Source organism: Streptomyces sp. NPDC102259 (genome assembly GCF_044766465.1).
In the GTDB taxonomy this organism is placed as follows: domain Bacteria; phylum Actinomycetota; class Actinomycetes; order Streptomycetales; family Streptomycetaceae; genus Streptomyces.
On sequence record NZ_JBIWMA010000011.1, the window covers coordinates 226,886 to 282,475 of the forward strand.

The 55,590-nt window shown below is 72.2% G+C and carries 54 protein-coding genes and 1 riboswitch (2 of these 55 only partly in view); of the genes, 27 read left to right on the top strand and 27 right to left on the bottom strand.

Going from position 1 to position 55,590, the window contains the following annotated elements; genetic code table 11:
- From cobN to ACIRPU_RS25320, 6 genes are all read right to left on the bottom strand, one after another.
- Positions 1 to 2,590 carry the 5' portion of a cobaltochelatase subunit CobN gene (gene cobN / locus ACIRPU_RS25295; RefSeq protein WP_403871146.1) on the bottom strand. Its footprint begins 1,067 nt before the window's first position, so the window shows 2,590 of its 3,657 coding nt (coding positions 1-2,590); its start codon is at positions 2,588 to 2,590; its stop codon lies off the left edge, out of view.
- Positions 2,587 to 4,131 (bottom strand): cobyric acid synthase, encoded by a 1,545-nt coding sequence (locus ACIRPU_RS25300; RefSeq protein WP_403871148.1) that lies wholly within the window; start codon positions 4,129 to 4,131, stop codon positions 2,587 to 2,589. The genes cobN and ACIRPU_RS25300 overlap by 4 nt, the downstream gene beginning before the upstream one ends.
- Positions 4,128 to 5,126 (bottom strand): cobalamin biosynthesis protein, encoded by a 999-nt coding sequence (locus ACIRPU_RS25305; protein ID WP_403871151.1) that lies wholly within the window; start codon positions 5,124 to 5,126, stop codon positions 4,128 to 4,130. Before ACIRPU_RS25305 ends, ACIRPU_RS25300 begins: the two co-directional genes overlap by 4 nt.
- A 99-nt stretch (positions 5,127 to 5,225) precedes the next feature.
- Positions 5,226 to 5,368: riboswitch (cobalamin riboswitch) on the bottom strand.
- A gap of 130 nt (positions 5,369 to 5,498) precedes the next feature.
- Complete coding sequence (locus ACIRPU_RS25310) at positions 5,499 to 5,720, bottom strand: hypothetical protein (protein ID WP_403871154.1); 222 nt, start codon at positions 5,718 to 5,720, stop codon at positions 5,499 to 5,501.
- A gap of 34 nt (positions 5,721 to 5,754) precedes the next feature.
- Positions 5,755 to 7,023 carry an anion permease gene (locus ACIRPU_RS25315; RefSeq protein ID WP_403871157.1) on the bottom strand — a complete coding sequence of 423 codons (1,269 nt, stop codon included), beginning with the start codon at positions 7,021 to 7,023 and terminating at the stop codon, positions 5,755 to 5,757.
- A 153-nt stretch (positions 7,024 to 7,176) separates the two neighbouring features.
- On the bottom strand, positions 7,177 to 7,590 hold the full coding sequence (locus ACIRPU_RS25320) for a hypothetical protein (RefSeq protein WP_403871160.1): 414 nt from the start codon (positions 7,588 to 7,590) through the stop codon (positions 7,177 to 7,179).
- Between ACIRPU_RS25320 and ACIRPU_RS25325 the strand changes: the two genes are divergently transcribed.
- From ACIRPU_RS25325 to ACIRPU_RS25335, 3 genes are all read left to right on the top strand, one after another.
- Positions 7,589 to 8,320, top strand: coding sequence for a class II aldolase/adducin family protein (locus ACIRPU_RS25325; RefSeq protein WP_403871163.1), 732 nt, complete (start codon positions 7,589 to 7,591; stop codon positions 8,318 to 8,320). The two genes, ACIRPU_RS25320 and ACIRPU_RS25325, sit on opposite strands and share 2 nt — an antisense overlap.
- Positions 8,321 to 8,383: 63 nt before the next feature.
- The gene (locus tag ACIRPU_RS25330; RefSeq protein WP_403871166.1) at positions 8,384 to 9,520 is read left to right on the top strand and encodes an alpha/beta hydrolase family protein; all 1,137 of its coding nucleotides are present in this window, start codon (positions 8,384 to 8,386) and stop codon (positions 9,518 to 9,520) included.
- A gap of 244 nt (positions 9,521 to 9,764) precedes the next feature.
- Complete coding sequence (locus tag ACIRPU_RS25335) at positions 9,765 to 11,204, top strand: hypothetical protein (RefSeq protein WP_403871169.1); 1,440 nt, start codon at positions 9,765 to 9,767, stop codon at positions 11,202 to 11,204.
- Positions 11,205 to 11,257: 53 nt separating this feature from the next.
- Here ACIRPU_RS25335 and ACIRPU_RS25340 read toward each other — a convergent pair whose 3' ends face one another.
- Complete coding sequence (locus tag ACIRPU_RS25340) at positions 11,258 to 11,671, bottom strand: VOC family protein (RefSeq protein ID WP_403871172.1); 414 nt, start codon at positions 11,669 to 11,671, stop codon at positions 11,258 to 11,260.
- Between the two features lie 245 nt (positions 11,672 to 11,916).
- Between ACIRPU_RS25340 and abc-f the strand changes: the two genes are divergently transcribed.
- The 3 genes from abc-f (at position 11,917) to ACIRPU_RS25355 (ending at position 15,073) form a co-directional block, all read left to right on the top strand.
- Positions 11,917 to 13,515: a ribosomal protection-like ABC-F family protein gene (gene abc-f, locus ACIRPU_RS25345; RefSeq protein ID WP_355703921.1), complete on the top strand. Its 1,599-nt coding sequence runs from the start codon at positions 11,917 to 11,919 to the stop codon at positions 13,513 to 13,515.
- A gap of 408 nt (positions 13,516 to 13,923) precedes the next feature.
- A complete protein-coding gene (locus tag ACIRPU_RS25350) occupies positions 13,924 to 14,145 on the top strand; it encodes a helix-turn-helix domain-containing protein (RefSeq protein WP_004002281.1) in 222 nt (73 codons plus the stop codon).
- A gap of 124 nt (positions 14,146 to 14,269) precedes the next feature.
- Complete coding sequence (locus tag ACIRPU_RS25355; protein ID WP_384116528.1) at positions 14,270 to 15,073, top strand: enoyl-CoA hydratase/isomerase family protein; 804 nt, start codon at positions 14,270 to 14,272, stop codon at positions 15,071 to 15,073.
- Between the two features lie 22 nt (positions 15,074 to 15,095).
- On the opposite strand, the gene ACIRPU_RS25360 is transcribed toward ACIRPU_RS25355, so the two are convergent.
- Entirely contained in the window at positions 15,096 to 15,809 is a 714-nt protein-coding gene (locus ACIRPU_RS25360; protein WP_403871177.1) for a nucleopolyhedrovirus P10 family protein, read from the bottom strand.
- A 95-nt stretch (positions 15,810 to 15,904) separates the two neighbouring features.
- Between ACIRPU_RS25360 and ACIRPU_RS25365 the strand changes: the two genes are divergently transcribed.
- From ACIRPU_RS25365 to amaP, 5 genes are read left to right on the top strand one after another with little or no spacing between them, the layout of a single operon-like run.
- Positions 15,905 to 16,387 carry an Asp23/Gls24 family envelope stress response protein gene (locus ACIRPU_RS25365; protein WP_403871180.1) on the top strand — a complete coding sequence of 161 codons (483 nt, stop codon included), beginning with the start codon at positions 15,905 to 15,907 and terminating at the stop codon, positions 16,385 to 16,387.
- 43 nt (positions 16,388 to 16,430) lie between these two features.
- Positions 16,431 to 16,616 carry a hypothetical protein gene (locus tag ACIRPU_RS25370; RefSeq protein WP_355703925.1) on the top strand — a complete coding sequence of 62 codons (186 nt, stop codon included), beginning with the start codon at positions 16,431 to 16,433 and terminating at the stop codon, positions 16,614 to 16,616.
- Positions 16,613 to 16,996 (top strand): hypothetical protein, encoded by a 384-nt coding sequence (locus ACIRPU_RS25375; RefSeq protein ID WP_403871184.1) that lies wholly within the window; start codon positions 16,613 to 16,615, stop codon positions 16,994 to 16,996. Before ACIRPU_RS25370 ends, ACIRPU_RS25375 begins: the two co-directional genes overlap by 4 nt.
- Positions 16,993 to 17,640, top strand: coding sequence for a DUF6286 domain-containing protein (locus tag ACIRPU_RS25380; RefSeq protein WP_403871187.1), 648 nt, complete (start codon positions 16,993 to 16,995; stop codon positions 17,638 to 17,640). Before ACIRPU_RS25375 ends, ACIRPU_RS25380 begins: the two co-directional genes overlap by 4 nt.
- A gap of 5 nt (positions 17,641 to 17,645) precedes the next feature.
- The gene (amaP, locus tag ACIRPU_RS25385; RefSeq protein ID WP_403871190.1) at positions 17,646 to 18,224 is read left to right on the top strand and encodes an alkaline shock response membrane anchor protein AmaP; all 579 of its coding nucleotides are present in this window, start codon (positions 17,646 to 17,648) and stop codon (positions 18,222 to 18,224) included.
- 83 nt (positions 18,225 to 18,307) lie between these two features.
- Here amaP and ACIRPU_RS25390 read toward each other — a convergent pair whose 3' ends face one another.
- From ACIRPU_RS25390 to ACIRPU_RS25410, 5 genes are all read right to left on the bottom strand, one after another.
- Positions 18,308 to 19,063 (bottom strand): SDR family oxidoreductase, encoded by a 756-nt coding sequence (locus tag ACIRPU_RS25390; protein WP_403871193.1) that lies wholly within the window; start codon positions 19,061 to 19,063, stop codon positions 18,308 to 18,310.
- Between the two features lie 5 nt (positions 19,064 to 19,068).
- A complete protein-coding gene (locus ACIRPU_RS25395) occupies positions 19,069 to 20,856 on the bottom strand; it encodes a glycoside hydrolase family 15 protein (protein ID WP_403871196.1) in 1,788 nt (595 codons plus the stop codon).
- A gap of 203 nt (positions 20,857 to 21,059) precedes the next feature.
- Entirely contained in the window at positions 21,060 to 21,851 is a 792-nt protein-coding gene (locus ACIRPU_RS25400) for an SURF1 family protein (RefSeq protein ID WP_355703931.1), read from the bottom strand.
- Between the two features lie 93 nt (positions 21,852 to 21,944).
- Complete coding sequence (locus tag ACIRPU_RS25405) at positions 21,945 to 22,178, bottom strand: hypothetical protein (RefSeq protein ID WP_078615750.1); 234 nt, start codon at positions 22,176 to 22,178, stop codon at positions 21,945 to 21,947.
- 80 nt (positions 22,179 to 22,258) lie between these two features.
- Positions 22,259 to 23,260 carry a DEDDh family exonuclease gene (locus ACIRPU_RS25410; protein WP_384116505.1) on the bottom strand — a complete coding sequence of 334 codons (1,002 nt, stop codon included), beginning with the start codon at positions 23,258 to 23,260 and terminating at the stop codon, positions 22,259 to 22,261.
- A 328-nt stretch (positions 23,261 to 23,588) separates the two neighbouring features.
- On the opposite strand from ACIRPU_RS25410, the gene ACIRPU_RS25415 reads away from it, so the two are divergent.
- From ACIRPU_RS25415 to ACIRPU_RS25425, 3 genes are all read left to right on the top strand, one after another.
- On the top strand, positions 23,589 to 24,299 hold the full coding sequence (locus ACIRPU_RS25415) for a VIT family protein (protein ID WP_385565625.1): 711 nt from the start codon (positions 23,589 to 23,591) through the stop codon (positions 24,297 to 24,299).
- Between the two features lie 108 nt (positions 24,300 to 24,407).
- Positions 24,408 to 25,358, top strand: a complete 951-nt coding sequence (locus ACIRPU_RS25420; protein WP_403871201.1) for a sterol desaturase family protein — start codon at positions 24,408 to 24,410, stop codon at positions 25,356 to 25,358.
- Positions 25,355 to 26,014 (top strand): lysoplasmalogenase, encoded by a 660-nt coding sequence (locus ACIRPU_RS25425; RefSeq protein ID WP_403871204.1) that lies wholly within the window; start codon positions 25,355 to 25,357, stop codon positions 26,012 to 26,014. The genes ACIRPU_RS25420 and ACIRPU_RS25425 overlap by 4 nt, the downstream gene beginning before the upstream one ends.
- A 70-nt stretch (positions 26,015 to 26,084) precedes the next feature.
- On the opposite strand, the gene ACIRPU_RS25430 is transcribed toward ACIRPU_RS25425, so the two are convergent.
- From ACIRPU_RS25430 to ACIRPU_RS25440, 3 genes are all read right to left on the bottom strand, one after another.
- Complete coding sequence (locus ACIRPU_RS25430) at positions 26,085 to 27,041, bottom strand: copper resistance D family protein (RefSeq protein WP_403871207.1); 957 nt, start codon at positions 27,039 to 27,041, stop codon at positions 26,085 to 26,087.
- A 94-nt stretch (positions 27,042 to 27,135) separates the two neighbouring features.
- Positions 27,136 to 28,563, bottom strand: a complete 1,428-nt coding sequence (locus tag ACIRPU_RS25435; protein WP_403871210.1) for a CoA transferase — start codon at positions 28,561 to 28,563, stop codon at positions 27,136 to 27,138.
- A 132-nt stretch (positions 28,564 to 28,695) separates the two neighbouring features.
- Entirely contained in the window at positions 28,696 to 30,225 is a 1,530-nt protein-coding gene (locus ACIRPU_RS25440; RefSeq protein ID WP_403871213.1) for a S8 family serine peptidase, read from the bottom strand.
- Between the two features lie 314 nt (positions 30,226 to 30,539).
- Here ACIRPU_RS25440 and ACIRPU_RS25445 point away from each other — a divergent pair, with 314 nt between their 5' ends.
- The 3 genes from ACIRPU_RS25445 to moaA all read left to right on the top strand — a co-directional run bounded on the left by ACIRPU_RS25445 (position 30,540) and on the right by moaA (position 33,677).
- The gene (locus ACIRPU_RS25445; RefSeq protein ID WP_355703939.1) at positions 30,540 to 30,896 is read left to right on the top strand and encodes a DUF485 domain-containing protein; all 357 of its coding nucleotides are present in this window, start codon (positions 30,540 to 30,542) and stop codon (positions 30,894 to 30,896) included.
- Complete coding sequence (locus tag ACIRPU_RS25450; protein WP_403871216.1) at positions 30,893 to 32,518, top strand: cation acetate symporter; 1,626 nt, start codon at positions 30,893 to 30,895, stop codon at positions 32,516 to 32,518. Before ACIRPU_RS25445 ends, ACIRPU_RS25450 begins: the two co-directional genes overlap by 4 nt.
- A 169-nt stretch (positions 32,519 to 32,687) precedes the next feature.
- Positions 32,688 to 33,677 carry a GTP 3',8-cyclase MoaA gene (gene moaA / locus ACIRPU_RS25455; protein WP_403871219.1) on the top strand — a complete coding sequence of 330 codons (990 nt, stop codon included), beginning with the start codon at positions 32,688 to 32,690 and terminating at the stop codon, positions 33,675 to 33,677.
- On the opposite strand, the gene ACIRPU_RS25460 is transcribed toward moaA, so the two are convergent.
- Entirely contained in the window at positions 33,674 to 33,892 is a 219-nt protein-coding gene (locus tag ACIRPU_RS25460; protein WP_054239261.1) for a hypothetical protein, read from the bottom strand. The two genes, moaA and ACIRPU_RS25460, sit on opposite strands and share 4 nt — an antisense overlap.
- 197 nt (positions 33,893 to 34,089) lie before the next feature.
- Positions 34,090 to 34,497: a DUF3099 domain-containing protein gene (locus tag ACIRPU_RS25465; protein WP_403871223.1), complete on the bottom strand. Its 408-nt coding sequence runs from the start codon at positions 34,495 to 34,497 to the stop codon at positions 34,090 to 34,092.
- A 247-nt stretch (positions 34,498 to 34,744) separates the two neighbouring features.
- On the opposite strand from ACIRPU_RS25465, the gene ACIRPU_RS25470 reads away from it, so the two are divergent.
- Positions 34,745 to 35,023 (top strand): GlsB/YeaQ/YmgE family stress response membrane protein, encoded by a 279-nt coding sequence (locus ACIRPU_RS25470; protein ID WP_062649882.1) that lies wholly within the window; start codon positions 34,745 to 34,747, stop codon positions 35,021 to 35,023.
- 183 nt (positions 35,024 to 35,206) lie between these two features.
- On the opposite strand, the gene tyrS is transcribed toward ACIRPU_RS25470, so the two are convergent.
- The 3 genes from tyrS to ACIRPU_RS25485 form a co-directional block, all read right to left on the bottom strand.
- Positions 35,207 to 36,475: a tyrosine--tRNA ligase gene (tyrS, locus tag ACIRPU_RS25475; RefSeq protein ID WP_403871226.1), complete on the bottom strand. Its 1,269-nt coding sequence runs from the start codon at positions 36,473 to 36,475 to the stop codon at positions 35,207 to 35,209.
- Positions 36,476 to 36,542: 67 nt separating this feature from the next.
- Positions 36,543 to 37,946 carry a metallopeptidase TldD-related protein gene (locus ACIRPU_RS25480; RefSeq protein WP_403871229.1) on the bottom strand — a complete coding sequence of 468 codons (1,404 nt, stop codon included), beginning with the start codon at positions 37,944 to 37,946 and terminating at the stop codon, positions 36,543 to 36,545.
- The gene (locus tag ACIRPU_RS25485) at positions 37,943 to 39,466 is read right to left on the bottom strand and encodes a TldD/PmbA family protein (RefSeq protein WP_355703945.1); all 1,524 of its coding nucleotides are present in this window, start codon (positions 39,464 to 39,466) and stop codon (positions 37,943 to 37,945) included. Before ACIRPU_RS25485 ends, ACIRPU_RS25480 begins: the two co-directional genes overlap by 4 nt.
- A 242-nt stretch (positions 39,467 to 39,708) precedes the next feature.
- On the opposite strand from ACIRPU_RS25485, the gene fabG reads away from it, so the two are divergent.
- The 3 genes from fabG to ACIRPU_RS25500 all read left to right on the top strand — a co-directional run bounded on the left by fabG (position 39,709) and on the right by ACIRPU_RS25500 (position 41,704).
- Positions 39,709 to 40,413, top strand: a complete 705-nt coding sequence (gene fabG / locus ACIRPU_RS25490; RefSeq protein ID WP_020130402.1) for a 3-oxoacyl-[acyl-carrier-protein] reductase — start codon at positions 39,709 to 39,711, stop codon at positions 40,411 to 40,413.
- Between the two features lie 5 nt (positions 40,414 to 40,418).
- A complete protein-coding gene (fabI, locus tag ACIRPU_RS25495) occupies positions 40,419 to 41,186 on the top strand; it encodes an enoyl-ACP reductase FabI (RefSeq protein WP_020130401.1) in 768 nt (255 codons plus the stop codon).
- Positions 41,187 to 41,350: 164 nt separating this feature from the next.
- The gene (locus tag ACIRPU_RS25500; RefSeq protein WP_384116467.1) at positions 41,351 to 41,704 is read left to right on the top strand and encodes a hypothetical protein; all 354 of its coding nucleotides are present in this window, start codon (positions 41,351 to 41,353) and stop codon (positions 41,702 to 41,704) included.
- Here ACIRPU_RS25500 and ACIRPU_RS25505 read toward each other — a convergent pair.
- Entirely contained in the window at positions 41,685 to 42,374 is a 690-nt protein-coding gene (locus ACIRPU_RS25505; RefSeq protein WP_403871234.1) for a FadR/GntR family transcriptional regulator, read from the bottom strand. The two genes, ACIRPU_RS25500 and ACIRPU_RS25505, sit on opposite strands and share 20 nt — an antisense overlap.
- A 70-nt stretch (positions 42,375 to 42,444) precedes the next feature.
- Here ACIRPU_RS25505 and ACIRPU_RS25510 point away from each other — a divergent pair, with 70 nt between their 5' ends.
- The 4 genes from ACIRPU_RS25510 (at position 42,445) to ACIRPU_RS25525 (ending at position 45,004) form a co-directional block, all read left to right on the top strand.
- Positions 42,445 to 43,791 carry a CynX/NimT family MFS transporter gene (locus tag ACIRPU_RS25510; protein ID WP_403871237.1) on the top strand — a complete coding sequence of 449 codons (1,347 nt, stop codon included), beginning with the start codon at positions 42,445 to 42,447 and terminating at the stop codon, positions 43,789 to 43,791.
- 43 nt (positions 43,792 to 43,834) lie between these two features.
- Positions 43,835 to 43,951 carry an SGM_5486 family transporter-associated protein gene (locus ACIRPU_RS25515; protein ID WP_385565664.1) on the top strand — a complete coding sequence of 39 codons (117 nt, stop codon included), beginning with the start codon at positions 43,835 to 43,837 and terminating at the stop codon, positions 43,949 to 43,951.
- A gap of 248 nt (positions 43,952 to 44,199) precedes the next feature.
- Complete coding sequence (locus tag ACIRPU_RS25520) at positions 44,200 to 44,406, top strand: hypothetical protein (protein WP_355703951.1); 207 nt, start codon at positions 44,200 to 44,202, stop codon at positions 44,404 to 44,406.
- Positions 44,407 to 44,485: 79 nt separating this feature from the next.
- Positions 44,486 to 45,004, top strand: coding sequence for a SixA phosphatase family protein (locus ACIRPU_RS25525; RefSeq protein WP_403871241.1), 519 nt, complete (start codon positions 44,486 to 44,488; stop codon positions 45,002 to 45,004).
- A gap of 117 nt (positions 45,005 to 45,121) precedes the next feature.
- On the opposite strand, the gene serB is transcribed toward ACIRPU_RS25525, so the two are convergent.
- Both serB and ACIRPU_RS25535 read right to left on the bottom strand, forming a co-directional pair.
- Positions 45,122 to 46,336, bottom strand: a complete 1,215-nt coding sequence (serB, locus tag ACIRPU_RS25530; protein WP_403871243.1) for a phosphoserine phosphatase SerB — start codon at positions 46,334 to 46,336, stop codon at positions 45,122 to 45,124.
- A gap of 141 nt (positions 46,337 to 46,477) precedes the next feature.
- Positions 46,478 to 48,463 (bottom strand): streptophobe family protein, encoded by a 1,986-nt coding sequence (locus ACIRPU_RS25535; RefSeq protein WP_403871246.1) that lies wholly within the window; start codon positions 48,461 to 48,463, stop codon positions 46,478 to 46,480.
- Positions 48,464 to 48,709: 246 nt separating this feature from the next.
- Between ACIRPU_RS25535 and ACIRPU_RS25540 the strand changes: the two genes are divergently transcribed.
- Positions 48,710 to 51,232, top strand: a complete 2,523-nt coding sequence (locus tag ACIRPU_RS25540; protein ID WP_403871249.1) for an FHA domain-containing protein — start codon at positions 48,710 to 48,712, stop codon at positions 51,230 to 51,232.
- A gap of 70 nt (positions 51,233 to 51,302) precedes the next feature.
- Here ACIRPU_RS25540 and ACIRPU_RS25545 read toward each other — a convergent pair whose 3' ends face one another.
- The 3 genes from ACIRPU_RS25545 to ACIRPU_RS25555 form a co-directional block, all read right to left on the bottom strand.
- A complete protein-coding gene (locus ACIRPU_RS25545) occupies positions 51,303 to 52,040 on the bottom strand; it encodes a transglycosylase SLT domain-containing protein (RefSeq protein WP_403871252.1) in 738 nt (245 codons plus the stop codon).
- A gap of 302 nt (positions 52,041 to 52,342) precedes the next feature.
- Positions 52,343 to 53,491, bottom strand: a complete 1,149-nt coding sequence (locus tag ACIRPU_RS25550; protein WP_403871255.1) for an S-adenosylmethionine:tRNA ribosyltransferase-isomerase — start codon at positions 53,489 to 53,491, stop codon at positions 52,343 to 52,345.
- On the bottom strand, positions 53,488 to 54,186 hold the full coding sequence (locus ACIRPU_RS25555; RefSeq protein ID WP_403871259.1) for an SDR family NAD(P)-dependent oxidoreductase: 699 nt from the start codon (positions 54,184 to 54,186) through the stop codon (positions 53,488 to 53,490). The genes ACIRPU_RS25550 and ACIRPU_RS25555 overlap by 4 nt, the downstream gene beginning before the upstream one ends.
- A gap of 241 nt (positions 54,187 to 54,427) precedes the next feature.
- On the opposite strand from ACIRPU_RS25555, the gene ACIRPU_RS25560 reads away from it, so the two are divergent.
- A protein-coding gene (locus tag ACIRPU_RS25560) for a GAF domain-containing sensor histidine kinase (protein ID WP_403871262.1) crosses the window boundary here: on the top strand, positions 54,428 to 55,590 show its 5' portion. 16 nt of this gene lie beyond the right edge of the window; only the first 1,163 of its 1,179 coding nucleotides appear in the window; it begins with the start codon at positions 54,428 to 54,430; its stop codon lies off the right edge, out of view.

Consider the following 55,590-nt stretch of genomic DNA (forward strand, 5'->3'; position numbering starts at 1 on the left):
TCGGGTACGCGCCCGTGTCCTGGAGGTACCGCTGCACGAGGGAGTCCGCGAGAGCCTGCCCGACCTCCCAACTCAGCCTGGAGGGAATGGCCTTGGGGTCGACCGAGTAGAAGTTGCGTCCGGTCGGCAGGACGTTGACCAGTCCGCGCGTCGGAGAGCCCGACGGACCGGCCGGGACGTAACCGCCGTCCAGCGCCTTGAGGATGTGCCCGATCTCGTCGGTGGTCCTCGCGAGCCGCGGTACGACCTCCGCGCACGCGAACTCCAGCACCGCGACGGCGTCCGGGAGTTCGGTGCCCAGGACCTCGCGCACGAGGGCCCGGCTCCCGGCGACCTCCCACCCGCGCTCCTCCGCGCCCTCCGCGATCCGCCGGCACAGCTGCTCCAGCAGGTCGATGGCGTCGGCGCCGGTACGGGAGGGGCCGTCGACGAGGTCCGACAGCTCGACCGGCACCTTCACCGGCGCACCCGGCTCGGCGAGCAACTCCTTCTCCACCAGCCCGAAGTGGCCGGCCAGCGCGGCCCGCAGCCCCGGCAGCGCGTTCGCCTGCCCGCCCCACACCTGCGAGGCGCGCAGCACGGCCAGCACCAGGTTGACCCGCGCCTCGCCGACCGGACCGCCGCCGAGGACGTGCAGCCCGTCCCGGATCTGCACGTCCTTGATCTCGCACAGATAGCCGTCGATGTGCATGACGAACGAGTCGAAGTCGTCGTCGCCCGGCTGCTCGTCCACGTGCAGGTCGTTGTGCAGCTCGGCCGCCTTGACCAGCGTCCAGATCTGCGCGCGCACGGCCGGCGCCTTCGTCGGATCCAGGTCGGAGACGAGCGCGTACTCGTCGAGGAGCTGCTCCAGCTTGGCCAGGTCGCCATAGGTGTCGGCGCGCGCCATCGGCGGCACCAGATGGTCGACGACGGTGGCGTGCCCGCGCCGCTTGGCCTGGGTGCCCTCGCCGGGGTCGTTGACGATGAACGGGTAGACGAGCGGCAGATCCCCGAGGACGGCGTCCGGGGCACACCCCCCGCTCAGCCCGAGCCCCTTGCCCGGCAGCCACTCCATCGTGCCGTGCTTGCCCATGTGCACGATCGCGTCGGCGCCGAAACTGTTCTCCAGCCACCGGTAGGCCGCCATGTAGTGGTGCGACGGCGGCATGTCGGGGTCGTGGTAGATCGCGATCGGGTTCTCGCCGAAGCCGCGCGGCGGCTGGATCATCACGACGACGTTCCCGAACTGGAGGGAGGCCAGCACGACGTCGTCCCCGTCGACGTACAGCGAGCCCGGCGGCTCGCCCCACGACTGAAGCATGCCGTCGCGCAGTGCCGGGTCGAGCCGGTCGAACCACGCCCGGTAGTCGGCCAGCGGGACCCGGGCGGGCGCGGCGGCCAGCTGCTCCTCGGTGAGCCATTCGACGTCGTGGCCACCGGCGTTGATCAGGCGGTGGATCAGCTCGTCGCCGTTGTCGGGGTGCCCGGTGACGCCGTATCCCGCGTCCCGCAGCGCGTCCAGCACCCGGATGGCCGAGGCGGGGGTGTCGAGGCCGACCGCGTTGCCGACCCGCGAGTGCTTGGTCGGGTAGGCGGTGAAGACGAGCGCGAGCTTCTTCTCGGCGTTCGGCTTGTGCCGGAGCCGGGCGTGCCGGACGGCGATCCCGGCGACGCGTCCGGCCCGCTCGGGGTCGGCGATGTACACCGGCACGTCGTCCGGGCCCTGCTCCTTGAAGGAGAACGGGACGGTGATGATCCGCCCGTCGAACTCCGGGATGGCGACCTGCATCGCCGCGTCCATGGGGGAGAGGGCGGCGTCGGACGCCTCCCAGGCGCTCTTCGACGAGGTGAGGCAGAGCCCCTGCAACACGGGGACGTCGAGGTCGGCGAGCGCGCCGATGTCCCAGGCCTCCTCGTCCCCGCCCGCCGAGGCCTGCGAGGCGTGCGTGCCGCCGGCGGCGAGGACCGTGGCGACGAGGGTGTCGGCCCGCCCGAGGATCTCGTACAGCCCCGGGTCCGCCCCGCGCAGCGAACCGCAGTACACGGGAAGGGCGTTGGCGCCGCGCGCCTCGACGGCGTCGCACAGCGTGTCCACGAAGGCGGTGTTGCCGCTCAGCTCGTGCGCCCGGTAGAAGAGCACCCCGATGGTCGGCCGCCCCTCGACGAAGACACGCTCGCCGTGGACGCCGTACTCGGGCATCTTCTGCGGCTCGACGAACCCCTCACCGGTCAGCAGCACGGTGTCGGAGAGGAACCGGGCCAGCTCGGTCAGGTTGGCCGGGCCGCCCTCGACGAGATACCGCAGCGCCTCCGCCACCACACCGGCCGGCGCCGACGACTCGGCCATCAACTCCGCGTCGGGCACGGCCTCGCCGCCCAGCAGCACGGTCGGCACGCCGGACGCCCTGAGCGCGGCGAGCCCGTCCTCCCAGGCACGCTTGCCGCCGAGCAGCCGGACGACCGCGATGTCGGCGCCGTCGAGGAGCGCGGGGAGTTCCCCGGCGACGTCCACCCGGGTCGGGTTGCCGATCCGGTACGAGGCGCCGGAAGCGGCCCGGGCCGCCAGCAGATCGGTGTCGGCGGTCGACAACAACAACACTGTGCTCATGCGGGTGCTCCCGGTGGAATGAAAGGCAGTCCTTGCGGCGCGCCCGACTCGATGAGCCGCCAGAGCGCGTCGGTGTCCGCGTGCTGTTCGATCAGGTCGCCGAGCCGGTCGAGCTGCTCCTCGCGCAGCCCGGCGAACGAGGTGTCGGCGGCGGGCACGAAACGACGGCCCGCGGCGGCCGCCACCTCGCGCAGGAAGGCCCGCCGGAATCCGTCGGACTCCAGCGAGCCGTGCCAGTGCGTGCCCCAGGTCTGTCCGACGCGGCAGCCGTCGAGGCTGTGCCCCCGGCCGTCGGAGAGGAACGGCTCCCCGCCGGCGACGTCGGCGACCCCGTGATGGATCTCGTACCCCTCGACCCGCTCGCCGAGGGCTTCGCCGACCGGCCGGGTGAGGGTCTTCTCGCGGGCGAACCGCACCCGGACGGGCAGGACTCCGAGCCCCTCCACGTGTCCGAGCCGGCTCTCGACCTCGTCCTCGATGTGCTCGCCGAGGATCTGGAAACCCCCGCAGATGCCGAGGACGGGCCGCTGCTCGGCGGCCCTGCGGAGGATGGCCTGCGCGAGCCCCCGCTCCCGCAGCCACTCCAGGGCGCGCACGGTCCCCCGGGTCCCCGGAATCACCACCAGGTCGGCGTCGGCCAGTTCCTCGGGCCGGTCCACGAACCGCACGACGACGCCGGGTTCGGCGGCCAGCGCGTCCACGTCCGTGAAGTTGGACATGAGGGGGACGGCGCAGACGGCGACCCGCAGCACGTCCTCGCCGACGGGCGGGGCGGTGTTCGACTCCCGCACGGTTCCCCGCAGCGAGACCCTCAGCCCGTCCTCCTCGTCGATCCCGAGCCCGTGCCGGAACGGCAGCACGCCGTACGTCGGCCGCCCGGTGAGCCCGTGCAGCATGTCCAGGCCCGGCTCCAACAGGGAGACGTCCCCGCGGAACTTGTTGACGAGGAACCCGGCGACGAGTTCCTGGTCCTCGGGCGAGAGCAGGGCGACGGTGCCGAAGAACGAGGCGAAGACGCCCCCGCGGTCGATGTCGCCGACGACGAGCACGGGCAGCCGCGCGCCCCGCGCGATCCCCATGTTCACGATGTCGGTCCGCCGCAGGTTGATCTCGGCCGGACTGCCCGCCCCCTCACAGATCACCGCGTCATACGTGCCCCGCAACTCGGCGAGGCAGTCGAGAACGGTTCCGAGGAGTTTCTGCTGCCGTCCGCCGTGATACCCACGGGCGCTCATCTCGCCCACCGGCTTGCCGAGGAGCACGACCTGACTGCTCTGTTCACCGCCCGGCTTGAGCAGCACGGGGTTCATCAGCGCGGTCGGCTCCACCCGGCAGGCCTGAGCCTGCATGGCCTGGGCTCGCCCGATCTCGGCGCCCTCCGTCGTCACGAACGAGTTCAGGGACATGTTCTGCGCCTTGAAGGGCGCGACCTTCACCCCCTGCCGCACCAGCCACCGGCAGATCCCGGCCGTGACGACGCTCTTGCCGGCGTCGGAGGTGGTGCCGGCGACGAGGAGACCCCCGCCCAGACCCCCGCTCATGTCGTACGCCCCTTCAGCTGGTTCCCCTGGTTCCTCTGGTCGCGCTGGTTGCTCGCGACGATGCTCGTGGCGACGACGCGCGCGGCGACGGTCACGCCGAGCGCGAGCAGACCGACGCGGCGGGAGAGCCGCGCGGCACGTTCGATGTCCCGGGCGACGACGGGCCGCCCGGCCGCGCCGTTCAGCACGGGCCGGTGCTCGACCCGCCCGGCGTACGACAGGGTCCCGCCCAGCCGCACCCCGAGGGCGCCCGCGAACGACGCCTCCACCGGCCCGGCGTTGGGGCTCGGATGCTTACGGGCGTCGGCCCGCCAGGCTCGTACGGCGCCTCGGGGATCGCCTCCCGCGACGGTGGCGAGCACGGCGGTCAGCCGGGCTCCCGGCCATCCGGCGACGTCGTCGAGGCGGGCGGCGGCCCAGCCGTACCGCAGATACCTCGGCGACCGGTGACCCACCATCGCGTCCAGGGTGTTGACGGCCCGGAACCCGACCAGGCCCGGCACTCCGCCCACGGCTCCCCACACCAGCGCCCCCACGACGGCGTCGGAGGTGTTCTCGGCGACGGACTCCACGACCGCCCGGGCGATCCCGTCGGCGTCCAGCGCCTGCGGATCCCGCCCGCACAGATGCGGCAGCCGCTCCCGGGCGGCCTCGACGTCCCCCGCTTCGAGCGCCCGCCCGATGGCCCGGGCCTCCCGGACCAGCGAACTGCCCCCGACCACGGCCCAGGTGGCGGCGGAGACCAGAGCGAGTGAAGCGGCGGGGGAACGGCGTACGGCCTGCTCGGCGACTGCTCCCAGGGCCACGACCCCGCCCGCGCACACGACGGCGTGGAGGGCGCCCTGTCCCCGGTGGTCCCGCCACAGCAGCCGCTCGACGGCACCGGCGGCCCGCCCGAACGCGGCGACCGGATGCCCTCGGCGCGGATCGCCGAGCAGCAGGTCGCCCAGGAGGCCGGTGGCGGCGCCGTACGCGTAGAGGCGATCGGCACGCATCGGCTCAGCCGGCCGTGGGGTCGGGCAGCGACCTGGTGCTGTACCTCAACGGCCGAGCGAGCATGGCGATATGTCCTCACTCAGGGTGTCCACGCCCTGGTTCGACGAGACCGGCGGCGAGAGTTCCTGGCTCCCGGGGGTTTCTACCCCGGTCACAGTGGCGGGACCGCGCCGGATTCACACCGGCTTCCTCTTCTGCTGCCGTACATGGCTCGGGCAGTCCACCACGGCCCGCAAGAGCCGTCAACTTGCTGTTGACCTGCGAGGCTGGAGTGTGCAGAACCCCACACGGGGCCGGTCGGCGGGGCCGCGAACGCCAAGGGGTGCGGGACGGTGATCCGTCCCGCACCCCAGGGGTGTTCGGATGGTGCGTCAGGCGACGATCAGTGAGATCCCGTACGCCACCGCCGCCGCGCAGGCCGCGAAGCAGGCGTACGTGCCGGTCACCGCGAGGGTGGCCGAGCCGCCCTGCGCCGACGCGCGTTCCTGCCGCGACAGGCCCATGATGCCGAGGGTGAACAGGGCGACGAGGCCTACGGTGACCACGAGGCTGACGCCGAAGACGGAGCCCAGGGCTGCCCAGTCGATCTTCATGCTGCTTCTCTTCCTTCGTGCCGGGTGCGCGGGCTCAGACGGCCGCGGCCGGCGGAGCGGCGGGGGTCGCGGGCTCTGCGGACGGGGCGGGGATCGTGGCCGTCAGGTCCGCCGTGAGGCCGGCCGTGAGGTCCTCGGCCAGGATGCCGGCGGGCGGCGGGGTGACGGCGGCGATCGCCGTCGTGACGACGCCCGCGGGCTCCTCGGGCTCGTTGACGTTCGAGGCGTCGACGACCTCGCGCCGGGAGACCTTCCAGATGGCCGCGCTGGAGGCGATCAGGAAGACCGCCACGAGGGCCGTGCCCCAGTCGCCCAGGCCGGTGACGGCCTCGGCGAGCGCGCCCACCAGGGCCGCGGCCGGGAGCGTCAGGCCCCAGGCGACGAACATCCGGGTCGCCGTCGACCAGCGGACCACCCCGCCCTTGCGGCCCAGCCCGGCGCCCATCACGGCACCGGAGACCGAGTGCGTGGTGGAGAGGGAGAAGCCGAGGTGCGAGGAGGCCAGGATGACCGTGGCCGCGCTGGTCTGGGCGGCGAAGCCCTGCTGCGGCTGGAGGTCGGTCAGGCCCTTGCCCATGGTGCGGATGATCCGCCAGCCGCCGAGGTAGGTGCCGAGCGCGATGGCCAGGCCGGCGGAGAGGATGACCCAGGTGGGCGGGTCGGAGTCGGGGGCCACGACACCGCCGGCCACCAGGGCCAGGGTGATGATGCCCATCGTCTTCTGCGCGTCGTTGGTGCCGTGCGCGAGGGAGACCAGGCCGGCCGAGGCGATCTGGCCCGTGCGGTAGCCCTTCGCCGCGGCCTTGCCGTCGGCCTTCTTGCCGAGGGTGTAGGAGAGGCGGGTCGCGAGCATCGCCGCGACGCCCGCGACGATCGGCGCCGCGATCGCCGGGATCAGCACCTTGGTGACCAGCGCGTCACCGTGCACCGCGCCCGTGCCGGCCGACGCGATGGTGGCGCCGATCAGACCGCCCATCAGGGCGTGCGAGGAACTGGACGGCAGGCCCACCAGCCAGGTCAGCAGGTTCCAGAGGATCGCGCCGACCAGGGCGGCGAAGATGACCTCGGGACGGATGCCGGTCTCGTCGACGAGACCTTTGGAGATCGTGTTGGCGACCTCCACCGAGAGGAAAGCTCCCACAAGGTTGAGCGCGGCGGACATGGCCACCGCGACCTTGGGCTTGAGTGCACCGGTCGAGATGGTGGTGGCCATCGCGTTGGCGGTGTCGTGGAAACCGTTCGTGAAATCGAACGCGAGTGCGGTGACGACCACAATCGCGAGGATCAGCGAGAAGTTTTCCATTTACCCAGGCAATCGTTCGAAGTCATTGGCGCGTTGACCGTAAGCAATCTGGGTGAACGGAAGATGAACTGGGAAGGGCGTCAGGGTGTCTGTGTGAGGGGGTCGGGGCGCAGTCCCGTCGCGGCGCGGGGGCAGGGCTCAAGCGCCGTACGGTCACCCGTCCTTGGCGAGCCCGCGCGGCCGCGTCGCGGAGCCGTCAAAGAGATTCCGGTCACCCCACAGGCTGCCGCTGTCCGCGTACTGCCAGAAGGCCCCGTCGGCCGTCCGGCCGACGCCGTCCCGAGTCGACGCCCCGTGACGGGCGGTGCGCGGGGCGTGACCCACGTGACCGTCCGGGCCCGGTCGGGGCCCCGGTCGGGCCGCGGCGTCTGCACCCCTGTCGTAGGGGCCGTACGCGACGTCGAGCGCGGGCGGCAGGGTCCGGCCGTCGGCGCACCGGCCGCCGCCATCGTGTACGAAATACGCGGCCCGCTCCTCGCTCGGGCCCATGGCCCACAGGGCGAGGCGATACACGCCGGGGAACAGTCCGGCGGCGGCCTCCGGTGGCTCCTGGCAGGATCGCGGCATGGCTGAGGAGCGGCGCGAGCAGGGGGACGCCCGGGATCACCGGGACGGCGTACAGGACGTGGCGGAGCGGTGGGGGAGGCATGCCGTCCTCGAGGAGGCGCGGGCCTGGGAGGCGCTCGTGACGGCGGCCCGCCGCACCGTGACCGACGGGCTGGTCGTCGGCACCTCCGGCAACGTCTCCGTGCGCGTCGGCGACACCGTGCTGGTCACACCGTCGGGCGTGCCCTACGAGCGGCTCACCCCCGACGACGTCACGGGCGTCGACCTCGCCGGCCGGCAGGTGCTCGGCACCCTGCTCCCGACGAGCGAGCTGCCCATGCACCTCGCCGTCTACCGCACCACGGACGCCAGGGCGGTCGTCCACACCCACGCCGTGCACGCGACCGCCGTCTCGACCCTCGTCACCGAGCTTCCCCGCGTCCACTACATGGCGGGCGCGCTCGGCGGACCCGTCCGGGTCGCCGCCTATGCGACCTACGGCACCGAGGAGTTGGCCGAGAACATGCTCCGCGCCCTGGTCGACCGCAGCGGCTGCCTCCTCCAGAACCACGGCACCCTCACTCACGGCGCCACCCTCGACCAGGCCTACGACCGCACGGCCCAGCTGGAGTGGATGTGCCGCCTGTGGCTGACGGCCTCGTCCGTACCCGGCCTGAACCCGGCGCTCCTGACGGAGGAACAGGTCGCGGAGGCGGGCGAGCGACTGCGCGGGTACGGGCAGCGGGAGTGACCCGCCGTCCCCCGACCGGCTCCACCACTGGCCGGGAGGGAGGCGGGCCAGGACACTGGACGGGTGCGCACTGTCAAAGCGACGGCCGCCGCCGTCACCGCAGCCCTGGCCGCCGGCGTCGTCAGTGTCGCCGCAGGCCGGCTGGCCAGCGACGCCGCGTTGAAGGCGCCGCCCGGTCGGCCCCTGCCCACCGAACCCCGGCTCACCGTGCACGGCGCGGCCGCCGGCCGGATCACCCTCACCCGTGACCTGGCCGCGCTGCGCCCCGGCACCTACGGCCTCTCCGGCGACGGCTCCCACGCGGTCGTGGGTCCCGTCCTGCCCACCGCCCCGCACTCCGCCGACACCGTCGTACGCCGACTGGAGCGGGTCACCCATGGCAGCCTGAGCTCCGGCGACGCGGTCTGGCTGACCCCCAATCTCCACGTCGGCAACCCGAGCAGCGCCCTCGGTCTCGACCACGCCGACATCGACGTCCCCGGCGAGCTGGGCAACCTGCCCGCCTGGTTCGTGCCCGGCCCGCGCCGCACCTGGGTGATCGCCGTGCACGGCCTGGGCACCACCCGGGAGCACACCCTGAACGTCATGGGCTTCCTGCACCGCCGTCGCTTCCCCGTCCTGGCCCTCGCCTACCGCGGCGATCTCGGCGCGCCCCGCTCCCCGGACGGCCTGAACCACCTCGGCGAGACCGAGTGGCGCGACCTGGACGCGGCGATGCGGTACGCCGTGCGTTACGGCGCCGAACGCGTCGTCCTCCTGGGCTGGTCCACCGGCGCGACCATGGCCCTGCGGGCCGCCGCCGACTCGGGGCTGCGCGACCTCGTCTCCGGGCTGGTACTGGACTCCCCGGTCCTCGACTGGCGGACGACGGTGCGCGCCCTCGCCGCCGCCCGGCGCACCCCGGGCGCGCTGCTGCCGCTCGCCGTCCGTGCCGCCGAGGGCCGCACCGGGCTGCACACCGGCCCCGGCGGCCACGGGGACGCCGTCGCCGATCCGGACCGGCTGAGGGTCCCGACCCTCCTCCTGCACGGCCCCGACGACACGGTCGCCCCCTGGGGCGCCTCCCGCCGTCTCGCCGCCTTCCGTCCCGAGCTGGTCACCCTGCACACCGTCCCGCACGCCCCGCACGGCGCCATGTGGAACCCAGACCCCGCGGCCTACGAGGAGGCCCTGCGCCGCTTCCTCACCCCGCTGATGTGACCTCCTGACGCGACCTTCTGGCATGACCTCGTGACGTGGCCTCCTGATCCGACCCGCCGCCGGACCCGCCGCCGGTGCGCCCCGACAGGGCGGCCGGACCGGTGCCGCTGGTTCCGTTTAAGCCCGTACCACTGGCCTGAAGGCGCCTCTCCGCCCGTCACGGAACCCCGTGCCTTGGCCAGTCCCGTAGCCCGACGTGACATTCCGTTTGGGTTTTCGGACCGTCAACCGGAAGACTGCACTCGTGACGTCCCGTATCCCGCGCGACTCCAGGCTTCGACTCGTCCGCCCGCGACCCCTGGCCGCCGCCCCCTCAGCTGTGAACGAGCGGCGCCCGCGCCGCCCCGCACCCCGCCCGCCGGAGGGCACCCCGGCCCCCGCGGAGCTGGCCAGAATGGCGCGCTCCGGACTGGCCGCCGCGGCCCGTGTCGCCCGCTGGGCCGACAACGCCCTCGGCCCCGGCCGAGACGCCGCCACGACCGACGGCAAGGCCACCCTCTCCGACGCGACCGCCGAACGGGCCGCCAGTGATCTGGGCCTGACCACGGACCGGATCCGCGCCGACTGGGACACCGCCCGCCTCGCCGGCCTCGTCGAGGTGCACGGGGACAGCGCCCGCCCCGGCTGGCGGCTACGCGCATGGAACCGCGACGACAGCGCCGTCCTGCGCGGCTGGGTGGCCCTGTTCGACGCCTGGTCGCTTGCCTCTCCGGAACCCGGGGACCAGGAGCCCGGTGCCGTCGCCGAGGTCGTCTCGGCCATGCCCCAGGTGCTCTCCTTCCTCCAGCTCTCCGCCGGGCCCGTCCCCGTGGAGCAGCTCCTGGACCTGCTGCGCCAGCGGGTCACCGAACTGCGCACCGAGCGATGCGAGGTGCCCTACGGCGCCGGCTCGGAACCCGCGACCCCCCTCGCCCCGGTCCTCCTCTCCGCCGACGCCGACCCGGCGGAGCCCGCCCAGGACGCCGAGCTCGTCCCCCTTCTCGACTGGGCCCTGAACGCCCTCGCCGCCGTGGGCGCCCTCACCTACGGCGCCGGCCAGGCCACGCTCACGCCGCTGGGCAGCTGGGCGGTCTGGGTCAAGCTGGAGCAGATCTGCGTCGCCGCGCAGAGCCCCGCCGGCAACATCGAGCAGTCGGCCGAGGCGATGCTCCGCGGCTGCGCCCAGCTGCGCCCGAACGCGGCCCGCGCCGAGTACCGCGCCTGGCTCGCCGCCCGTACCGTCGGCAGCGCCGTCGCCGAGCTGCTGTTCGCCGCCCGCGGCGACGACGCCCTGCTGCGCGGCCTCGCCTTCGAGGCGCTGCGCGTCGTCGGCGCCCCCGCCGAGCCCGACGTCCGCGCGGTCGTCGACGAGCCGGCCCTGCGGCCGTACGCGCTGCTGTGGCTCGCCGAGCACGACGGCGTCGACCCGGAGGACGCCCACGAGGTGCTCACCCGGCAGGAGGCCACCTGGCTGTGGGTCGACACCGCCGCGGCCGTCGCCGACCACGGGGAGGCGCCGATGCTCGTACGCCACCTGGAGTCCGCGCTCCAGCCGACCGTCCCCGCCCTGCTGACCGAGGTGCGTGCCGTCGGACATCCGCGCACCGTGCAGGTGCTGGTGGCGCTCGCCGCCGCGCACCCCGACCCGGCGCTGGCCAAGGCCGTCCGCCGGGCCGCCTTCCAGGTGCACACCGGGGGCAGCTGAACGAGTTCGGCACGGGCTCCGCGCGGGCGACCCCCGAGGTTTTGGCGGGGCTCTCAGCCCTGTATCTCGGGTGCGTACGTGCCGAAGCTCCAGAGGTTGCCCTCGAGATCGCGGGCCATGTAGTCCCGGGAGCCGTAGTCCTGGTCCGTCGGGGGCATCAGGATCTCCGCGCCGTGCTCCACGGCCCGCCGGTGGTGTGCGTCGACGTCGTCCACCACGACGTACACCCCGGTCGGGCCCGCGTCCTTCATCGCCGTGTCGAAGACCCCGCCGCGCCCCTTGGAGCCGAGCATCACCGCGCCGTTGCCCTGCACCAGCTCGGCGTGCACGACCGAGCCGTCCTCGCCCTCGTAGACGGACAGCTCCGTGAACCCCAGGGCCTCCGTGAGCTGCCGGATCGCCGCCTTCGCGTCGCTGTACAGCACCGACGGATAGATGCTGGGCCGCCCGCTGTTCGTGCCTGCCATGCCGATCACTCCCTTGTGATCAATGCCGGATTCGTCACCCGCTGCTCAGTCTGGCACCCGCCACCGACAACGCCCCCGGGAGCAGGATCCGGCGGGACGGCGCGAAGATCGAACACCTGGACCCAGAAAAAATGCTTGCACGATCCCGTTAGACTGGCCCTCATGGCCATTCTCCTCGCGCATTAGACGGCGGGAACGTCCTCGGCCGTCCATCCTGCCAACGACCCCCGCACTGGAGTCTGTCCGTGATCTCCGCCTCCGGCATCGAGCTGCGCGCCGGTGCCCGCATCCTCATCGAGAACGCCTCCTTCCGTGTGGCCAAGGGCGACCGCATCGGCCTGGTCGGGCGCAACGGCGCCGGCAAGACCACGCTGACCAAGGTCCTGGCGGGCGAGGGCATCCCGGCCGCCGGCCAGGTCACCCGCTCCGGCGAGGTCGGCTACCTTCCGCAGGACCCCCGCACCGGCGACCTCGACGTCCTCGCCCGCGACCGCATCCTCTCCGCGCGCGGCCTGGACGTCCTGATCCGCAAGATGCGCGAGAACGAACAGCGGATCGCGAACGGCTCGGGCGCCACCCGCGACAAGGCGATGCGCCAGTACGAGCGCCAGGAGACGGAGTTCCTCACCAAGGGGGGCTACTCCGCCGAGGCCGAGGCGTCCACCATCGCCGCCGCGCTCAACCTGCCCGACCGGGTGCTCGGCCAGCCCCTGCACACGCTCTCCGGCGGTCAGCGGCGCCGGGTCGAGCTGGCCCGCATCCTGTTCTCCGACGCGGACACGCTGCTCCTCGACGAGCCGACGAACCACCTCGACGCCGACTCGATCGTCTGGCTGCGCGACTACCTCAAGACCTACCGCGGCGGCTTCATCGTCATCAGCCACGACGTCGACCTGGTCGAGACGGTCGTCAACAAGGTCTTCTACCTGGACGCCAACCGCTCCCAGATCGACGTCTACAACATGGGCTGGCGGCTCTACCAGCAGCAGCGCGAGTCCGACGAGAAGCGCCGCAAGCGGGAGCGCCAGAACGCCGAGAAGAAGGCCGCCGCGCTGCATTCGCAGGCCGACAAGATGCGCGCCAAGGCCACCAAGACGGTCGCCGCGCAGAACATGGCCCGCCGCGCCGACAAGCTGCTCTCCGGCCTGGAGGCGGTCCGTCAGTCCGACAAGGTCGCCAAGCTCCGCTTCCCCGAGCCCGCGCCCTGCGGCAAGACGCCCCTGATGGCCGAGGGCCTGTCGAAGTCCTACGGCTCGCTGGAGATCTTCACCGACGTCGACCTGGCCATCGACAAGGGCTCCCGGGTCGTCATCCTCGGTCTGAACGGCGCGGGCAAGACGACCCTGCTGCGGCTGCTCGGCGGGGCGGAGCGGCCCGACACCGGCGAGGTCGTCGCGGGCCACGGCCTCAAGCTCGGCTACTACGCGCAGGAGCACGAGACCCTCGACCCGGAGCGCACGGTCCTGGAGAACATGCGGTCCGCCGCCCCCGACCTGGACCTGGTCGAGGTGCGCAAGACGCTCGGCTCGTTCCTGTTCTCCGGCGACGACGTCGACAAGCCCGCCGGCGTGCTCTCCGGCGGCGAGAAGACCCGGCTGGCCCTCGCCACCCTCGTGGTCTCCTCGGCCAACGTGCTGCTGCTCGACGAGCCCACCAACAACCTCGACCCGGCCAGCCGTCAGGAGATCCTCGGCGCGCTGCGCACCTACAAGGGCGCGGTCGTCCTCGTCACCCACGACGAGGGCGCCGTGGAGGCGCTCCAGCCCGAGCGGATCATCCTGCTGCCCGACGGCGTCGAGGACCTGTGGGGCGCCGACTACGCGGACCTGGTCGCACTGGCCTGATCGGGAACGGGCTCCACAGCGTGAGCCACGGCATGGTCCACGACGTGATCCAAGACGTGATCCAAGACGTGATCCACGATGTTGGATCATTCGTCTGGATCATTCGGCCCACCGGTGATCCATCATCTGTGTGAGATCTCCTCGTATCGAGGTGTGTCCTACATCGATTTTCCGGCCGATCCCTTTGTCGACAAGGGGTCGGCCGTCGCGCGTCTCTGACCTGCCACTTCGCTCACCAACCCGTTCGGCCCCACGAACACCACCGGGTGGAATCGCATATTCCACTTGTGGGGACGCGCTCCTGTCGTCAAAACCCTGTCGCACGGACCTTGCCGAATGGGTGGCCATCGCGCGCCGGAGGGGTGATCATGAGGATGACCAGAGCGCACTTCCCACGAGGAGGCACGGGTGGCCGAGACTCTGAAGAAGGGCAGCCGGGTAACCGGCGCCGCGCGCGACAAGCTCGCGGCAGACCTGAAGAAGAAGTACGACTCCGGTGCGAGCATTCGGGCGCTGGCCGAGGAAACCGGTCGCTCGTATGGCTTCGTCCACCGGATGCTCAGCGAGTCGGGCGTCACGCTGCGTGGGCGTGGCGGGGCGACCCGAGGCAAGAAGGCCGCCTCGTCCTGACCCGGTGCGGCCCACCGGTTTCGACGGTGACGGTGGCCACCCGGTCGATTGTCCGATCGGCCGGGTGGTTACTGTGCAGTCACTTAGCTGACCGCTAGCTGACCGCACTCATCGGAGGCGCCTCATGGCCACGCCCGACCAGGAACTCGTTCCCCTGCTCGACAAGGACGGCGTACGGCTCACCGTCGACGACGCGCTCGCCACGGTGACGCTGGCCAACCCGGCCAAGCGCAATGCGCAGAGCCCCGCCATGTGGCGGACGCTCGCCGAGGCCGGGCGGCTGGTGCCGGGCTCCGTCCGCGTGGTCGTGCTGCGCGGCGAAGGCAAGTCCTTCTCCGCGGGGCTCGACCGGCAGATGTTCACGCCCGAGGGGATCGAGGGCGAGCCGTCCTTCATCGATCTCGCGCGCAGTGGCGACGCCGAACTCGACGCCGCCATCGCCGGGTTCCAGGAGGGCTTCACCTGGTGGCGACGCAACGACCTCGTGTCCATCGCCGCCGTCCAGGGCCACGCCATCGGCGCGGGCTTCCAGTTGGCTCTCGCCTGTGACCTGCGCGTCGTCGCCGACGACGTGCAGTTCGCCATGCGGGAGACCAGCCTCGGCCTCGTACCGGACCTGACGGGCACGCATCCCCTCGTCTCCCTGGTCGGCTACGGCCGCGCGGCCGAGATCTGCCTGACCGGCCGGTTCGTGCACGCCGAGGAGGCGGTGAGCTCCGGGCTCGCCAACCTCGCGGTCCCCGTGCAGGACCTCGACACCGCGACGCGTGAGCTGGCCGCGGCGATCCTGGCCGCGCCCCGGGAAGCCGTCATCGAGACCAAGGCGCTGCTGCGCGGCGCCGGAGACCGGACGTACGACGAGCAGCGCGCCGCCGAGCGCGCCGCCCAGGGCCGCCGGCTGCGTGAGCTGGCCGGCATCGGGGAATGAGCCGCGTCCTCGCGGGCCGAGGTCACTCCACCGCCGTGACCAGAACGGCCACCGTCGGGTGATCCCGTAGCGCCTCCGACACCACCCCGCGCACCCCCCTGGCCACCTCCAGGGCCCGATGGTTCGCACTCACCGCGATCTCCACGCGTGCGTGTCGGTGCGGCAGGGCGGTCGTGTGCTGTCGTTCCTCGATGTGTACCGCCCTGCCGACGACGTCGGTCAATCGGGTCACCCCGGGCACGGACAGAGCGGCGAGGGTCGCGCGTGCCTCGTCGCCGTGCTGTGCCGTCCCGACGTGCGCCGGCTCCGGAACAGGCGGTACCGCCTCCGGTTCCGGTTCCTCGTCCAGCAGGGCCGTCACCCGCAGGTCCACCTCCGACACCACCAGGCCGAGACGGTCCGTCGCGGCCGCCGCCAGCACCGTGCGCAGGCGGGACGCCGTGGTCGGCAGCGGTTCGGACGCAGACGCGGCGATGTCCGCCGTCACCCGCAGCGGCCCGGGTGGCAGGGCGCTCGGCGGAGCCGGCACGGCGGGCTCGTACACCCCGTCGGGGTCGGCCGGCGCGATCCGCAGCGCGCCCACGCGCACGCCCGCCACACCCCGCACCGCCCGCCGCAGCACCGCCTCGGCCGCCGCCTCCGTGATCCACGTGCCGTCCCGCGGCCCGCCCAGCGGGAGCAGCCTGCCCAGGCCCAGCTGATGCCGTACCGCGCTCGTCCATCCGTCCGCCGTCATTACTCCAGCCTGCCGCATCCCTGGCGCGCTGTCGGGCAACCGCGCTTACCGTGGTGGAGGGGACGAGAACGAACCGGACGTAAGGACGTACGGCGATGACCGAGGCAGCGGAGCAGCACCGGACGCAGACTCCCGAAAGCGGTACCGATCCGCTGGGCACCCGCAAGACGACCAGGCGCGGCGGCGGGGATCCGGCGACCCGAGGGCGGACCACCATCGCCGACGGGGTCGTCGAGAAGATCGCGGGCCTCGCGGCACGGGACGTCCTGGGCGTTCACGCGATGGGCAGCGGGCTCAGCCGTACCTTCGGCGCCGTGCGCGACCGGGTGCCCGGCGGCTCGAAGTCGGTGACCCGAGGTGTGAAGGCCGAGGTCGGCGAGGTGCAGACCGCGCTCGACCTGGAGATCGTCGTCGACTACGGCGTGGCCATCGCCGATGTAGCGCAGGCCGTGCGGGAGAACGTGATCGCCGCCGTGGAGCGGATGACCGGACTGGAGGTCGTCGAGGTCAACATCGCGGTGAGCGACGTCAAGCTGCCCGACGAAGAGGACGAGGAGCCGGAGCCCCGGATCCAGTGACACACAGACGGCCGGGTGACCGGACCGCCGAGGGGAGAGCACCTTGAGCATGGCCGTGGTCGGCTTGATCGCCGGTATGGCGCTGGGCTTCGCCGGGTACTTCGGCGGGTTCGGGGCCTTCCTCCTGGTGGCGGCACTGGGCGCCGTCGGGTTCGTCGTCGGCCGGTTCCTGCAGGGAGACCTGGAACTCGGCGACTTCTTCCGTACCCGCGACGACCGGCGCCGGTGACCTCCGTGGACGAGGGCGGCGCCGCCGTCGGCGGGCGCCCGTCCGTCGTGCCCCCGGGCGCCCGCGGCGCGACCCGCATCGCCGACCGGGTCGTGGTGAAGATCGCCGCCCGGGCCGCGCGCGAGGCGGTCGGCCCGCTGCCGCCCGACGCCGCCGGCCCGCACGCCACGGTCGTCGTCCACCACGAGACCGCGCACGTCCGGGTCCATCTCGAACTCGACTATCCGACCGATATCGGCGGACGCTGTCACCGGGTGCGTCGACATGTCACCGAGCGGGTAGGCGCGTTGGTGGGAATGGAGGTCCCGGAGGTCGCCGTCCAGGTGGAACGGCTGCACCTGACAGCGGCCCCCGGCGTGGCGCACGGGAGGACGCGATGAGCGAGCCCGGAGGCTTGCAGGGCAGCACACTGCCCGTTCTGGAGAAACCCACGGGGGACGACGGCCCCGGTGAGGAGGCCCGCCCCGGCGCGGCGGGCCCCTCCGAGCACCGCTTCTGGTCGGCGCGCCGTCTGCCGGCCGGTGTCGTCGCGGCGCTGCTGCTGGTCGTCGCGGCAGCCTTCCTCTACGACGTGGTCGCCGTACGCGCCCACCGCTCGGCCCTGGCCTGGCGGAGCGGACTCGCCCGGCAGCTCGCCGAGCGCCCCCTCGACGACATCTGGGTGCTGGTCGGCGCCGGGGTCGCGGCGGCCCTCGGCCTGTGGCTGATCATTCTGGCCGTGACCCCGGGCCTCAGGGGCGTCCTGCCGATGCGCCGCACCCACCCGGACGTACGGGCGGGCCTCCACCGGGACGCGGCCGCACTGGTGCTGCGCGACCGGGCCATGGAGGTCGCCGGTGTGCAGTCGGCACGGGTACGCACGGGCCGCCGCAAGGCCGACGTCCGCGCGCTCTCCCACTTCCGCGACCTGGACGATGTGCGCGCCGACCTGGACGCCGTCCTCACCGACGCGATCCGTGGCCTGGGCCTGGTCCGGCCGCTCGCCCTGTCGGTGCGTGTGCGGCGACCCGGGAAGAAGGGGTGAGGACGATGCTCGGTACCGTCAACCGTGTGCTTCTCGGCGTCGTCGGACTGGTGCTGCTCGCCGTCGGCGGCGCGGTCCTGGCCGTGGGCCTGGGCGCCTCCGCACCCTCCTGGTGGCTTCACGCCGGCCCGCACGACGTCCTTCTCACCACCGCCGAACGCACCCGCTGGCGTGGCGGGACCTGGTGGTGGCCGGCGGTGATCGCCGTCCTCGCGCTGCTCGTCCTGCTGACCCTGTGGTGGCTGGCGGCGGTCCTGCGCCGCCGCCGGCTCGGCGAGCTCCTCGTCGACACGGGCGACGGCGCGGGCGCGCTGCTGCGGGGCCGCGCCCTGGAGGGCGTGCTCGCCGGCGAGGCGGAGCGGCTGGACGGCGTCGCCCACGCCCATGTGGCGCTGAAGGGCAGGAGGGAGGCGCCCGAGGCGCGGGTCCGCCTGGCGTTGGAGCCCCACGTGGACCCGGCGACGGCGCTGGACCAGCTGACGGCGCAGGCCCTGACCCACGCGCGGGATTCGGCGGCGCTCGCGGCACTGCCCGCGGAGGTGCGGATGAAGGGCGTCAAACACAAGGCCGAAAGGGTCGGTTGACGTCGCCGGGAGGGCGGGGGCGGTGACGGTCCACGGCTGTGCCGCGCGGCCGTGACCGGTCCCCGCGCCCGGCGCCGGACCCGTCAGAACCCGTGCCGCATCCCGCCGTCGACCGGCACCATGAGGCCCGTCAGATAGGAGGCCGCCGGCGACAGCAGGAACGCGGCCGTCCGGCCGAACTCCGCCGGAGCCCCGTACCGCCGCAACGGAATCCGGGACTCGTTCGCGGCCCGGGTGGCCTCGGGGTCCGCCGACAGCCCGTCCAGCTCCCGCACCCGGTCGGTGTCGATACGAGCGGGCAGCAGGCCCACGACCCGGATGCCCCGGGGCCCCAGTTCGTCGGAGAGCGACTTCGCGAACCCGGCCAGTCCCGGCCGCAGGCCGTTGGAGATGGTCAGCCCCGGAATCGGCTCGTGCACCGACCCCGACAGCACGAACCCGATGACCCCGCCCGCCTCCAGCTCGGCGGCGGCCGCCCGCGCCAGCCGGACCGCGCCCAGGAACACCGACTCGAACGCGGCCTGCCACTGCTCGTCCGTGTTGTCCGCGACGAACCCGGGCGGCGGACCGCCCACGCTCACCAGCACCCCGTCGAACCCGCCGAAGGCATCGCGCGCCGCCGCGATCAGCCGCGCGGCGGCCTCGGGATCGGCGTTGTCCACGGCGACGCCGACGGCGTTCGGTCCCAGCTCGGCCGCGGCGTCGGCGACGCGCTCCTCGTCCCGTCCGGTGAGCACCACCTTCGCGCCGTCCGCGACCAGCTCGCGCGCGGCGGCGTTACCGAGGCCGCGCGTCGCTCCGGTGACCACGTACACCCGGTCCTTCAGTCCAAGATCCATGGCCCCTATCCTGCCTCCTCGGCGCCGTACAGGGCGAGGGCCGTGTTCACCAGGCCGATGTGACTGAAGGCCTGCGGGAAGTTGCCGAGGTGCCGGCCGGTCGTCGGGTCGTACTCCTCGGCCAGCAGCCCCACGTCGTTGGCCAGGCCCACGAGCCGTTCGAACAGCTCCCGTGCCTCCTGCGTGCGGCCCGTCATGTGCAGCGCGTCCGCGAGCCAGAACGAGCAGGCCAGGAAGGTGCCCTCGTCGCCCGGCAGGCCGTCGACGGTCGCGCCGTCCGTGCTGTAGCGGCGCAGCAGACCGCCGTGCCCGAGCTCCGCGCGGACCGCGTCGACGGTCCCGACCACGCGCGGGTCGTCCGGCGGCAGGAAGCCGACGCGCGGGATGAGCAGCAGGGAGGCGTCCAGGTCGCGCGAGCCGTAGTACTGGGTGAACGTGCCCCGCTCCGGGTCGTAGCCCCGCTCGCACACCTCCTGGTGCACCTCGTCGCGCAGCGCCCGCCAGCCCGCCAGGTCGCCGCTCAGGCCGGGGTACTCCTCCAGCGCGCGGACGGCCCGGTCGGCGGCCACCCACACCATCACCTTGGAGTGCACGAACTGGTGCCGGCCACCGCGCACCTCCCACAGTCCCTCGTCCGGCTGCCGCCAGTTCTCGCAGAGCCACTTCATCAGCGCGCACTGCAACGACCACATGTGCGGCCGGGGCGACATGCCCGCGGTCCGGGCCAGCGACAGCGAGTCCATGACCTCGCCGTAGACGTCCAGCTGGAGCTGGTCCACGGCGCCGTTGCCGATGCGTACCGGCTTGGAGTCCGCGTAGCCGGACAGCCAGGGCAGCTCGCACTCGGGCAGCCGTCGCTCGCCCGCCAGCCCGTACATGATCTGGAGGTCCGCCGGATCGCCCGCGACGGCGCGCAGCAGCCAGTTGCGCCAGGCCTCGGCCTCGTCCTGGTAGCCGGCCGCCAGGAGGGCGCCGAGGGTGAGGGTGGAGTCGCGCAGCCAGCAGTAGCGGTAGTCCCAGTTGCGGACCCCGCCCATCTCCTCGGGCAGGGAGGTGGTGAGCGCGGCGGCGATACCGCCGGTGGGGACGTACGTGAGGGCCTTGAGGGTGATCAGGGAGCGGACCACGGCGTCCCGGTGGGGCCCGTCGTAGCGGCAGCGGGCGGCCCACGCCTGCCAGTCGTCGACGCTGACCCGCAGCGCCTCCCACGGGTCGACGAGCGGCGGGCGCGACTCGTGCGAGGGATGCCAGGTCAGGACGAAGGCCACCGAGTCGCCCTCGGCGACGGTGAACTCCGAGAAGGTGGTGAAGTCCTCGCCCCAGGTGCGCACCTCCGGCTCGCTGCGGAACCAGACCGCGTCGGGGCCGCCGATCGCCACCCGATGGCCGTCGACCCGGCGCATCCACGGGATGATCCAGCCGTAGTCGAAGCGCAGCCGCAGCGTGCTGCCCACGGTGACCCGGCCGCGGAGCCCCTCGACGATGCGTACGACGTCGGGGGCCTGGTCCCGTTGGGGCATCAGGTCGGTGACCCGGATCGCGCCCTCGTCGGTCTCCCACTCGGTGTCCAGGACGAGGGTGTCGGGCCGGTAGGCGCGCCGCGTGCAGGAACCTTGCACGCCCTGGGGGGCGATGCGCCAGTGGCCGTTCTCCTCGCCGCCGAGGAGGCGGGCGAAGCAGGCTCCGGAGTCGAAGCGGGGTAGGCAGAGCCAGTCGATCGAACCGTTCCTGCCGACCAGGGCGGCGGTCTGTTCGTCGCCGATGAGCGCGTAGTCCTCGATGCGGGGGTGCACGCAGTCCGGGTTCCCGGCGGGCCCCGGGGGCAATCAGGGCTGCGGCCGGGCGGGTGACGGCGGAACCGCCCGGGCGCCCGGATCCGATCAGAAGCTCTTCTCCGACGACCCCGGGATCGGCTTCTCGACCCGGCGCACCCGGTACGCAACGACGGTGTCCGTGTCTAGGGCTACGTCCGCGTCCACCTCGATGTCCGCGTTCGTCAGACCGTCGCCGGCTCGGCCTGTTCCGCCTCTCGCACGGCGGCCTGAGCGCGGTCGCGGGTCTCGCGGCGGACCAGGATCACCCAGCCGACGGGGACGCCCACGGAGAACAGCCACCACTGGATGGCGTACGCGTAGTTCAGGGCCGCGTCCTCGCTGCCGGGCCGCCCGACCAGCTCCGGACTGTCGCCCTTCGGCTCGGGCGCCGTCTGCGCGATGTAGCCGCCGAGCACCCGCGCGCCGAGCCGCCGGGCCTCCTGCTCGCTGTTGATCAGCATGACCTGTCGGTCCGGCAGTCCCTTGAGGTCCTTGATGCCGCTCGCCGCGGTCGTCTCGTCGGGCATCAGCCGCCCGGTGACGGTGATCCGGCCGGCGGGCGGCGCGGGGACCTTGGGGAACGAGGTCTGGCTGGGGGCGTCCGCGGGGATCCAGCCCCGGTCGACCAGCAGCACCTTGCCGTCCGCCAGGACGAACGGGGTGAGGACGTGGAAGCCGACCGTCTCGTCGGCGTTGACCCGGCGCCTGACGACCACCTCGTGCTCGGTGTCGAAGGTGCCGGTGGCGGTGACGCTGCGGTACCGCTCGCCGCGGGTGACGGCGTGCCCCGGGGTGGTCAGCTGCTCCACGGGCACCGCGTCGGCGGTCAACGCGTCGGAGACCAACTGGTTGCGCGCGGTGCGCTCGTCGTAGCGATGCATCTGCCAGAAGCCCAGCCTGATCATCGTGGGGATGAGGAGGAGGGAGACCAGCGTGAGGATCACCCACTGCCGGGACAACAGGAAGCGGTACACCCCACGACCGTACAACTCGGTCGTGGGGCGCATTCGGCCGGGTACCGGAAGGGGTTCTTCCGGTGTCGGACCCCGGGAGGCCGTCGGGTGGGCTCACACCTTGTCGACGATGCCCGCCCTGCCCTCCGCGCGGGCGCAGTGCGCGCCGCAGTACCAGTGACCCTCCACCTCGACGCCCTGGCCGATGATCTGCACCCGGCAGTGCTCGCAGATGGGGGCCATGCGATGGATCGCACAGGAGAAGCAGTCGAAGACGTGGATCGCGCCCTGCGCGTGCACTTCGAAGGTCATTCCGTAGTCATTGCCGCAAACTTCGCATCTCGCCATGGGCCACAGGGTGAGCCGTCGTCCCCGCGCGGGCGAGCGGACGGCGGGCGAGTCGCGCGGCAATCACCCGTACGCACCGGTCACTCGTCGGCGGGCTCCACATCTCGCAGGAGTTGCCCGAAGGCGGCCTCGTCGACGACGGGCGTCCCGAACTGCCGCGCCTTCACCACCTTTGAGGTGCCCGAGTCGGGGTCGTTGGTGACCAGCAGGCTGGTCAGCCGGGACAGGCTCGTGGCGACGTGCAGCCCCGCCTCGGCGGCACGGTCCTCCAGCAGCTCCCGCTCGATCGACGTGTCGCCCGAGAAGGCGACCCGCATGCCCTGCTTGAGACTTTTGCCGTCTTCGTACCGGCCGGGGTTGGGATGGGGGCATGCGGGCCTTTTACGGGACGGTCGCCAACTGCCGGGCCGATAGCTGCCGTAGCCACTGCCCGGACCGCTCGCCTGCCTGCCGATCGCGGGCGCGGGCCGGTCGGCCCACTCGGTCAGCGGCCTGCACTCGAGCAGCGGCAGCCGGACACCGCCCGCCGCCGCGGCCCGCAGACTCGGCCGGAAGGCCTCGGCGAGCACGCGCGCGTCGTCCAGGGCGTGGTGCGCCCGCTGCTGCACCACGCCGAAGTGGGCCGCCAGCGACTCCAGCTTGTGGTTGGGCAGCGGCAGGCCGAGCTCCTTGGAGAGCGCGATGGTGCACAGCCGCTGCCGCACCGGCGCCTCGCGCTCCGCGCGCGCGTACTCCCGCGCGATCATCTGCCAGTCGAAGACCGCGTTGTGCGCGACGAGCACCCGCCCGTCGAGCCGGGCGGCGAACTCCGCGGCCACCTCCTGGAAGAGGGGCGCGCCCTCGAGCACGTCGCTCGTCAGACCGTGGATCCACACCGGGCCCGGGTCGCGCTCCGGGTTCACCAGCGTGTACCAGTGGTCCTCCACCTCGCCGCGCGCGTCCAGCCGGTAGACGGCGGCGGAGATGATCCGGTCGTCCCGGGCCAGGCCGGTGGTCTCCACGTCAACGACCGCGTACCCCTGGGGATACGCGGTCGGCCACTCCGTGGGGGAGGACGCTGTCGTCGTGTGGTCTTCGAGCATGGTCACTGAGGATACGGGCCCCCACTGACACCTCGCCGCACCCGCCCCGAAGAGGGGGCGTGCGAAGCCCTTCGGACCGTACGGGAGTTCGCGGGGCGCACGCGCGCGCGCCTACGGCCGTCGGCTGATGCCCGGCCAACTCCGCTCCACCGGGCGCTGGTTCACACTTCGGTCCGCGCCGGTCCGCGCCGGTCCGCGCCGGTTCACTCCGGTCCATGCCGGTCCACGCCGATCCGTCCCGGTCCGCCGGGCCCGGTCCCGTGTCCGCTCCCGCGACGACGAGCGTCGGTGCGGGGCAGGCGCCTCCCGGGGTGCCATCCTCCGTCCTGTGACGGAACCCACCCATGCCGAGGCCCACGGAGGCTCGCTCGGATCGCGGCTCAACTGGCTGCGCGCCGCGGTCCTCGGCGCCAACGACGGCATCGTCTCCACCGCCGGCCTCGTCGTCGGCGTGGCCGGTGCGACGGACGACCGCTCGGCCCTGCTGACGGCCGGCCTCGCCGGTCTGCTCGCCGGGTCGATGTCCATGGCGGCGGGGGAGTACGTCTCCGTGTCGACCCAACGGGACTCCGAGAAGGCCGCCCTCGCGCTCGAGCGGCGGGAACTGCGCGAGCAGCCGGAGGCCGAGCTGGCGGAGCTGACCGAGCTGCTGGCGGAACGCGGGCTGTCCGCGGAGGTGGCCCACGAGGCCGCCGTCCAGCTCACCGAGCGGGACGCCCTGAAGGCCCACGCGCGCGTGGAGCTCGGCATCGACCCCGACGACCTCACCAACCCCTGGCACGCGGCCTGGGCCAGCTTCCTCGCCTTCACGGCCGGCGCCCTGCTCCCCCTGCTCGCCATCGTGCTGCCCCCGGCGGACTGGCGCCTGTCGGTGACCGTCGCCTCGGTCCTGGCGGCCCTGGCCGGCACCGGATGGAGCAGCGCCCGCCTGGGAGCGGCGGCGCCGGGACGCGCGGTACTGCGCAACGTGGCGGGCGGGGCGCTGGCGATGGGGGTGACGTATCTCCTCGGATCGTTGCTGGGGGCGGCGGGGGTGTGAGCTCGGCGCCGGTTGGTGGAGATCGCCAACAAGCAAGCGCGTACCGTCGGTAATACTTGTGGGTAACAACGTCTAGCCGCAGCCCATCAGCCGTTCTACGGTGCCCACATGCCGAACCTGCCCGATGTCGTGCTGTGGTCGATACCCGCCTTCGTGCTGCTCACCGTGGTCGAGGTGATCAGCGTCCGGCTTCATCCCGACGAGGACGAGGCCGGATACGAGACGAAGGACGCCGCGACGAGCGTCGGCATGGGGCTCGGGAGTCTCGTGTTCGACTTCGTCTGGAAGATCCCGATCGTGGCGATCTACACGGCGATCTACGAGCTGACCCCGCTCCGGGTACCGGTCCTGTGGTGGACGCTCCCGCTGATGCTGCTCGCGCAGGACTTCTTCTACTACTGGTCCCACCGCGGCCACCACGTCATCCGCGTGCTGTGGGCCTGTCACGTCGTCCACCACTCCAGCGAGAAGTTCAACCTCACCACCGCCCTGCGCCAGCCCTGGACCACCCTGACCGTCTGGCCGTTCTACGTCCCGCTCATCGCCCTCGGCGTTCACCCGGCTGCGCTCGCGTTCTGCTCCTCGGTCAACCTCGTCTACCAGTTCTGGATCCACACCGAGCGGATCGACAGGATGCCCCGGTGGTTCGAGTTCGTGTTCAACACGCCCTCCCACCACCGCGTCCACCACGCCTCCCAGGGTGGCTACCTGGACCGCAACTTCGGCGGCATCCTCATCGTCTGGGACCGGCTCTTCGGGTCCTTCGTGCCCGAGGTCGACCGGCCCGTCTACGGGTTGACCAAGAACATCAACACGTTCAACCCGATCAAGGTGGCCACGCACGAGTACCTCGCGATCGCCAAGGACGTGAAGGCGGCACGCGGTTGGCGCGAGCGGACGGGACGCGTGTTCCGCGGGCCGGGCTGGCAACCCGCGTCCGCTCCGGCACCCTCGACCACCGCCACCGCCACCGCCACCGCCACCGCCACCGCCACCGCCACCGCCACCGCCACCGCCACCGGCAATGCCACCGCGGTCGAGAAGACCCCGGCCGCGTGACCCGCTCCCGGGTCCTCCTCGCTCTGTTCGCCCTCGCCGCGGCCGTCGACCTGCTCAGCCTCGCGGTCGGCTCCGACGCCGGGCACACGGTGGCCAAGCCCCTCCTGATGCCCCTCCTCGCCGCCTGGGCGGCCCTGCGCGGCGCGCCCCGGCTCCTGGTCGCCGCCCTTCTGTGCGGCTGGGGCGGCGACACCCTGCTGCTGTTCGACGCCGACCCCGCCTTCCTTGCCGGCATGGCGTCCTTCGCCGCCGGTCACCTCTGCTACCTGGCGCTGTTCGCCCGCGTCGGCCGGCCCCACGCGCGCGGCGCCCTTCTCGCCCCCTGCTACGCCGCCGCCCTGATCGCCACCGTCGTCCTGCTGTGGCCGGACCTCCCCGCGGACCTGCGCCTCCCGGTCGCCGTCTACAGCACCCTGCTCACGGCCATGGCGTACTCCGCGACCACCCGGCTCGGCCCGGTCGCCGGTGCCGGCGGAGCGCTGTTCCTGCTCTCCGACACCCTCATAGCCACCGGCGTCGCCGACTGGCCCCAGCTCCCGCGACCCGACCTGTGGATCATGCTCACCTATATCGCCGCACAGGTCCTGCTGGTCCTCGGCGCGACACGTCGCAGCCGTCCGACGGTCGACCCGCGGCCGTTGATTCTCAACTCCTGAGCTCAACCATTGATTCTCAACCGTTGATCCTCAAGGCCCTGATCAGGCCCTGATCCTCAAGTCCTGATCATCAACCCTTGATCGGCAGCGGCAACGTCGTCAACAGCCCCGACACCGCGACCACCACCCCCAGCGCGACGATCTCCACGCGCGCGGGGGAGCAGGCGGCCAGCGGGTCGGGGGCCCGGCGCAACCGTGTCCGCGCCCACAGGGCGAGCAGGGCGACCGCGCCCACGACAAGCACCTTGGCGAGCAGCACGCGCCCGTACGCCGTCGTCGTCAGCTGGTCGAGCACCCTCTCCGAAGGCATCCGGCGCAGCGAACTGCACAGCCCGGTCGCGGTGATCCCGGCGAACAGGACGGCCGCCACGCGCGCGTAGAGCCCGAGCAGCGCGGCGCCCGCCTCGGTGTCGTCCCATCGCCGCAGGGTGCGGAGCACGTTCAGCAGTCCGCCCGCCCACAGCGCCGAGCACGTCAGATGCACCACCGTCAGCCCGGACCCGATCATCGGCATGGACTCGGTGGGCGGGTGCGCGCGCAGCGCCTCCGCCAGGACCACCGCCGCGAGCGGCCATGCCTGACGGTTCGGTCGGCGGGTGAGCGCGCACAGTCCCGCCACGGCGAACGCGATCGCCTCCAGCAGCGAGAGAACGCCGCTCCGCGAGCCATGGCCGTGCGGCGCCAGCTCACCGACGGTCGCCGCGGCCGCGAACCCCACGACCGCCGCGTAGGGCGCCCAGCTGACCGGTCGGCCGGGCGGGGCGTCGGGCACCCCTCGGGCGAGACCGGCCGCGAACACCTCGCCCACCTGCACGCACAGCGCCGCGAACAGCAGCGTCCGCAGCAGTGCGACCACGCCGGAGTCCGCGGTCGCGGCCGTCCCGGTGCCGTGCGCGGCGACGGAGGGCCCGAGCAGCGGGATCAGGGCCGCGAGCCCCACCAGGACGAGCAGCGTCACCGCCCGGCCGGGGCCGGGGGCGGTACGGCGTATGGACTCGGTTGCGTCGGTCGGTCGTATGAGAGCCATGCCAGGATCTTCACCATTCCCGGCAAAACAGGGCAACTCATCGTGAACCGACCGGGGGTGTGGGACCGGTGCGGGATCGGGGTCGTCTGGGGGCTCAGAGCCAGCGCGCCGGATCGGCTCCCCAGGGCCCCGGCGGCCGCGCCCAGTCGCCCGGCCCGCCGTCGAACGACACCGGCGGAAGGGCGTGGCGCAGTCGCCCGAGCGGGCTGTCGGTCTCCGCGAGCCAAGGGCCGGGGCCGGCGCTCCCACCCCCGCTGACCTCCCGGTCCTGCCCCTTGGTCATCCCTTTGCCCTCCCCTTCGTCCATCCGGACGCCCTCGCTCGCCCAGGCTCCGTCGGTGAGCCACGCCGCGGTCCGGGCCAGCGCCAGCCGTACGAACCGGCTGCCGCCGTCGTGCGACTGCTCGGTCAGCGCCCGCAGCACGGCCGCCGCCAGCAGATAGCCGGTGCCGTGGTCGAGGGCCTGGGCGGGCAGGGCGCCCGGCCGCTCGGCGGAGCCCTCGACGCTCGCGATGCCGGTGGCCACCTGGACCAGGCTGTCGAAGCCGCGCCGCCCGCCCCACGGCCCGTACGCGCCCCACGCCGACACCTGCGCCACGACCAGCCCGGGCCGACGCTCGGCCAGTGCCTCGGGGGAGAGTCCGAACCGGTCCAGGGCGCCCGGCCGGTAGCCGGTGACCACGACGTCCGCCGCCGCGAGCAACTCCTCGAAGGCGCGCCGGTCCGCCGTGAGGTCCAGCAGCGCGGAGCGCTTGCCGAAGCCCGTGTCGGCGTGCTGGTCGGGCAGCTCGGGCAGGCGGGGCGCGTCGACCCGCAGGACGTCCGCGCCCAGCAGGGCGAGCGTGCGGGTGGCGACCGGCCCGGCCAGGACCCGGGTCAGATCCAGGACGCGCAGTCCGGCGGCGGGCAGCAGCGGGCCGTCCTCCAGCGGTGCGAACGCACGCGCGCGTGCCCCGTCCGAGCGACCCCGCTCCACCAGGGGGCGAGCGGCGATCAGGGTCGCCTGCTCCTGCGCCGCCCACTCCTCGGGCGTGCGCGACGCGACGGCCAGGCCTCCGGCCGCGTACACCGCCTCCTCCACGTCCAGGGCGGAGCGCTCCGCGAGCGACGCCTCGACGACGGCCGGGTCGGCGCCCTCCGGCAGCCGGAGCGCCTTGAGCAACCGCTCGCGGTGGTGCGGGTAGTTGGCGTGGGTGCGCACCCATCCGTCGGCCGTCCGCCAGAACCGGGACAGCGGGGCGAAGAGGACCGGCGCCCGCCCGTCGACCAGCAGCCGCCGCTCGCTGACGAACGCGGTGGCGACCGCCCCGTCGTCCACCCGCACCCGGGGCGCCTCCGGGCGGCCGGCCCGTCGCGCCCCCAGTTCGGCGCCCGCCAGCGCGCACACGCCCACGCAGGCGCGCGCCAGCTCCCGTACGGGAAGGCGCGCCTGCAGGACGTCCTCCCGGACGACGGCCGACACGCGCGGGAGGAGGGCGGGATCGCCGCCCAGCTCCGACCAGGCGAACGTGATTCCAGTCATGACTGTACTATGCATTATTGATGCAATCAACATATGTTGCCGTGCGTCACGGCATGCGGCACGGCATGCGTCACCGCGCGCACGAAGGGCCGGGCGGATGTCCGCCCGGCCCTCGCGTCGTCCTTCGGACGGCTACTTCACGGCACGCAGCGCGTTCACGACGCCGAAGCCGAAGAAGCCGTTGAGGCGCTTGCCGCCCACGCAGGTCGCGTCCACGACACCGTCACCGTTGCCGTCGTACGGCTCGGTCGGGCACGCCGTGCTGTCGGCCTGGAGCTTGAGCAGCGCCTGGAGCTGGGCCGGGGTCGCGTACGGGTGGGTCGACTTCAGCAGCGCGGCCACACCGGCGACGTGCGGCGACGCCATCGAGGTGCCCTGGAGGAAGCCGTACGTGTTGTTCGGCAGCGTCGACAGGATGCGGCCGTTGGCGGACGGGGTGTCCGGGATCTGGTACTTGTCGCCACCCGGAGCCGCAACGTCGATCGCACCGAGACCGTAGGTGGAGTAGTACGACTTGGTGCCCTTGACGCCCGTCGCGCTCACCGTGACGACACCCGGCAGCTGGGTCGGGACGTCGAAGCACTCGTGCGGGTCGATGGTCCGCTCCACCGGCGTGGCGTCGTCCGGGCTGGAGGCGTCGACCAGGGAGTCGGAGTCCAGGTCGTGGTTGGAGTTGCCCGCCGAGGCGACGTTGAGCGTGCCCTTCTTCTGGGCGTACAGCTGGGCCCTGTTGACCGCGTCGACTATCGCCTTCTGGTCGGGGTCGTCCATGCAGTTGTACAGCCACGGGTCGACGTAGTAGCTGTTGTTCGTGACCTCGACGCCGTGGTCGGCGGCGAACACGAAGGCGCAGACGACGTTCTCCGGGTAGAAGAGGCCGTCCTTGGGGTCGCTCACCTTGATGCCGGCGACCTTCACGCCGGGCGCGACACCCGCCACGCCTATGCCGTTGCGGGCCGCGGCGATCTCACCCGCGACATGGGTGCCGTGGTAGTCGTCCGCCGTGTAGGGGCGCCAGGCGCCCTCGCTGGTGTCCGCGACGCCGCCGACGCAGTTCGCCGACTGGGACGCGGAGAAGTTCGGCGCGAGGTCCGGGTGGGTGTCGTCGACGCCGGTGTCGATCACGGCGACCGTCACCTTCTTGCTGCCCGGGTTGATCCCGGCGGCCTTGTCGGCGCCGATCGCGCGCAGGTCCCACTGGTCGGCCTCGAGCGGCTCGCTCTGGCCCGCCGCGTCGGACGCCTTCTCGATCTTCGCGGCCTCCGCCTTGGAGAGGACCTGTGCCGCCCCCTCGTCGGTGGTCCCCGCGGCGGTCAGCGGCGCGGTACGGGTCGCACCCGCCGACTGCACGCCGCGCACCGCGCGTATGTGGGGACCGAAGTCGGGGTTCGCCGAATGGACGACGATCACGCCGATCTTCTCGTACGCCGCGACGACGGTGCCGCCAGCCGCGGCGATCGCCTTCTTCACCGACCCGATCGTGCGGTGGTCCACCTTCGTGTTGACGACGTACGCCAGGGTTCCGGCATCGGCCGTCTGGGTGGCGGAGGTCGTGACGGGCGCCGCGGAGGCCGCCGTCGGCAGGAAGCCGAGGGAGGCGGTCAGCGACAGCACGACGGGCACCGCGAGCGCGAGGCGGCGTCTGGAAGGCAGATGAGCCATGGGGTCTCCACATCATCCGGAAACGGGACCTGACCCAAGCGCAGGTGCTGCTTGGGCAGGTACATGACGGGTGGTGCTGGTCCCGAAGCTATCTCCCTGACTCACCGGCCAGCAATGATTTCCAGGCGGCGAGTTTGCCGACCCATGACCTGACGCTGCCCTGACTCGTTGGTCATGACCTGCCCGAGGCCGCTTCGACAAACCCGCCCGACGCGTTGAACCCGTCCTCGTGCGGCGCCGTGACCTTGGGCAGGGAGCGAGAGGACACTCGCCTCCTTTCGCCGTCCGACCCGCATCCGCAACGAGGAGACTTCGTGGCCACCGAGACACCGCCCCCCTCGAAATCCCCAGCCCAACTCCCGTCCACCGAGGAGTTCGTCGCGGTGCAGGAGAGCGCGGAGTTCGGTGAACTGCGCAGCTCCTACCGCAACTTCGCCTTCCCGCTGACCGTCGCCTTCATCGCCTGGTACCTGCTGTACGTCCTGCTGTCCAGCTACGCGGGCGACTTCATGGGCACCAAGCTCTTCGGCAACTTCAACGTGGCCATGGCCCTAGGCCTCGCCCAGTTCCTCACCACCTTCCTCATCGCCTGGTGGTACGCGCGGACCGCCGCCGCGCGGTTCGACCCCAAGGCCGAGGCCATCAAGTCCCGGATGGAGGGCGGAGCATGAGCCCCGCACAGCACACCCTGCTCGCCGCGGGAGAGGCCAGCGAGCACCGCACGCTGATCATCATCCTGTTCTCGGTGTTCGTAGCCGCGACCCTCGTCATCACCGTCTGGGCCGGCCGCCAGACCAAGGACGCCGCCGACTTCTACGCCGGCGGCCGCCAGTTCACCGGCTTCCAGAACGGCCTCGCCGTCTCCGGCGACTACATGTCCGCCGCGTCCTTCCTCGGCATCGCGGGCGCCATCGCCCTCTTCGGCTACGACGGCTTCCTGTACTCCATCGGCTTCCTGGTCGCCTGGCTGGTCGCCCTGCTCCTGGTCGCCGAGCCGCTGCGCAACTCCGGCCGCTACACGATGGGCGACGTCCTGGCGTACCGCATGCGCCAGCGGCCCGTCCGCACGGCGGCCGGCACCTCCACCATCGTGGTGTCGATCTTCTACCTGCTGGCCCAGATGGCCGGCGCGGGCGTCCTGGTCTCCCTGCTGCTGGGCATCACCAGCGACAGCGGCAAGATCGGCATCGTCGCGCTGGTCGGCCTGCTGATGATCGTCTACGTGACGATCGGCGGCATGAAGGGCACCACCTGGGTCCAGATGGTCAAGGCGGTCCTGCTCATCGCCGGCGCCCTCCTGCTCACCTTCCTGGTCCTGCTGAAGTTCGACTTCAACCTCTCCGACCTGCTCGGCTCGGCTGCCGACAACAGCGGCAAGGGCGCGGCCTTCCTGGAGCCCGGCCTGAAGTACGGCGCCACCGGCACCACCAAACTGGACTTCATCTCCCTGGGCATCGCCCTGGTCCTGGGCACCGCGGGCCTGCCGCACATCCTGATCCGCTTCTACACCGTGCCCACCGCCAAGGCCGCCCGTAAGTCGGTCCTCTGGGCCATCGGCCTGATCGGCGCCTTCTACCTGATGACCCTCGCCCTCGGCTTCGGCGCCGCCGCGCTGATCAAGCCGGACGAGATCACCGCCTCCAACAAGGCGGGCAACACGGCCGCACCCCTGCTGGCGCTCCACCTGGGCGGAGTGGACTCCAGCTGGGGCGCGATCCTGCTGGCCACCATCTCGGCCGTCGCCTTCGCCACCATCCTCGCGGTCGTCGCGGGACTCACCCTGGCGTCGTCCTCGTCCTTCGCCCACGACATCTACGCCAACGTGATCAAGAGGGGCACCGCCACCGAGAAGCAGGAGATCAACGCGGCCCGCTACGCCACCGTGGGCATCGGCGCCGTCTCCATCCTCCTGGGCGCCCTCGCCCGCGACCTGAACGTCGCCGGCCTGGTCGCCCTCGCCTTCGCGGTCGCCGCCTCCGCCAACCTCCCCACGATCCTCTACAGCCTCTTCTGGAAGCGGTTCACCACCTCCGGAGCCCTGTGGTCGATCTACGGCGGCCTGGTCACCGCGGTCGGACTGGTGCTGTTCTCGCCGGTCGTCTCGGGCAAGCCCACCTCGATGTTCCCGGACGTCGACTTCCACTGGTTCCCGCTGGAGAACCCGGGCATCGTCTCGATCCCGGTCGGTTTCCTGCTGGGCGTCGTAGGCACCCTGCTGTCGAAGGAGGAGCCGGACAAGGCCAAGTACGCCGAGCTGGAGGTCCGCTCCCTGACCGGCACCGGAGCCCACTGAGCAAGCCCTGACCACGCGCTCCCCGCGGCCGCGTCGTAGATCCCTACGACGCGGCCGCGTCCCGCCTCCCGGGATCTCGTGTGATCGGGTACCGCCGTTGTCACCGGTGTCACGTAGGCTCGCAAGTGACGGAGAAGAACACGGGATCGCTACGAGGGAGGGGGCCCACGTGCTCATCGACACCTATGGCCGGGTGGCCACCGACCTGAGGGTCTCGCTGACCGACCGGTGCAACCTGCGCTGTACGTACTGCATGCCCGAGGAGGGCCTGCAGTGGCTGGCCAAGCCCGACCTCCTGGACGACGACGAGATCGTCCGCCTGATCGGCATAGCGGTCTCGACTCTCGGCATCGAGGAAGTCCGCTTCACGGGGGGCGAGCCCCTGCTGCGCCCGGGCCTGGTCGGCATCGTCGAGCGGGTCGCGGCCCTGACGCCCCGCCCCCAGATGTCCCTCACGACGAACGGCATCGGTCTGCGCCGCACCGCCACCGCCCTGAAGGCGGCGGGCCTGGACCGGGTCAACGTCTCCCTCGACACCCTGCGACCCGACGTCTTCAAGACCCTCACCCGCCGGGACCGGCACAAGGACGTCCTCGAAGGCCTCGAAGCCGCCCGCGAGGCGGGTCTGACGCCGGTGAAGGTCAACTCGGTCCTGATGCCCGGCCTGAACGAGGACGAGGCGCCGGACCTCCTCTCCTGGGCCGTCGAGCACGACTACGAGCTGCGTTTCATCGAGCAGATGCCCCTGGACGCCCAGCACGGCTGGAAGCGCGACGGCATGGTCACGGCCGGGGACATCCTGGCCTCCCTGCGCACCCGCTTCGACCTCACCGCCGAGGGCGAGGGGGAGCGCGGCTCCGCCCCGGCCGAACGCTGGCTGGTGGACGGCGGCCCGCACCGGGTGGGCGTGATCGCCTCCGTCACCCGCCCGTTCTGCGCCGCCTGCGACCGCACCCGTCTCACGGCCGACGGGCAGGTCCGCACCTGCCTCTTCGCCCGCGAGGAGACAGACCTGCGGGCGGCCCTGCGCTCCGACGCCCCCGACGAGGAGATAGCCCGTATCTGGCGGCTGGCGATGTGGGGCAAGAAGGCGGGCTCGGGCCTTGACGACCCGACCTTCCTCCAGCCGGACCGGCCGATGTCGGCGATCGGCGGCTAGGAAGCTTCCGGGGACTCCCACTCGGTCAGCAGGACGACGTCCTTGAGGAAGCCCCGGACGCCGAGGAACTGCGACAGATGCTCCCGGTGCTCCTCACACGCGAGCCACGTCTTGCGCCGCTCCGGCGTATGCAGCTTCGGGTTGTTCCACGCCAGCACCCACACCGCGTCGACACGGCAGCCCTTGGCCGAACAGATCGGGGTCTCGTCACTCACAGATTTGTCTCACCACACGCACACAAAGGCGACGCCGAGCAGCCACGGGGGGAGCTGCCCGGCGTCGGTCCGTCGCTCCGACGGGGGATGCGGAGCGCGTACGAAGTATGTCACGGCCCATGGCGCCCTCGGCACTGGAACAACATGATTGATCTGAGCTTTTCCTGAGCTTGCCGCACAGCCTGTTCATGGTCTGTTCACGGCTGAGGCTCGGCCGGATCGGGCGCCGGCTCCTTCCGGAGAGATTCCGCGAAGCCCTCCTCTTCCGGGACGGAGCCCACGGATTCACCCTCGGCGCGCGGCGGCGCGATCATGGTTCGCACCGGCACGGTCAGGAAGGTGGAGGGAAGCGAAGGCACGTTCTCCCGGCCCGCGTTGGCGATCACCACCGAGATGTAGGGGAGTACCACTCCCAGGACCAATGCGACGACAGCCACGTGCCGTTCCACGTTCCACAGCGTCGCCGCGAGGATCACCGACAGCGTACGGATCGACATCGAGATGATGTAGCGCCGTTGCCGGCCTCGCACGTCGTCCTGGAGTCCCTGGCGCGCACCGGTGATCCGGAACACCTGGAGGTTGCCGCCGCCACCCTGCTTCCGCATCACATTCCACCGTCCGCCCGCATCGGCCTTGCGCCCGGCCCCTCTTTGGCCCGCACCCGATCGGGGAGCCGGGCCCGGACACCGTCCACGTTACGCCGCGACTGCGCCGCCTTCGAGACCGGGTCGCCCACCGCCCGGGCGAACGTTCTGCGCCCTCCCGCGTATGGCCGCACCCGACATGCGCCGTACGGCGGGCGGACCGAGACTTGGGGGCAATGCTCACGTAGAGCCGTACAAGGAGGCAGCCATGGGCTGGTTGTGGGCCATCATCGTGGGATTCGTGCTGGGCCTGATCGCGAAGGCGATCCTCCCGGGGAAGCAGCACAGTCCGCTCTGGCTGACCACCATTTTCGGCATGCTGGGCGCGATCGTGGGCAACGCGATCGCCCGCGCGGCAGGGGTCGAGGAGACGTCCGGCATCGACTGGAGCCGCCACCTGTTCCAGCTGATCGCCGCGATCATCATCGTGGCCCTGGGCGACATGCTCTACATGGCGACGCTGGGCAAGCGCAAGCAGAGGACGTGACCGACGCGCCAGGGCGCGGGGAACTGCCCGACAAGCCACGACGAAAGCCGCGGCCGGCAGAAACCCGCACCCCTACGGCGCATCCCGTCCGCGCAACCCGCAGAGCGGAAGCGCGGCACTCGGACAGCGCGGCACTCGGACAGCGCGGCACTCGGACAGCGCGGCACTCGGACAGCGCGGCACTCAGACGTCGACGACCTCGACGGCGGCCAGGTTCTTCTTCCCGCGCCGCAGCACCAGCCACCGCCCGTGGATGAGCTCCTCCCGCGTCGGAACGGCGTCCTCCGCGGTGACCTTGACGTTGTTCACGTAGGCCCCGCCCTCCTTCACGGTCCGCCGCGCGGCGGACTTGCTGGCCACCAGACCGACCTCGGCGAACAGGTCCACGACCGGTCCGAGCTCGGTGACCTGGATGTGCGGCACCTCGGAGAGGGCCGCGGCCAGCGTCCGGTCGTCGAGGTCGCCGAGCTCGCCCTGGCCGAAGAGGGCCTTGGACGCGGCGACCACGGCGGCCGTCTGGTCGGCGCCGTGCACCAGCGTCGTCAGCTCCTCGGCAAGCGCGCGCTGAGCGGCCCGGGCCTGCGGACGCTCCTCGGTCTGCCGCTCCAGCTCCTCGATCTCGGCGTGGGACCTGAAGCTGAAGATGCGCAGGAACTTCGACACGTCCCGGTCGTCCGCGTTCAGCCAGAACTGGTAGAAGGCGTACGGCGTGGTCATCTCGGGGTCGAGCCAGATCGTGCCGGACTCCGTCTTGCCGAACTTGGTGCCGTCGGCCTTGGTGATCAGCGGGGTGGCCAGCGCGTGCACGACGGCGTCGGACTCCACCCGGTGGATCAGGTCGGTGCCCGAAGTGAGGTTGCCCCACTGGTCGCTGCCGCCGGTCTGGAGCGTGCAGCCGTGCCGCCGGAACAGCTCCAGGAAGTCCATGCCCTGGAGGATCTGGTAGCTGAACTCGGTGTAGCCGATGCCCGCGTCGGAGTTGAGCCGCCGGGAGACGGCCTCCTTGGCGATCATCTTGTTGACGCGGAAGTGCTTGCCGACGTCCCGCAGGAACTCGATGGCCGACAGGCCCTGCGTCCAGTCCAGGTTGTTGACCATGACCGCCGCGTTCGGGCCCTCGAAGTCGAGCAGCGGCGCGATCTGCGCGCGCAGCCGCTCGACCCACTGGGCGACGACCTCGGGCGCGTTCAGCGTCCGCTCCGCGGTGGGCTTCGGGTCGCCGATCAGCCCGGTGGCGCCCCCGACCAGACCCAGCGGACGGTTGCCCGCCTGCTGGATCCTGCGCATCGTCAGGATCTGCACGAGGTTGCCGAGGTGCAGGCTGGGCGCGGTCGGGTCGAAGCCGCAATAGAACGTGACGGGACCGTCCGCGAACGCCTTGCGCAATGCGTCCTCGTCAGTGGAGAGGGCGATCAGCCCGCGCCACTGCAGTTCGTCGACGATGTCCGTCACGGTTCTCGTATCTCCTTGATGATCTTCAGGCTGTGTCCGGGCGGTCGAGCGACCACCGGCTACGAGGTTATACGCCCTGACTGACAGAGCTCATATTGAAGTCCGGCACCCTCAGCGCGGGCATCGCAGCCCTAGTGAACCAGTCGCTCCACTCCCGGGGCAGCGTCTTTTCCGTGCGCCCCGCCTCCGTCGCCCGCCCCAGCAGGCCGACCGGCGACTCGTTGAAGCGGAAGTTGTTCACCTCGCCGACGACCTCGCCGTTCTCCACCAGGTAGACGCCGTCCCGGGTCAGACCGGTGAGGAGCAGCGTCGCCGGGTCGACCTCGCGGATGTACCACAGGCAGGTCAGCAGCAGCCCGCGGCCGGTGCTCGCGACCATCTCCTCCAGGGAGCGGTCCTCGCCGCCGTCCAGGATCAGGTTGTCGGCCCCGGGAGCCACCGGCAGGCCGGTCAGGGAGGCGCTGTGCCGGGTGGTCGTCAGATGCTTCAGCTCGCCCGCGCCGACCCACTCGGTGGGCCGCACGGGCAGGCCGTTGTCGAAGACCGACGAGTCGCCCCCGGAGGAGTGCGCGATGACGAACGGCGGCGCCTCCAGGCCCGGCTCGTTCGGGTCGCTGCGCAGGGTCAGCGGCAGGTCGGACAGCTTCTCCCCGAGCCGGGTGCCGCCGCCGGGCTTCGAGAACACCGTCCGGCCCTCGGTCGCGTCCCGGCCGGACGCCGACCACAGCTGGTAGATCATCAGGTCGGCCACCGCGGTCGGCGGCAGCAGCGTCTCGTACCGCCCGGCGGGCAGCTCGATCCGCCGCTCCGCCCAGCCCAGCCGGACGGCCAGCTCGGCGTCGAGCGCCGCGGGGTCGACGTCCTTGAAGTCCCGGGTCGAGCGGCCGGCCCATGCCGAGCGGGTCCGGTCCGGGGACTTGGCGTTGAGCTCCAGCGTCCCGTTCGGCTGGTCGTGCCGCAGTCGCAGTCCGGTCGACGTGCCCAGGTACGTCGAGACGAGCTCGTGGTTGGCGAACCCGTACAGCTCACGACCGCCCGCCCGCGCGCGTGCGAACGCCTCGCCCAGGGCGGGCGCGAAGTCGGCGAACACCGCCGACGAGGTCTCCGCGGGCGCCTCGGTGAACTCGGGGGACGGGGCCACGCCGCTGACCAGCGGCTGCGCGTCCTCGGCGGGGCCGGCGCCGCGCGCGGCGGCCTCGGCGGCCCGTACGAGGGACTCCAGCTCGTCCGCGGTGACGGCGGCCCGCGAGACGACACCGGAGGCGGTGCCCTCCCTGCCGTCGACCGTGGCGATCACGGTGAGCGTGCGCCCGCGCGTGACGCCGTTGGTCGTGAGCGCGTTGCCGGCCCAGCGCAGGTTCGCCGACGACTGTTCGTCGGCGATCACGACACAGCCGTCGGCCCGCGACAGCTCGAGGGCACGCTCGACGATCTCGTGCGGCTGCCGCGCCTTCTTGGTGCCCGCGCTCATCGACCGGCCTCCTGCGTGGTGTTGAGGATGTTGACGCCCTTGAAGAGGGCCGACGGGCAGCCGTGCGACACCGCCGCGACCTGGCCCGGCTGGGCCTTGCCGCAGTTGAAGGCACCGCCGAGGACGTACGTCTGCGGGCCGCCGACCGCCGCCATCGAGCCCCAGAAGTCGGTGGTCGTCGCCTGGTAGGCCACGTCCCGCAGCTGGCCGGTGATCCGCCCGTTCTCGATCCGGAAGAACCGCTGCCCGGTGAACTGGAAGTTGTAGCGCTGCATGTCGATCGACCAGGACCGGTCGCCGACGACGTAGATGCCCCGGTCGACGCTGCCGATGAGACCCTCGGTCGACATCCCGGCCGGATCCGGCCGCAACGACACGTTGGCCATGCGCTGCACCGGAACATGGTCGGGGGAGTCGGCGAAGGCGCACCCGTTGGACCGCTCGAACCCGGTCAGCTTCGCGATCCGGCGGTCCAGCTGGTAGCCGACGAGCGTGCCGTCCTTCACGAGGTCCCAGGACTGGCCCTCGACGCCCTCGTCGTCGTAGCCGACGGTCGCCAGGCCGTGCTCGGCGGTGCGGTCGCCCGTGACGTTCATCAGGTCCGAGCCGTAGCGCAGCTTGCCGAGCTGGTCGAAGGTGGCGAAGGAGGTGCCCGCGTAGGCGGCCTCGTAGCCGAGGGCCCGGTCCAGCTCGGTGGCGTGGCCGATGGACTCGTGGATGGTCAGCCACAGGTTGGACGGGTCGACGACCAGGTCGTACAACCCCGGCTCGACGCTCGGCGCCCGCATCTTCTCGGCGAGCAGCTCCGGGATCCGCTCGAGCTCCTCGTCCCAGTCCCACCCGGTGCCCGTGAGGTACTCCCAGCCGCGGCCGGCGGGCGGCGCGATCGTGCGCATCGAGTCGAACTCGCCGCTCGACTCGTCGACCGACACCGCGGTCAGCGCCGGGTGCAGCCGCACCCGCTGCTGGGTGGTCACGGTCCCGGCCGTGTCGGCGTAGAACTTGTTCTCGTGGACGGTGAGCAGCGAGGCGTCCACGTGGTTGACGCCGTTCGCCGCCAGCAGCCGCGCGCTCCAGTCCGCGAGCAGCGCCGCCTTCTCCTCGTCCGCGACGGTGAACGGGTCGATCTCGTAGGACGAGATCCACGTCCGGTCGGCGTGCACCGGCTCGTCGGCCAGTTCCACCCGCTCGTCCGAACCGGCGGCCCTGATCACCTGCGCGGACAGCTTGGCCATCGCGACGGCCTGCGAGGCGACCTTGGCCGCGGCGTCCATCGTCAGATCCACGCCGGACGCGAACCCCCACGTCCCGCCGTGCACCACACGCACCGCGTACCCGAGGTCGGTCGTGTCGGACGACCCGGAGGGCTTGGCGTCCCGCAGCCGCCAGGACGCGCTGCGCACCCGCTCGAAGCGGAAGTCCGCGTGCTCCGCCCCCAGCGCACGCGCGCGTGCGAGAGCGGCGTCGGCGAGGGCGCGTAGGGGTAGGGCCGTGAAACTCTCATCGATGCTGTGGGGCACCTACGTCTCTCCCTGGGTCGTCACGTGTGAAGGCCTCGATCATGTCGCGCCCGGCAGCCCCGGACCACACGTTTCCGCCCCGCTTCCGCAAACTTTCTGTAGAGACCCCACAGCCAGTCCGGTGAGCCACTGTCGGTGCCCGAATGTCCGTAGGAAGACGCAGACCGATAGGTTTCGAGGGAAGTCACCTGCCTTCCAGTGTTCGGGCGGGTGCGTCAGACCCCTATCGAAAGGGTGATCCGTTGAGCCGCTCGGTTCTCGTCACCGGAGGAAACCGGGGCATCGGCCTCGCCATCGCCCGCGCGTTCGCCGATGCCGGCGACAAGGTCGCGATCACGTACCGCTCGGGCGAGCCACCGGCCGGCTTCTTCGCGGTCAAGTGCGACATCACCGACTCCGAGCAGGTGGAGCAGGCCTACAAGGAGATCGAGGCCGAGCACGGCCCCGTGGAGGTCCTGATCGCCAACGCCGGCGTCACCAAGGACCAGCTCCTGATGCGCATGTCCGAGGAGGACTTCACCTCGGTCATCGACACCAACCTCACCGGCACCTTCCGCGTGGTCAAGCGTGCCAACCGCGCCATGCTGCGGGCCAAGAAGGGCCGCGTCGTCCTGATCTCCTCGGTGGTCGGACTGCTCGGCTCCGCGGGGCAGGCGAACTACGCCGCCTCCAAGGCCGCCCTGGTCGGCTTCGCGCGTTCCCTCGCCCGTGAGCTGGGGTCGCGCAACATCACCTTCAACGTCGTCGCGCCCGGTTTCGTCGACACCGACATGACCAAGGTGCTCACCGACGAGCAGCGCGCGGGCATCGTCTCGCAGGTCCCGCTCGGCCGGTACGCGCAGCCGGAGGAGATCGCCGCGACGGTGCGGTTCCTCGCCTCGGACGACGCCTCGTACATCACTGGAGCCGTCATCCCCGTTGACGGCGGACTGGGAATGGGTCACTGATCACCATGAGCGGAATTCTCGAGGGCAAGCGCGTCCTGATCACCGGCGTGCTGCTGGAGTCCTCCATCGCCTTCCACACCGCCAAGCTGGCCCAGGAGCAGGGGGCCGAGATCATCCTGACCGCGTTCCCGCGGCCCACGCTGACCGAGCGCATCGCCAAGAAGCTGCCGAAGCCCACCAAGGTCATCGAGCTCGACGTGACGAACGACGAGCACCTCGGCCGGCTGGCCGACATCGTCGGCGAGGAGCTCGGCGGTCTCGACGGCGTCGTGCACTCCATCGGCTTCGCGCCGCAGGACGCCATGGGCGGCAACTTCCTCAACACGCCGTTCGAGTCGGTCGCCACGGCCATGCACGTCTCGGCGTTCTCCCTGAAGTCGCTCACCATGGCCTGTCTGCCGCTGATGCAGAACGGCGGCTCGGTCGTCGGCCTCACCTTCGACGCCTCGTTCGCCTGGCCGCAGTACGACTGGATGGGCCCCGCCAAGGCCGCCCTGGAGGCCACCAGCCGCTATATGGCGCGTGACCTGGGCAAGCAGAACATCCGCTGCAACCTGGTCTCCGCCGGTCCCATCGGTTCCATGGCGGCCAAGTCCATCCCGGGCTTCTCCGAGCTGGCCTCCGTGTGGGACGACCGTTCCCCGCTGGAGTGGGACCTCAACGACCCGGGCCCGGCCGGCCGCGGCGTCGTCGCCCTGCTGAGCGACTGGTTCCCGAAGACCACGGGCGAGATCGTGCACGTCGACGGCGGCCTGCACGCCATCGGAGCCTGATCACCGACACGCCCTCGACGCCCCGTTCCCCCGCCCGCGCGTGGGGGAGCGGGGCGTCACCCGTTCGGCTCACCGGCCAGGCGGGCGAGCGCCCCGGCACGGCACTCTGAAGTGCGGGTTCCTTACCGCGCTTTCCTCCCCAGCACGGCCGAGGAGGTCCCCTTGTGCGCCTGTCTCGCAGCCTGGCCCCAGTGACCGTCGCCGTCTGTCTCGTCCTGTCGCTGCCGTACGACGCGCTGCCGCACGCACGCGTGGCGGCCCGGCAGGCCACCGCCGCGCCCGAGGAGCCGTTCGGCGCGGAGTGCCGCACCGAGGTCCGTGGTTCCCGCGTCGTCGCCCACTGCCACAACCCCTATGCCGACACCGACCGCGTCCGCCTGCACATCGAGTGCGAGCGCTGGTGGGATCTCGACACCGACGGCACCCCCGTCGACGCGGGGCCCGCCCAGACCGTACGGCTCACCGGCCGCTGCTGGAAGGAGGTCGGCTCGGCCTGGGTCAGCCATCAGAAGCGGTGAACCGCCCGGGCCTGCACAGCAAGGGGTAGCCGGCCGCCTCGACGGCGGCGGCCTCCGCGTCGCCCGCGCGGATCGCGTCCACCAGCCGCGTGTGGTCCATGTACGTCTCCGGCGTCAGCTCCTCGCCGACGTCCTCGCGCAGCCAGTCCCGCAGCACCTCGCCGAGGTCCGCGTACATCGCGGTCATGACGTCGTTGTGGGAGGCCGCCACCACCGCCAGGTGGAAGGTCGCGTCCGCCGTCACGAACGCCTCCGTGTCGCCCGAGGCCCAGGCCTCCTCGCGCCGCAGGAGGAGCGTGTCCAGCTTCTTGAGGTCCTTCTCCGTGCGCCGTCCGGCCGCCAGCTTCGCCGCACTCGACTCCAGAGCGGCGCGCAGCTCGGCGATGTGTCCGGGGTCGGCGTCGGCGAAGCGGCGGTGCATCACGCCCGCCAGCTCGCTGGTCGCCACGACATAGGTGCCCGACCCCTGTCGGATGTCCAGCAGCCCGTTGTGCGCGAGCGCCCGGACGGCCTCGCGGACCGTGTTGCGGGCGACGCCCAGCTGTTCGACCAGCTCGGGTTCGGTGGGGATGCGCGCGCCGACCGGCCACTCGCCCGAGGTGATCTGGGTGCGCAGCGCGGCGATGACCTGCTCGGAGAGCGCCGAGCGTCGGGGATGGCTCAGGGGCATGGCACACCTTCGCACGGGTGGGGCGGCCGAGGGGAACCCGGGCCTGGACAACCAATCATCCTATGATTCTATGATGGTCGCCATGACTGGCGAGCAGACCCGGACGACGACATCCCCGCCCCCGCGCGCCTCGGCGGAGAGCGAGCCCCCGCGCACGGCCACCCGCGCGGGAGACTGGAGCAAACGGCTGCTCGTCGCCGGCATCGTGCTGGCCGCCCTCAACCTCCGGCCCGCCATCACGAGCCTCGGCGCCCTCCTCGAAGAGGTGCGCGGCGGGCTCGGCATGAGCGGCAGCGTGGCCGGGCTCCTCACCTCCGTGCCCCCGCTCTGCTTCGCCGTCTTCGGCGTCATGGCGCCCCGCCTCGCCCGCCGCTTCGGGCCGGGCGCGGTGGTGTGCGCGGGGATGGTCGCCATCACGGCTGGACTGCTCCTGCGCCCCTACGGGGGCGGCACGGCGGGGTTCCTCGCCGCCAGTGCCCTCGCCCTCATGGGCATCGCCGTCAGCAACGTCCTGATGCCGGTCATCGTCAAGCGCCACTTCCCCGACCGGGTCGGCACCATGACCGGCCTGTACTCGATGGCCCTCGCCCTGGGCACCTCCACCGCCGCCGCGATCACCGTGCCCATGACCGAGGCGCTGGGCGGCAGTTGGCAGACCGGACTCGCGCTGTGGGCGGGCCTGGCGGCGGCGGCCGTCCTGCCCTGGCTGGCGCTCGCCCGGGACCGCGGAACGGCACCGGGCGGCCCGCGTACGGCGGGGGAGCGCCAGGAGCGGGGCCCGCGGTCCGCCCCGCAGGCCCACGCGCGCGTGCCGCAGCCGTCGGCCGCCCCGCTGCGCATCACCCGCAGCCGTACCGCCTGGGCGCTCGCCGTCTTCTTCGGCCTCCAGGCCACCGCCGCCTACATCACCATGGGCTGGATGCCGCAGATCTTCCGGGACGCCGGGGTGCCCGCGAGCACGGCCGGACTGCTCCTCGCCGTGACGATGGCGATGGGCGTGCCGCTGGCCTTCGTCATCCCGCGCCTCGCCACCCGGCTGCCGCACCAGGGCCCGATCGTGCTCGCGCTCGGCGGCTGCGGCCTCGTCGGATACGCCGGCCTGTACCTCGCGCCGGCCGGCGGCGCCTGGGCCTGGGCCCTGCTGCTCGGCATCGCCAACTGCGCCTTCCCGCTGGCCCTCACGATGGTCGGGATGCGCGCCAGGAGCGGCGCGGGTGTGGCTCAGCTGTCGGCGTTCGCGCAGAGCACCGGCTATCTGATCTCCATACCCGGCCCGCTCCTGGTGGGGGTGCTCTACCAGCACAGCGGCGGCTGGGGCCTGCCCCTCGCGCTGATGGCGGCCCTGATGGTCCCGCAGACGGTCGTGGGCGTCCTGGCCGGCCGGGACCGCACGGTGGAGGAGGAAGCCGCCCGCTGACCCCCGGGGCACCGCCGGGGACGCGGGGTGCGAGACTTGCCGTATGCCAGTGCTCGACCCGAACCCCCAGAACGGCCAGAAGAAGATGCTGATCGTCTTCGGCGCGTTCTTCGCCATCTTCGTCGTCATCGCCGTCATCGCGACCCTCGCCTCGCCCTGACGCCCCGGCCGTGACGACCGGCGCGACGCCCCGACCGTGACGACCGGCCGGATCGCTCCTGCCGCGAACCCGTCCGAGCGACGGGGGTGGGGCTAACCCCCCTGTCCCCTAGGGGGCGAGGGTCAGGGTCAAGTGGGTGGATCGCCGGATGGGTTGAGGGCCGCCGATTCCGTAACTTCGAGGTGTGACCGCAGGACGCGGGTCACCTGCCAAGGTCCACGGACCACTCGAAGACAGCGGAGGCACCCATGTCGGCCCCTACGCACACCCGGCCCCACCCGGCCACCTCGGGCGGCGTCGACACCTGGCTGCCCTGGTGGGCCCTCGCCCTGCCGACGCTCGCCTTCATCACCCTGCTGGCGCTGATACTGAACCCCGCCGACGCCCACGCGGCCACCGGCGACCCGGCGATCACCCACCTCGTCGAGCGCGTGCAACAGCTGATCACCCGCTAGGGCGGAGCTCAGGACCGCTGGTGAAGCCGCATGTCAACTCCCTGCGCCCCATGGCCTGTTTCATGCGAAGCTGGGACTCATGAGCGTCGCAGAACCCCGCAGGATCGTCCTCCTCCGTCATGCGAAGGCCGACTGGCCACAGGTGACCGACCATGAGCGTCCGCTCGCTGACCGGGGTCGTAAGGACGCCGCCGTCGCCGGACGCAAGCTGGTCGACACCGGTATCCCCATCGACCTGGCCGTCTGCTCCACCGCGGCCCGCACCCGCGAGACGTGGAAGCTCGCCGTCCAGGAGTTTCCGCAGCGGCCGAAAACCGTCTACGAGGAGCGGATCTACGAGGCCTCGCCCGGTGAGCTGATCGCCCTGCTCAACGAAACGCCCGACGACGTGCGTGACGTCGTCCTGATCGGCCACAACCCGGGCATCCAGGGTCTCGCCGAGATCCTCTCCGGCCGGAGCGAAGGCGACGCGGGCGAGCGGATGGGCCGCCGCGGGTTCCCGGCCGCCGCCTACGCCATCGTCTCCTTCGACGGCCCCTGGAAGTCCCTGGAACCGGGCGTGGCGACCCTGCTCGACTACTGGGCGCCCTCCGAGTGACCCACCCGGCACGAGGAGGGCCCGGCGCCGCGACGGCGCCGGGCCCTCCCTCGTCCCGCGGGGCGCCCGTGCGTCCGCGCGCCGGTGCCCCTGTCTCTTCGCCCCTGCCGCGCGGGGCTACTGCTCGTCGTGCGTCTCCGCGGCCTCGACCTCTTCGCGGGTGATGCCGAGCAGGTACAGCACGGTGTCCAGGAACGGCACGTTCACCGCCGTGTGCGCGGCCTCGCGCACCACCGGCTTGGCGTTGAAGGCGACCCCGAGACCGGCCGCGTTGAGCATGTCGAGGTCGTTGGCGCCGTCGCCGATCGCCACGGTCTGCGAGAGCGGCACGCCCGCCTCGGCGGCGAACCGGCGCAGCAGCCGCGCCTTGCCCGCACGGTCCACGATCTCGCCGGTGACCCGGCCCGTCAGCCTGCCGTCGACGATCTCCAGCGTGTTGGCCTGCGCGAAGTCCAGGCCGAGCCGTTCCTGAAGATCGTCGGTGACCTGGGTGAAGCCGCCGGAGACGACCCCCACCTGATATCCGAGCCGCTTCAGCGTCCGGATCAACGTGCGCGCGCCCGGCGTCAGCCGGACCTCGGCGCGCACCTTGTCCACCACCGAGGCGTCCAGTCCCGCCAGCAGCGCCACGCGCGCGTGCAGTGACTGCTCGAAGTCGAGCTCACCACGCATCGCGGCCGCTGTCACCTCGGCGACCTCACCCTCACAGCCGGCGTGCGCGGCGAAGAGCTCGATCACCTCGTCCTGGATCAGGGTGGAGTCGACGTCCATGACGACGAGCCGCTGGGCCCGCCGGTACAGGCCCGCGTCCACCACCGCGACGTCCACCCCCAGCGCCGCCGCGCCCGTGACCAGGGCGGTGCGCAGGGGCTCCGTCTCCACGCCCGAGACGGCGAACTCGACGGCGGTGACGGGATACTTGGCCAGCCGGAAGATGCGGTCGATGTTCCCGCCGGCCTTCGTGATCTTCGCCGCCACGGCGGCCGTGGCCTGCGCGGTGAGCGGATGCCCGAGCACGGTGACCAGTGACCGGCCGAGGCCGCGCGGCCGGTTGTCGCCGATGCCGGAGATGATCTCGGCCTGCATCTTCATCGACTCGGCCCAGCTGTGGACCGTCGACCGCACCTCCCCCTCGAGGCCGGCCGGCGGCTCGGTGACGAGCGCGCACAGCACCATCCGCCCGCGGGTGACGACCTGCTCGATGTCGACCACGTCGACGGAGAAGGCGGCGAGGGTGTCGAAGAGGCCGGCCGTGATGCCCGGCCTGTCCTTGCCGAAGATCTTGACAAGGAGCGTGGGGACGTCGGAGGACGAAGTCTGCAAAGCGCTCATGGTGTACCCACCGTATCCGGCACCCGGTGCCGCGCGCCGCCGAGGTCCGCCTGACGGACGGGGAACAGTGGATGTCGACGAGGTGGCGCGCTCCTCAACGGCCGGCTGTGGGCGTTCCGCGGGCGTTTCGGTCCCCGCCCCTCACCGCGGTCCGCGAGGCGTCCTGGGCCCCCTGGGAGGAGCGGGAGGCGGTGGCGGTGGCGGAGGCGGCGGACCCTCCTCCGATCCGGGGGGTGGCCGCTCACCGGGCCGTGGGCCGGGCGGCCGCCGCGGGACGCGGGGCGGCGGCCCGATGGGCCGGACCACCGTCGGAGCGCCGTAGACGTCGTCCGCCCCCGGCGGTCCGGCAGGCGGCCGCCCGCCGTCCGAGGGAGGCTCCTCGTTGTGCCGGGAGCTCTCGTACGGCCTCGACGGACCGGTCCCGTCCCCCCTGGGCCGTTCGGGCCGAGCCCGCTCCGGCCGCGCGTCCCGCGGCTCCCGCAGCTCCTGCGGAACCCGCAGATAGGGATTGGTCGCCGGATTCGGCGGCCGGTACGCCGGTGCGCTCGACGCGTACGGTCCGGCCCGGTCGTCCGGGCGCCCCGAAGGCCCCCGGCCCTCGCCGGGGCCCGCAGTGCCACCAGGGTCACTCCGTGCCAGTGGCGCCGCCCGCCGTCCGGCGGCCCCCGTGGCCCGAGCCAGCAGCGCACCGGCGGCCCCCGCCCCCGCACCCCACAAGGCGCCCAGCAGCAACGCCGCACCGAGGTGCCCGTGCAGCGCGATCCCGGCCCCGAAGGCGTCGAACCCCAGCACGGACAGCGAGGCGTCCACGGACACGTTCGTCAACCAGGCGATCAGCGGCAACGCCACGGCGGTCGCCGCCCCCAGCCGCACGGCGCACCGCCCCGCGAACCCGACCGCACCGGCCCCGTGCCCGCCCCGGCTCCCGGACCCCGCTCCCACTCCCGACCCGGCCTTGGCCCCGGCCTTGGACCCGGCCCTCGCGGCCGGCGGAGACCCCGTCGACCCCACAGGCGTCCGCACCGCCGCCAGCACCCCCGCCAGCAGCATCATCAGCGCCGCGGCCACGCCCAGCAGCCACACCCGTCCGTCCAGCTCGGCGAGGCGGCCCAGCGTCACCGACTGCTTCGTGCCGGCGCCCAGCAAATCGTCCAGCGGGTCCGGCAGGACGCTCGTCAGCGCGCCCGTGGCCCGGCCGTCCCAGGGGACGAACAGGCCGATCGGGATGCCCAGCCAGACCCCGTTCGGCGCGCCCAGCAGCGCCGCTCCCGCGATCCGCCGGGGATGGTCGTCGCCGATCGCCGCGTACGCCGCCGCGGCGAACCCGGCCGCCACGGCCACCAGCAGCACGGTCACGACGGCGGACACCGCGGGCCGCACCACCCGGTGCACCGCCTCCCAGCCGCTCGGCAACGGCGTGCGGCGCGAGGCCAGCAGCGCGATCAGCAGGATGCCGAGGGACCAGCCGAGGCCGCCGAGCAACGTGGGCGCCGTGTCGACGGTGAAGCCGACCGCGGCCTTCGCGTCGACGAGGTCACCGAGCCGGTCGGGCAGCAGTCCGCCGATGTCCCCGAGCCCGGGGATCTCCAGACCGCCACCGCCGCCGCCCCCACCGCCGTTGCCGGGCAGGTCGTCCAGCCCCAGCGCGCCCCCGTCGAGCGTGATGACGTCGTGCCCCGCCCAGGCCAGTCCGCCGAGCATCGCCACGTACAGCGCGACCACCGCCCCGACGCGGGCGAGGAGTTCGGCCGGGGCGATCACAACTCCCGCCGTCCGCAGGGACCGCAGGAAGAACCACGACAGCAGCAGCGCACCCACCAGGCTCACACCCAATGGCGTGATCTCGATGGCCGTGTTCGCCTCCGCACCCGTGAGCCCGAAAGCGGACACATCGCCCGACGGAGTCACCGAGCCGCCGGCGGCCAGGGCGACCACCGCGGCCGTCATCGGGCCCAACGAGCCCGCGGAGTCCGCCTCCAGGAGGTGCAGCCCCAGCGCGGCCGTCCCCGCCATCCCGATCAACGCCCAGCTCACCGCCGCGACCGCGGCCAGCAGTACGTCGATCCACGGCACGCCCCTGCCACGCGCCGCGCTCCCACTGCCTTCGACACCCGTACCGGCACTCATGCAGACCCCCCGATCCGCGGCGCGCGGCGGCGAAGATCGCCGCTTCCGTCCCCCTCGCGTGCCTTTACCACTCTCCGGGCCGGTTTCAACCCCGTCAACGGGAACGGCCGATACGCTCGCGCACGCTCTTCACAAGGCCCGACTTTCGGTCAGGGGGCCGCTACTGAAATAGTTCCCCCCGATGTTCGACATCCCTAGACTCCCCGTTGATGGGGCTAACTCGGGGGACAACTCAGTGGGGCTGGAGTGCCGGAACTCGTACTGGAATTGAACGGACGCACCTGGACGCTCGACCCGTCCAGGCCATACACCCTCGGACGTGATCCGCAGGGCGACATCGTCCTCGACGACGCCAGGGTCTCCTGGCGTCACGCCACGGTCAGCTTCAACGGGCGCAGTTGGGTCGTCGAGGACCACGGGAGCACCAACGGCACCTTCGCGCAGGGGCAGCGGATCCATCAGCTGGAGATCGGCCCCGGCTCGGCGTTGCACCTGGGCAACGCGACCGACGGGCCGCGCGTGAACCTCTCGGGGACGCGGGCGCCCGCCGCGCAGCCCCAGCAGCCGTACGCCGCGCAGGCCGCGAACCCGGGCTGGGCCCAGCAGGCCCCGCCCCAGCAGGCGCCGCAGGCCGGATGGCAGCAGCCGCAGCAGGGCGCGCCGCAGGTCCCGCAGCAGCAGGGGCCGAGCGAGCCGTATGTGCAGAAGGTGCCCGGTGGAGGCGCGGGGGCGCCGCCGGTCTACGGAGACCGCAGTCCGACCACGTTCCACCAGTTCTCCCTCGGCCGCGTGATGCGCATCGGCCGTGCCCTGGAGAACGAGCTGGTCGTCTCGGACCTCCAGGTCTCGCGCAACCACGCCGAGTTCCACTCGACGCCCGACGGCCGGATGGAGATCCGCGACCTCGGCTCGCACAACGGCACCTACGTCAACGGCCAGCCGATCCCCAAGGGCGGCTCGGTCCAGCTGGGGCCCACCGACATCGTCGGCGTCGGCCACTCGACGTTCCGGATCGTCGGCGACCGGCTCGAGGAGTTCGTCGACACCGGTGAGGTCTCCTTCTCGGCCCGCCACCTGACCGTCACGGTCGACGGCGGCAAGCAGATCCTGAAGGACGTCTCCTTCGGGGTCCCGGAGAAGTCCCTGATCGCGGTCATCGGACCCTCCGGTTCCGGCAAGTCGACCCTGCTCAAGGCACTGACGGGCTACCGTCCGGCCAACCAGGGCGACGTCCTCTACGACAACCGGAACCTGTACAAGCAGTTCGCCGAGCTGCGTCAGCGCATCGGTCTGGTCCCGCAGGACGACATCCTGCACAAGGAACTGACCGTCAAGAGGGCTCTCAAGTACGCGGCCAAACTCCGCTTCCCCGCCGACACCACGGGCGCCGAGCGTGACGCCCGCATCGACGAGGTGCTGCGCGAGCTCAAGCTGGACATCCACAAAGAGAAGAAGATCACCTCCCTCTCCGGCGGCCAGCGCAAGCGCGTCTCGGTGGCCCTGGAGCTGCTCACCAAGCCGTCGCTGATCTTCCTGGACGAGCCGACCTCCGGCCTCGACCCGGGCATGGACCGCGATGTCATGCAGCTGCTGCGCGGCCTCGCCGACGACGGGCGCACGGTCCTGGTCGTCACGCACTCGGTGGCCGAACTCGCGATCTGCGACAAGCTGCTCGTGATGGCGCCGGGCGGTGCCGTCGCCTACTTCGGCCCGCCCGAGGAAGCGCTGAACTTCTTCGGCTACGACACCTGGGCCGACGTGTTCTCCGCCTTCGAGAACTACCGCGACTACGACTGGGCGGGCCGCTGGAAGGGCTCGCAGCACTACCAGATGTACGCCGCGGACATCGACGCCATCGCGCCGCAGTCCGTACAGATGCCGCCGATGCAGGCGATGAAGCCGCCGAAGCCGCAGGGCTGGATGTCCCAGTTCGTCACGCTGGTGCGCCGCTATGCCTCGGTGATCGCCTCCGACAAGGGCTTCCTGGCCCTGACGGTGATCCTGCCGGCCGTCCTCGGCGCGGTGAGCCTGCTCATCGACTCCGGGAACAGTCTGCTGCCCAACCCGGTCAACCCGAAGACCGGCCGGATCATCCCCAACGGCACGGCCACCACCGTCCTGCTGATCCTCGCGGTCGGCGCCTGCTTCGCGGGCGCGGCCAACTCGGTCCGCGAGCTCATCAAGGAACGGGTCATCTACGAGCGGGAACGCGCGACCGGCCTGTCCCGGTCCGCGTACCTGATGTCCAAGGTGTTCGTGCTCGGCGTGGTCACCCTGCTCCAGGGGCTGATGGTCGGCGTGATCGGCTTCGCGAGCCGGGAGATCCCGACGCAGGGTCTGGTCCTCGGCAGCGCCACCATGTTCGAGCTCTCCATCCCGATCATGGCGCTGGGCTTCACCTCGATGATGTTCGGCCTGGTCATCTCCTCGCTGGTGAAGACGGCCGAGAAGACCATGCCGCTGCTGGTCATGTTCGCGATCATCCAGGTCGTGTTCACCGGCTGCCTCTTCACTCTGAACGGCGCGGTCGGCGTCAACGAGTTCTCGTACCTGATGCCCTCGCGCTGGGCGGTCGCCGCCGCGGGCGCCACGCTGGACTTCAACAAGATCAGCCCGCCCAAGGACGGCGGCGAGACCGACCCGCTGTGGGAGCACACCGTCGGCGCCTGGGGCCTGGACATGGCCGCGCTGATCGTCATCGGTGTGATCTGCGGCTTCTTCGTGGCCCGCTTCCTGCGCCGCCACGAGCCCGAGGTCATGCGCAAGTAGTCGCTGCCGTAGTACGCCGATGGGCGGCACCCCGGATCCGGGGTGCCGCCCATCGGCGTACGGAGGTCGCTCAGTACGCGCTGTCGACGTTGTCGATCGTGCCGTACTTGTCGGCCGCGTAGTTCGCCGCGGCGGTGATGTTGGCGACCGGGTCGTAGATGTTCCAGGACGTCCCGGCGACGTGGTACGCGGTGAAGGTCGGCGGGATCACCTGGAGCAGCCCCTTGGACGGGATGCCGTTGATGGCGTTGATGTCCCAGTTGTTGATCGCCTTCGGGTTGCCCGAGGACTCCCGGATGATGTTGCGGTGCAGACCGCTGTAGGAGCCCGGGATGCCCTTGGCCTTCATGATGTCCAGGGAGTGCTTGATCCAGCCGTCGAGGTTGTTCGCGTAGCTCTTGGTGGCGACCTTCTTGACCACCACACGCTTGGCGGACCGGCTCGCGGCCTCCTTGGCGGCCTTGCGCGCGGCGGCGGCCTTCTTGGCCGCGGCCGCTGCGGCCGCCTTCTTCTTGGCTGCCGCTGCCTTCGCGGCGGCCTCGGCGGCTGCCTTCTTCTTGGCGGCGGCGGCCGCGGCGGCCTTCTTCTTGGCCTCGATGGCGTCGACCTTCACGCTCGTCGTGGCCAGCTGGTCGGTCACGCTGGCCTTGACGGCCTGCACCGGCGTCGTGCTGTAGGCGACCCGGGCCGAGGAGACGGCGTCCGTAGTGGTCGTCTGCGCGTCGGCCGGCACCACGGAGAAGGCGAGGGCGGCGGCACCGAGCGTGGCGGCACCGGCGATCGCGATCTTACGAGTGTTCTTGGGCATGCGGATGGACCTCTTCGAATAGCGCGGAGGTCGCTCTCTTCGTCCGACGGCGGACAGCGGGTGCTTGTGGCACGGGCGCCGCCGGGGGAGAACCCACGGCGCTGAGCGACGAGAGCCATTGTTAGCGGCCGCAAAAAGGGCAGGCAAAGGTGTGACGTACGATCCCCGATAGTGGATCAGGGAAGGGCAAATCGGGACAGATGGAACCATCTGCCCCGTTCACCGCGTCCCCTTTATCTCCTATTGCCCCTAGTACGTGATCCGCGCCCTATGTGCGGGCTCACACGGGCCCCACCCTGTTCTCACAGATGGTTGCCCGAGCAATGCTCTGCGTCAGCGCTCTCCTCCGTAAGGACGAGGTGCACGTCCCCGAACTCGTGCCACAGGTAGCGCCCGCCCAGCGCCTCCTCGTAGCCACGGCTGATCGCGGCCCGCCCCGCCACCGCCTCCAGCATCAGCAGATGCGAGGCCTCAGGCTCGTGCAGCCCGGTCAGCAGCCCGTCCACCACCCGTACCCCGCGCGCGGGGGTGACGACGAGATCCGTCCATCCCGCACGCGCGCGTACGAGCCCGTCCGCCCCGGTCGCCGACTCCACGGCCCGCACCGCGGTCGTCCCCACCGCGATCACCCGCCCGCGCGCCTGCCTCCCCCCACCACCGCGCACGGCGTTGATCAGCCGCGCCGACGCCTCGGGTACCGCGAACCGCTCCGGGTACGGCGGCTCGTGCGCCTCCGCGGAGGCGACCCCGGTGTGCAGGGTGATCGGCGCGAACTGCACCCCCCGGCTCACCAGCTCCGCCACCAGCCGCGCGGTGAAGGGCCGCGCCGCACTCGGCATCTCCGCACTGCCCGTGCCGTCGGCCGACGGCAGCGCGAACACCGTCTGGTAGACGGACAGCGGCTGGTCCCGCTCCGTATAGGAGTAGCGAATGGGCCGCCCGTGCTCCCGCAGCAGCCCGGGCACCACCCCGGCAGACGACAGCACCGCCCCGGCAGACGACGGCACCGCCCCGGCAGGAGACACCCGCGCCCACCACAGCCGCCCGCTCCCCGGGCTCAGCGGCTCCTCCAGCGCCAGCCGCACACCCCCGGCCAGCCGCACCTCGGTCCCGGCGGCACCACCCGCACGCGCGCGGGTGGTGCCCTTCCCGTCCGGCTCCCGCAGCTCGACGGCCCACCGTCCGTCGTCACCGCGCGTGGAGAAGTGCACCACCACGCGCGCGTGCCCGACCCGCCCGTCCACGGCCGCCGCCAGCGTCGGCGAGGTGTTCACCACGAGCAGGTCCCCGGCCCGCAGCAGACACGGCAGCTCCCGGAACGCGTGATGCGTGACCTCCGTCCCCCGCGACACCAGCAGCCGGACGTCGTCGCGCTCCCGCCCCGGCCCACGCTGCTCGGCCGGCACCCGCGCCGACAGCTCCCGCGGAACCCGCTGCACGGCCAGCGTCATCGCCGTCCCTCCAGCAGGGCCGGGGCCCCGTACCGCCCGCTCGCCGGGCGCTCGTCCAGCAGCCGCAGGAAGGCCGGCGCCACACCGGCCGGATCCGGCCGCGGATCGTCGTCGTCCGGTACGGCCGCCGTGTACAGGTCCGTGGCCATGTCCCCGGGGTCCACCGCCCACACCCGCAGTCCCGGCTCCTCCGCGCCGAGCACCGCCGCGAGCTGGTCCAGGGCCGCCTTGGACGCCCCGTAACCACCCCACGTCCCGTACGCCTCGGCCGCCGCGTCCGAGCTGACGGTGATCACCGCGCCCGCCCCCGCTCCGAGCAGCAGCGGCAGCGCCTCCTGAACCAGCCCCAGCGCCGCCACGACGTTCACCTCCAGCGCCCGCCGCAGCCCGTCCAGGGACAGCTCGGCCAGCCGGACCAGCGGTTCGGCGCCCAGCGCGCTCGCGTTGTTCACCACCAGATCGCAGCCCCCGAGCCGCCGGGCGGCCGCCACCAGCTCGGCCCGGTGCGCCGCATCCGTGACGTCCCCCGCCCGGGCCTCGACCCGGGTCCCGTGCGCCGCCACGGCCGCAGCCGTCTCCTTCAGCACCTCCGCGGTTCTGGCGTCGAGCACCAGATCCCAGCCGCGCGCGGCCAGCGCCTCGGCCAGCGCCCGCCCCAGCCCCTTCGACGCACCCGTGATGATCGCAACCGGCATGACAACCGTCCCCTCGTCCGACCGCCTCCTCGCGGCGGTGATCCCAACGTAGGAACCGGCCCCGCGCTCACGCCTCGGACGCGGGACGCAAGCCGCAGGGGCCCTTCGTCGTACGTCCGCGCACCCGGTCCCCCCGCCCTGGGCCGCAGGACCGGGGACCTCGGTCCTAGGTCCTCCGCCCCAGCCCGTGGCCGCCACAGGTCCGATCCGCGCTGTCACACCCCGCCGGTAACGTGAGGGCATGAGTCAAGGCCCCCGGTCCGGCCTCGCCGCGGTGAGTTCCGCGCTGCTGGCCATGAGCAGGCACCTCGAGGTCCGCGACGTCCTCAAGACGATCGTCGCCTCCGCCCGCGAGCTGCTGGACGCGCAGTACGCCGCCCTCGGCGTGCCCGACGACCACGGCGGCTTCGCCCAGTTCGTCGTCGACGGCGTCGGCGAGGAGCAGTGGAAGGCCATCGGCCCGCTGCCCCGCCAGCACGGCATCCTGGCGGCGATGCTCCAGGAGGCCCGGCCCCAGCGCCTCGCCGACGTCCGCAAGGACCCGCGCTTCGAGGGCTGGCCGTCCGCCCACCCCGAGATGTCCGACTTCCTGGGCCTGCCCGTCCGGGACGGCGACGAGGTACTCGGCGCCCTGTTCCTGGCCAACAAGCTGCGCCCCGCGAGGGAAAACCCCTCACACCCCCCGGGCGTCGAGCCCCAAGGCGGCTGTGGCTTCACCGAGGACGACGAGGAACTGCTCTCGATCCTCGCCCAGCACGCCGCGATAGCCCTCACCAACGCCCGCCTGTACGAGCGCAGCCGTGAACTGACGATCGCCGAGGAACGCTCCCGGCTGGCCCACGAACTGCACGACGCGGTCAGCCAGAAGCTGTTCTCCCTGCGGCTGACGGCGCAGGCCGCCACCGCCCTCGTCGACCGCGACCCCGCGCGCGCGAAGGGCGAACTGCAACAGGTCGCCGCGCTCGCCGCCGAGGCCGCCGACGAACTGCGCGCCGCGGTAGTGGAGTTGCGCCCCGCCGCCCTCGACGAGGACGGCCTCGTCGCCACCCTCCGCACCCACATCCAGGTCCTCGACCGCGCCCACACCGCGCGCGTGACCTTCACCAGTCAGGGCGTCCGCGCCCTGCCCGCCGCGCAGGAGGAGGCCCTGCTGCGCGTCGCCCAGGAGGCGCTGCACAACGCGCTGCGTCACTCCGGGGCACAGCGCGTCGAGGTAACGCTCGGGAAACGCGGCCCGGGCACGGTCCTGCGCGTCACGGACGACGGCGGCGGCTTCGACCCGACGACGGTCCGCCGGGCCGGCCGCCACCTCGGACTGGTGTCGATGCGGGACCGGGCCGGCGGGGTCGGTGGCACGCTCACGGTGGAATCGGCGCCCGGCAGGGGCACCACGATCGAGATGGA

Bases quoted from the DNA above. Each gene is read 5' to 3' on its own strand.
- ACIRPU_RS25300 (WP_403871148.1), bottom strand. From the start codon at position 4,131: ATGAGCGGGGGTCTGGGCGGGGGTCTCCTCGTCGCCGGCACCACCTCC.
- ACIRPU_RS25305 (WP_403871151.1), bottom strand. From the start codon at position 5,126: ATGCGTGCCGATCGCCTCTACGCGTACGGCGCCGCCACCGGCCTCCTG.
- ACIRPU_RS25310 (WP_403871154.1), bottom strand. From the start codon at position 5,720: ATGAAGATCGACTGGGCAGCCCTGGGCTCCGTCTTCGGCGTCAGCCTC.
- ACIRPU_RS25315 (WP_403871157.1), bottom strand. From the start codon at position 7,023: ATGGAAAACTTCTCGCTGATCCTCGCGATTGTGGTCGTCACCGCACTC.
- ACIRPU_RS25325 (WP_403871163.1), top strand. From the start codon at position 7,589: ATGGCTGAGGAGCGGCGCGAGCAGGGGGACGCCCGGGATCACCGGGAC.
- ACIRPU_RS25320 (WP_403871160.1), bottom strand. From the start codon at position 7,590: ATGCCGCGATCCTGCCAGGAGCCACCGGAGGCCGCCGCCGGACTGTTC.
- ACIRPU_RS25340 (WP_403871172.1), bottom strand. From the start codon at position 11,671: ATGGCAGGCACGAACAGCGGGCGGCCCAGCATCTATCCGTCGGTGCTG.
- ACIRPU_RS25355 (WP_384116528.1), top strand. From the start codon at position 14,270: ATGGCCACGCCCGACCAGGAACTCGTTCCCCTGCTCGACAAGGACGGC.
- ACIRPU_RS25360 (WP_403871177.1), bottom strand. From the start codon at position 15,809: ATGACGGCGGACGGATGGACGAGCGCGGTACGGCATCAGCTGGGCCTG.
- ACIRPU_RS25365 (WP_403871180.1), top strand. From the start codon at position 15,905: ATGACCGAGGCAGCGGAGCAGCACCGGACGCAGACTCCCGAAAGCGGT.
- ACIRPU_RS25380 (WP_403871187.1), top strand. From the start codon at position 16,993: ATGAGCGAGCCCGGAGGCTTGCAGGGCAGCACACTGCCCGTTCTGGAG.
- amaP (WP_403871190.1), top strand. From the start codon at position 17,646: ATGCTCGGTACCGTCAACCGTGTGCTTCTCGGCGTCGTCGGACTGGTG.
- ACIRPU_RS25390 (WP_403871193.1), bottom strand. From the start codon at position 19,063: ATGGATCTTGGACTGAAGGACCGGGTGTACGTGGTCACCGGAGCGACG.
- ACIRPU_RS25405 (WP_078615750.1), bottom strand. From the start codon at position 22,178: ATGGCGAGATGCGAAGTTTGCGGCAATGACTACGGAATGACCTTCGAA.
- ACIRPU_RS25410 (WP_384116505.1), bottom strand. From the start codon at position 23,260: ATGCTCGAAGACCACACGACGACAGCGTCCTCCCCCACGGAGTGGCCG.
- ACIRPU_RS25420 (WP_403871201.1), top strand. From the start codon at position 24,408: ATGCCGAACCTGCCCGATGTCGTGCTGTGGTCGATACCCGCCTTCGTG.
- ACIRPU_RS25430 (WP_403871207.1), bottom strand. From the start codon at position 27,041: ATGGCTCTCATACGACCGACCGACGCAACCGAGTCCATACGCCGTACC.
- ACIRPU_RS25435 (WP_403871210.1), bottom strand. From the start codon at position 28,563: ATGACTGGAATCACGTTCGCCTGGTCGGAGCTGGGCGGCGATCCCGCC.
- ACIRPU_RS25440 (WP_403871213.1), bottom strand. From the start codon at position 30,225: ATGGCTCATCTGCCTTCCAGACGCCGCCTCGCGCTCGCGGTGCCCGTC.
- ACIRPU_RS25450 (WP_403871216.1), top strand. From the start codon at position 30,893: ATGAGCCCCGCACAGCACACCCTGCTCGCCGCGGGAGAGGCCAGCGAG.
- ACIRPU_RS25465 (WP_403871223.1), bottom strand. From the start codon at position 34,497: ATGCGGAAGCAGGGTGGCGGCGGCAACCTCCAGGTGTTCCGGATCACC.
- ACIRPU_RS25470 (WP_062649882.1), top strand. From the start codon at position 34,745: ATGGGCTGGTTGTGGGCCATCATCGTGGGATTCGTGCTGGGCCTGATC.
- ACIRPU_RS25480 (WP_403871229.1), bottom strand. From the start codon at position 37,946: ATGAGCGCGGGCACCAAGAAGGCGCGGCAGCCGCACGAGATCGTCGAG.
- fabI (WP_020130401.1), top strand. From the start codon at position 40,419: ATGAGCGGAATTCTCGAGGGCAAGCGCGTCCTGATCACCGGCGTGCTG.
- ACIRPU_RS25505 (WP_403871234.1), bottom strand. From the start codon at position 42,374: ATGCCCCTGAGCCATCCCCGACGCTCGGCGCTCTCCGAGCAGGTCATC.
- ACIRPU_RS25510 (WP_403871237.1), top strand. From the start codon at position 42,445: ATGATGGTCGCCATGACTGGCGAGCAGACCCGGACGACGACATCCCCG.
- ACIRPU_RS25515 (WP_385565664.1), top strand. From the start codon at position 43,835: ATGCCAGTGCTCGACCCGAACCCCCAGAACGGCCAGAAGAAGATGCTG.
- ACIRPU_RS25520 (WP_355703951.1), top strand. From the start codon at position 44,200: ATGTCGGCCCCTACGCACACCCGGCCCCACCCGGCCACCTCGGGCGGC.
- ACIRPU_RS25525 (WP_403871241.1), top strand. From the start codon at position 44,486: ATGAGCGTCGCAGAACCCCGCAGGATCGTCCTCCTCCGTCATGCGAAG.
- serB (WP_403871243.1), bottom strand. From the start codon at position 46,336: ATGAGCGCTTTGCAGACTTCGTCCTCCGACGTCCCCACGCTCCTTGTC.
- ACIRPU_RS25535 (WP_403871246.1), bottom strand. From the start codon at position 48,463: ATGAGTGCCGGTACGGGTGTCGAAGGCAGTGGGAGCGCGGCGCGTGGC.
- ACIRPU_RS25545 (WP_403871252.1), bottom strand. From the start codon at position 52,040: ATGCCCAAGAACACTCGTAAGATCGCGATCGCCGGTGCCGCCACGCTC.
- ACIRPU_RS25550 (WP_403871255.1), bottom strand. From the start codon at position 53,491: ATGACGCTGGCCGTGCAGCGGGTTCCGCGGGAGCTGTCGGCGCGGGTG.
- ACIRPU_RS25555 (WP_403871259.1), bottom strand. From the start codon at position 54,186: ATGCCGGTTGCGATCATCACGGGTGCGTCGAAGGGGCTGGGGCGGGCG.